51 protein-coding genes, 5 tRNA genes and 1 pseudogene (2 of these 57 only partly in view) are annotated in these 56,548 nt (G+C 71.2%); 21 read left to right on the forward strand and 36 right to left on the reverse strand.

The features are described 5' to 3' along the window. Window positions 1-462: the beginning of a signal recognition particle-docking protein FtsY gene (gene ftsY, locus ACN6LD_RS03750; protein WP_445042514.1), read on the reverse strand. It extends 753 nt beyond the left edge of the window; the window shows 462 of its 1,215 coding nt (coding positions 1-462); its start codon is at window positions 460-462; the stop codon falls past the left edge of the window. Window positions 463-668: 206 nt separating this feature from the next. Here ftsY and ACN6LD_RS03755 point away from each other — a divergent pair, with 206 nt between their 5' ends. Further along, window positions 669-1,640, forward strand: a complete 972-nt coding sequence (locus ACN6LD_RS03755; protein WP_319196938.1) for an LLM class flavin-dependent oxidoreductase — start codon at window positions 669-671, stop codon at window positions 1,638-1,640. Between the two features lie 99 nt (window positions 1,641-1,739). Here the strand turns inward: ACN6LD_RS03755 and ACN6LD_RS03760 are convergent, their stop codons facing one another. From ACN6LD_RS03760 to ACN6LD_RS03775, 4 genes are all read right to left on the reverse strand, one after another. Continuing rightward, window positions 1,740-3,158: a sugar porter family MFS transporter gene (locus tag ACN6LD_RS03760; protein ID WP_319196940.1), complete on the reverse strand. Its 1,419-nt coding sequence runs from the start codon at window positions 3,156-3,158 to the stop codon at window positions 1,740-1,742. Window positions 3,159-3,375: 217 nt separating this feature from the next. Continuing rightward, a complete protein-coding gene (locus ACN6LD_RS03765) occupies window positions 3,376-7,050 on the reverse strand; it encodes an AAA family ATPase (RefSeq protein ID WP_445042515.1) in 3,675 nt (1,224 codons plus the stop codon). Between the two features lie 277 nt (window positions 7,051-7,327). After that, on the reverse strand, window positions 7,328-7,531 hold the full coding sequence (locus ACN6LD_RS03770; RefSeq protein WP_020128723.1) for a hypothetical protein: 204 nt from the start codon (window positions 7,529-7,531) through the stop codon (window positions 7,328-7,330). A gap of 379 nt (window positions 7,532-7,910) precedes the next feature. Then, a complete protein-coding gene (locus ACN6LD_RS03775; RefSeq protein WP_319196945.1) occupies window positions 7,911-8,192 on the reverse strand; it encodes an acylphosphatase in 282 nt (93 codons plus the stop codon). Between the two features lie 197 nt (window positions 8,193-8,389). Between ACN6LD_RS03775 and ACN6LD_RS03780 the strand changes: the two genes are divergently transcribed. Next, entirely contained in the window at window positions 8,390-9,535 is a 1,146-nt protein-coding gene (locus ACN6LD_RS03780; protein ID WP_445042516.1) for a CAP domain-containing protein, read from the forward strand. Window positions 9,536-9,917: 382 nt separating this feature from the next. Here the strand turns inward: ACN6LD_RS03780 and ACN6LD_RS03785 are convergent, their stop codons facing one another. Then, window positions 9,918-10,505: a flavodoxin family protein gene (locus ACN6LD_RS03785; protein ID WP_319196251.1), complete on the reverse strand. Its 588-nt coding sequence runs from the start codon at window positions 10,503-10,505 to the stop codon at window positions 9,918-9,920. Between the two features lie 106 nt (window positions 10,506-10,611). On the opposite strand from ACN6LD_RS03785, the gene ACN6LD_RS03790 reads away from it, so the two are divergent. Further along, complete coding sequence (locus ACN6LD_RS03790; protein WP_319196253.1) at window positions 10,612-11,013, forward strand: winged helix-turn-helix transcriptional regulator; 402 nt, start codon at window positions 10,612-10,614, stop codon at window positions 11,011-11,013. Here the strand turns inward: ACN6LD_RS03790 and mutM are convergent. From mutM to ACN6LD_RS03830, 8 genes and pseudogenes are all read right to left on the reverse strand, one after another. After that, window positions 10,986-11,846, reverse strand: coding sequence for a bifunctional DNA-formamidopyrimidine glycosylase/DNA-(apurinic or apyrimidinic site) lyase (gene mutM, locus ACN6LD_RS03795; RefSeq protein ID WP_445042517.1), 861 nt, complete (start codon window positions 11,844-11,846; stop codon window positions 10,986-10,988). The two genes, ACN6LD_RS03790 and mutM, sit on opposite strands and share 28 nt — an antisense overlap. A gap of 80 nt (window positions 11,847-11,926) precedes the next feature. Continuing rightward, on the reverse strand, window positions 11,927-12,748 hold the full coding sequence (rnc, locus tag ACN6LD_RS03800; protein WP_415924990.1) for a ribonuclease III: 822 nt from the start codon (window positions 12,746-12,748) through the stop codon (window positions 11,927-11,929). 7 nt (window positions 12,749-12,755) lie between these two features. Continuing rightward, the gene (rpmF, locus tag ACN6LD_RS03805; protein ID WP_007493396.1) at window positions 12,756-12,929 is read right to left on the reverse strand and encodes a 50S ribosomal protein L32; all 174 of its coding nucleotides are present in this window, start codon (window positions 12,927-12,929) and stop codon (window positions 12,756-12,758) included. 2 nt (window positions 12,930-12,931) lie between these two features. After that, a complete protein-coding gene (locus ACN6LD_RS03810; RefSeq protein ID WP_319196257.1) occupies window positions 12,932-13,585 on the reverse strand; it encodes a YceD family protein in 654 nt (217 codons plus the stop codon). Window positions 13,586-13,768: 183 nt separating this feature from the next. Next, window positions 13,769-14,857 carry a cell division initiation protein gene (locus tag ACN6LD_RS03815; protein WP_445042518.1) on the reverse strand — a complete coding sequence of 363 codons (1,089 nt, stop codon included), beginning with the start codon at window positions 14,855-14,857 and terminating at the stop codon, window positions 13,769-13,771. 111 nt (window positions 14,858-14,968) lie between these two features. After that, window positions 14,969-15,448, reverse strand: coding sequence for a pantetheine-phosphate adenylyltransferase (gene coaD, locus ACN6LD_RS03820; protein WP_319196261.1), 480 nt, complete (start codon window positions 15,446-15,448; stop codon window positions 14,969-14,971). A 26-nt stretch (window positions 15,449-15,474) separates the two neighbouring features. Next, window positions 15,475-16,065, reverse strand: a pseudogene (gene rsmD / locus ACN6LD_RS03825) (16S rRNA (guanine(966)-N(2))-methyltransferase RsmD); the annotation flags it as partial. Window positions 16,066-16,141: 76 nt separating this feature from the next. After that, window positions 16,142-19,222 (reverse strand): helicase-related protein, encoded by a 3,081-nt coding sequence (locus tag ACN6LD_RS03830; RefSeq protein ID WP_445042519.1) that lies wholly within the window; start codon window positions 19,220-19,222, stop codon window positions 16,142-16,144. A gap of 167 nt (window positions 19,223-19,389) precedes the next feature. Here ACN6LD_RS03830 and ACN6LD_RS03835 point away from each other — a divergent pair, with 167 nt between their 5' ends. Both ACN6LD_RS03835 and ACN6LD_RS03840 read left to right on the forward strand, forming a co-directional pair. Beyond that, on the forward strand, window positions 19,390-21,252 hold the full coding sequence (locus ACN6LD_RS03835) for an HSP90 family protein (RefSeq protein ID WP_445042520.1): 1,863 nt from the start codon (window positions 19,390-19,392) through the stop codon (window positions 21,250-21,252). Continuing rightward, complete coding sequence (locus ACN6LD_RS03840) at window positions 21,245-24,235, forward strand: tetratricopeptide repeat protein (RefSeq protein WP_445042521.1); 2,991 nt, start codon at window positions 21,245-21,247, stop codon at window positions 24,233-24,235. The genes ACN6LD_RS03835 and ACN6LD_RS03840 overlap by 8 nt, the downstream gene beginning before the upstream one ends. A 195-nt stretch (window positions 24,236-24,430) precedes the next feature. On the opposite strand, the gene ACN6LD_RS03845 is transcribed toward ACN6LD_RS03840, so the two are convergent. Continuing rightward, the gene (locus tag ACN6LD_RS03845) at window positions 24,431-26,269 is read right to left on the reverse strand and encodes a DAK2 domain-containing protein (protein ID WP_445042522.1); all 1,839 of its coding nucleotides are present in this window, start codon (window positions 26,267-26,269) and stop codon (window positions 24,431-24,433) included. Window positions 26,270-26,565: 296 nt separating this feature from the next. Between ACN6LD_RS03845 and rpmB the strand changes: the two genes are divergently transcribed. Continuing rightward, window positions 26,566-26,751, forward strand: coding sequence for a 50S ribosomal protein L28 (rpmB, locus tag ACN6LD_RS03850; RefSeq protein WP_079041368.1), 186 nt, complete (start codon window positions 26,566-26,568; stop codon window positions 26,749-26,751). Between the two features lie 187 nt (window positions 26,752-26,938). On the opposite strand, the gene thiD is transcribed toward rpmB, so the two are convergent. Beyond that, the gene (thiD, locus tag ACN6LD_RS03855) at window positions 26,939-27,754 is read right to left on the reverse strand and encodes a bifunctional hydroxymethylpyrimidine kinase/phosphomethylpyrimidine kinase (RefSeq protein ID WP_319187379.1); all 816 of its coding nucleotides are present in this window, start codon (window positions 27,752-27,754) and stop codon (window positions 26,939-26,941) included. Then, window positions 27,751-28,719 carry a thiamine-phosphate kinase gene (locus ACN6LD_RS03860; protein WP_057580490.1) on the reverse strand — a complete coding sequence of 323 codons (969 nt, stop codon included), beginning with the start codon at window positions 28,717-28,719 and terminating at the stop codon, window positions 27,751-27,753. Before ACN6LD_RS03860 ends, thiD begins: the two co-directional genes overlap by 4 nt. Window positions 28,720-28,925: 206 nt before the next feature. On the opposite strand from ACN6LD_RS03860, the gene ACN6LD_RS03865 reads away from it, so the two are divergent. Continuing rightward, window positions 28,926-29,159, forward strand: a complete 234-nt coding sequence (locus ACN6LD_RS03865) for an Lrp/AsnC family transcriptional regulator (protein ID WP_020128743.1) — start codon at window positions 28,926-28,928, stop codon at window positions 29,157-29,159. Between the two features lie 20 nt (window positions 29,160-29,179). Then, window positions 29,180-29,680, forward strand: a complete 501-nt coding sequence (locus tag ACN6LD_RS03870; protein ID WP_445042523.1) for a DUF3515 domain-containing protein — start codon at window positions 29,180-29,182, stop codon at window positions 29,678-29,680. Window positions 29,681-29,745: 65 nt separating this feature from the next. Here ACN6LD_RS03870 and ACN6LD_RS03875 read toward each other — a convergent pair whose 3' ends face one another. From ACN6LD_RS03875 to ACN6LD_RS03885, 3 genes are read right to left on the reverse strand one after another with little or no spacing between them, the layout of a single operon-like run. Beyond that, the gene (locus ACN6LD_RS03875) at window positions 29,746-30,903 is read right to left on the reverse strand and encodes a D-alanine--D-alanine ligase family protein (protein WP_445042524.1); all 1,158 of its coding nucleotides are present in this window, start codon (window positions 30,901-30,903) and stop codon (window positions 29,746-29,748) included. A 59-nt stretch (window positions 30,904-30,962) separates the two neighbouring features. Further along, window positions 30,963-31,973 (reverse strand): NAD(P)H-dependent glycerol-3-phosphate dehydrogenase, encoded by a 1,011-nt coding sequence (locus ACN6LD_RS03880; protein ID WP_057580487.1) that lies wholly within the window; start codon window positions 31,971-31,973, stop codon window positions 30,963-30,965. After that, entirely contained in the window at window positions 31,970-32,836 is an 867-nt protein-coding gene (locus ACN6LD_RS03885) for a lysophospholipid acyltransferase family protein (protein WP_445042525.1), read from the reverse strand. Before ACN6LD_RS03885 ends, ACN6LD_RS03880 begins: the two co-directional genes overlap by 4 nt. A gap of 163 nt (window positions 32,837-32,999) precedes the next feature. Here ACN6LD_RS03885 and cofC point away from each other — a divergent pair, with 163 nt between their 5' ends. After that, window positions 33,000-33,638: a 2-phospho-L-lactate guanylyltransferase gene (gene cofC / locus ACN6LD_RS03890; RefSeq protein ID WP_319187371.1), complete on the forward strand. Its 639-nt coding sequence runs from the start codon at window positions 33,000-33,002 to the stop codon at window positions 33,636-33,638. A gap of 9 nt (window positions 33,639-33,647) precedes the next feature. Further along, complete coding sequence (locus ACN6LD_RS03895) at window positions 33,648-33,851, forward strand: hypothetical protein (RefSeq protein ID WP_057580484.1); 204 nt, start codon at window positions 33,648-33,650, stop codon at window positions 33,849-33,851. 91 nt (window positions 33,852-33,942) lie between these two features. On the opposite strand, the gene ACN6LD_RS03900 is transcribed toward ACN6LD_RS03895, so the two are convergent. The 4 genes from ACN6LD_RS03900 to leuC all read right to left on the reverse strand — a co-directional run bounded on the left by ACN6LD_RS03900 (window position 33,943) and on the right by leuC (window position 37,300). Further along, a complete protein-coding gene (locus ACN6LD_RS03900) occupies window positions 33,943-34,614 on the reverse strand; it encodes an HU family DNA-binding protein (protein WP_319187370.1) in 672 nt (223 codons plus the stop codon). Between the two features lie 138 nt (window positions 34,615-34,752). Continuing rightward, the gene (locus ACN6LD_RS03905) at window positions 34,753-34,983 is read right to left on the reverse strand and encodes an SCO5555 family protein (protein WP_107441749.1); all 231 of its coding nucleotides are present in this window, start codon (window positions 34,981-34,983) and stop codon (window positions 34,753-34,755) included. Between the two features lie 286 nt (window positions 34,984-35,269). Continuing rightward, window positions 35,270-35,863, reverse strand: coding sequence for a 3-isopropylmalate dehydratase small subunit (gene leuD / locus ACN6LD_RS03910; protein WP_057580481.1), 594 nt, complete (start codon window positions 35,861-35,863; stop codon window positions 35,270-35,272). Between the two features lie 6 nt (window positions 35,864-35,869). After that, window positions 35,870-37,300 (reverse strand): 3-isopropylmalate dehydratase large subunit, encoded by a 1,431-nt coding sequence (leuC, locus tag ACN6LD_RS03915; RefSeq protein ID WP_319187368.1) that lies wholly within the window; start codon window positions 37,298-37,300, stop codon window positions 35,870-35,872. 193 nt (window positions 37,301-37,493) lie between these two features. On the opposite strand from leuC, the gene ndgR reads away from it, so the two are divergent. Beyond that, the gene (gene ndgR, locus ACN6LD_RS03920; RefSeq protein WP_007384919.1) at window positions 37,494-38,210 is read left to right on the forward strand and encodes an IclR family transcriptional regulator NdgR; all 717 of its coding nucleotides are present in this window, start codon (window positions 37,494-37,496) and stop codon (window positions 38,208-38,210) included. A gap of 119 nt (window positions 38,211-38,329) precedes the next feature. Here the strand turns inward: ndgR and ACN6LD_RS03925 are convergent, their stop codons facing one another. Continuing rightward, a complete protein-coding gene (locus tag ACN6LD_RS03925; RefSeq protein ID WP_319187366.1) occupies window positions 38,330-38,821 on the reverse strand; it encodes a DUF4188 domain-containing protein in 492 nt (163 codons plus the stop codon). Window positions 38,822-38,859: 38 nt separating this feature from the next. On the opposite strand from ACN6LD_RS03925, the gene ACN6LD_RS03930 reads away from it, so the two are divergent. Next, window positions 38,860-39,504: a MerR family transcriptional regulator gene (locus tag ACN6LD_RS03930; protein ID WP_319187364.1), complete on the forward strand. Its 645-nt coding sequence runs from the start codon at window positions 38,860-38,862 to the stop codon at window positions 39,502-39,504. Between the two features lie 60 nt (window positions 39,505-39,564). Here the strand turns inward: ACN6LD_RS03930 and ACN6LD_RS03935 are convergent. From ACN6LD_RS03935 to ACN6LD_RS03960, 6 genes are all read right to left on the reverse strand, one after another. Next, a tRNA-Glu gene (locus tag ACN6LD_RS03935) sits at window positions 39,565-39,640 on the reverse strand. Window positions 39,641-39,668: 28 nt separating this feature from the next. Beyond that, window positions 39,669-39,740 (reverse strand) — tRNA-Gln (locus ACN6LD_RS03940). 20 nt (window positions 39,741-39,760) lie between these two features. Then, window positions 39,761-39,833 (reverse strand) — tRNA-Glu (locus ACN6LD_RS03945). 62 nt (window positions 39,834-39,895) lie between these two features. Further along, window positions 39,896-39,968, reverse strand: a tRNA-Glu gene (locus tag ACN6LD_RS03950). A 21-nt stretch (window positions 39,969-39,989) separates the two neighbouring features. Then, window positions 39,990-40,061, reverse strand: a tRNA-Gln gene (locus ACN6LD_RS03955). 91 nt (window positions 40,062-40,152) lie between these two features. Next, on the reverse strand, window positions 40,153-40,887 hold the full coding sequence (locus ACN6LD_RS03960; protein ID WP_319187362.1) for an HAD family hydrolase: 735 nt from the start codon (window positions 40,885-40,887) through the stop codon (window positions 40,153-40,155). 113 nt (window positions 40,888-41,000) lie between these two features. On the opposite strand from ACN6LD_RS03960, the gene ACN6LD_RS03965 reads away from it, so the two are divergent. Continuing rightward, a complete protein-coding gene (locus ACN6LD_RS03965) occupies window positions 41,001-41,216 on the forward strand; it encodes a hypothetical protein (protein ID WP_319187359.1) in 216 nt (71 codons plus the stop codon). 64 nt (window positions 41,217-41,280) lie between these two features. On the opposite strand, the gene gltX is transcribed toward ACN6LD_RS03965, so the two are convergent. From gltX to ACN6LD_RS03980, 3 genes are all read right to left on the reverse strand, one after another. Beyond that, entirely contained in the window at window positions 41,281-42,765 is a 1,485-nt protein-coding gene (gene gltX, locus ACN6LD_RS03970) for a glutamate--tRNA ligase (protein WP_319187358.1), read from the reverse strand. Then, on the reverse strand, window positions 42,758-43,543 hold the full coding sequence (locus ACN6LD_RS03975) for a fumarylacetoacetate hydrolase family protein (protein WP_319187356.1): 786 nt from the start codon (window positions 43,541-43,543) through the stop codon (window positions 42,758-42,760). The genes gltX and ACN6LD_RS03975 overlap by 8 nt, the downstream gene beginning before the upstream one ends. Before the next feature lie 175 nt (window positions 43,544-43,718). Then, on the reverse strand, window positions 43,719-43,907 hold the full coding sequence (locus tag ACN6LD_RS03980; RefSeq protein ID WP_057580474.1) for a hypothetical protein: 189 nt from the start codon (window positions 43,905-43,907) through the stop codon (window positions 43,719-43,721). Window positions 43,908-44,508: 601 nt separating this feature from the next. Here ACN6LD_RS03980 and ACN6LD_RS03985 point away from each other — a divergent pair. From ACN6LD_RS03985 to ACN6LD_RS04020, 8 genes are all read left to right on the forward strand, one after another. Then, window positions 44,509-48,231 (forward strand): nitrate- and nitrite sensing domain-containing protein, encoded by a 3,723-nt coding sequence (locus tag ACN6LD_RS03985; RefSeq protein WP_445042526.1) that lies wholly within the window; start codon window positions 44,509-44,511, stop codon window positions 48,229-48,231. Between the two features lie 9 nt (window positions 48,232-48,240). Then, complete coding sequence (locus tag ACN6LD_RS03990) at window positions 48,241-48,654, forward strand: roadblock/LC7 domain-containing protein (RefSeq protein WP_003973453.1); 414 nt, start codon at window positions 48,241-48,243, stop codon at window positions 48,652-48,654. A gap of 112 nt (window positions 48,655-48,766) precedes the next feature. Continuing rightward, window positions 48,767-49,165 (forward strand): DUF742 domain-containing protein, encoded by a 399-nt coding sequence (locus ACN6LD_RS03995; RefSeq protein ID WP_009190816.1) that lies wholly within the window; start codon window positions 48,767-48,769, stop codon window positions 49,163-49,165. After that, window positions 49,146-49,721 (forward strand): GTP-binding protein, encoded by a 576-nt coding sequence (locus tag ACN6LD_RS04000; RefSeq protein WP_030793795.1) that lies wholly within the window; start codon window positions 49,146-49,148, stop codon window positions 49,719-49,721. Before ACN6LD_RS03995 ends, ACN6LD_RS04000 begins: the two co-directional genes overlap by 20 nt. A gap of 376 nt (window positions 49,722-50,097) precedes the next feature. Continuing rightward, entirely contained in the window at window positions 50,098-53,454 is a 3,357-nt protein-coding gene (locus ACN6LD_RS04005; protein WP_445042527.1) for a nitrate- and nitrite sensing domain-containing protein, read from the forward strand. 10 nt (window positions 53,455-53,464) lie between these two features. After that, the gene (locus ACN6LD_RS04010; RefSeq protein ID WP_037781109.1) at window positions 53,465-53,878 is read left to right on the forward strand and encodes a roadblock/LC7 domain-containing protein; all 414 of its coding nucleotides are present in this window, start codon (window positions 53,465-53,467) and stop codon (window positions 53,876-53,878) included. A 96-nt stretch (window positions 53,879-53,974) separates the two neighbouring features. Beyond that, window positions 53,975-54,562, forward strand: a complete 588-nt coding sequence (locus ACN6LD_RS04015) for a DUF742 domain-containing protein (RefSeq protein WP_266725879.1) — start codon at window positions 53,975-53,977, stop codon at window positions 54,560-54,562. Next, window positions 54,543-55,124 carry a GTP-binding protein gene (locus ACN6LD_RS04020; protein ID WP_026248371.1) on the forward strand — a complete coding sequence of 194 codons (582 nt, stop codon included), beginning with the start codon at window positions 54,543-54,545 and terminating at the stop codon, window positions 55,122-55,124. Before ACN6LD_RS04015 ends, ACN6LD_RS04020 begins: the two co-directional genes overlap by 20 nt. Window positions 55,125-55,266: 142 nt before the next feature. Here the strand turns inward: ACN6LD_RS04020 and ACN6LD_RS04025 are convergent, their stop codons facing one another. Further along, window positions 55,267-55,461 (reverse strand): acyl-CoA carboxylase subunit epsilon, encoded by a 195-nt coding sequence (locus ACN6LD_RS04025; protein WP_057580470.1) that lies wholly within the window; start codon window positions 55,459-55,461, stop codon window positions 55,267-55,269. A 57-nt stretch (window positions 55,462-55,518) separates the two neighbouring features. After that, window positions 55,519-56,548 carry the 3' portion of an acyl-CoA carboxylase subunit beta gene (locus ACN6LD_RS04030; RefSeq protein WP_319187351.1) on the reverse strand. 575 nt of this gene lie beyond the right edge of the window, so the window shows 1,030 of its 1,605 coding nt (coding positions 576-1,605); its start codon lies beyond the right edge, outside the window; the stop codon is at window positions 55,519-55,521.

The raw sequence follows: 56,548 nt of genomic DNA on the forward strand, positions 1-56,548 counted from the left end.
CTGGGTGGGGGCCACGCCGACGTCGGCGGTGAGCAGCGTGTCCTCGATCTCCTCCCAGGTGTCGTCGTCGAGGTGCTCACGCGAGAGCAGCGTGAGGAGCCCCTTGCCCAGGGCGTTCTGGGAGCGGGAGAGGCGGGCGCGCAGGCGCACCAGCCGCCCCTCGGTGGGCTCCGGGACCTCGAGTTCGGGAACCTCGAGCGGGGGGAGGACGGGGGGCTCCTCGACGGCGGTGCCGGTCGAGCCGCCGTCGGGAAGATCCACCTCCTCGATCGTGCGGCGCGGTTCGTCGCGCGGCGTCTCGGCCTCGTCGCCGACGTGCGGTTCGGCCGGAGGGGCGGTGATGTCGGGCGCTGCGGGGGGCGGCGGGGGCAGCGGCTTCTTCCGCCGACTGCCGACGACCAGCCCGCCGAGCACTGCGAGCACGACCACGGCGATGACTACAGCAAGGATGACGGTTTCCATAACGGGTCCAGTATGCGTGACCCCTCCCGGCCGGGGCGGGCGGCGGCCCGGCCGCGCGTCAGGCGGCCCCCGTCCGGCCTCCCCCCGCGGCCGGGCCGGCGGGAACGGGCGGCCCCCGGCCGCCGCTCGCAGCCGGTTCGTCCCGGCCCATGGCCATCTGACACCTCGTCAGCTACGGTCCCCGCATCCGCCGAAGGGGGTTCTCCATGCCCGTCACCGTCGTCCGATTCAACCTCGTCGCACCCGGTGCGACCCCCGCCGAGCTGGGCGTCCGCTACCGGACCGCGCTGGAGATGGCCACGTACGCCGACCGGCACGGCGTGACCCTCGTACAGACCGAGGAGCATCACGGCGTCGAGAACAACTGGCTGCCGTCGCCCTTCGTCTTCGCGGGCTCTGTGCTCGGTGCGACGCGGCGGCTGGCGGTGACCGTCTCGGCCGTCATCGGACCGCTGCACGACCCGCTGCGGCTGGCCGAGGACATCGCGGTGCTGGATCTGCTGAGCGGTGGGCGGCTGGTCACGGTCGCCGGGATCGGCTACCGGCCGGAGGAGTACGCCCGCGCCGGAGTGGACTGGAAGCGGCGTGGGCGGCTCCAGGACGAGCTGCTGGAGACCGTGCTGAAGGCCTGGACCGGCGAGGAGTTCACCTACCGGGGGCGCACGGTACGCGTCACCCCCCGCCCGGCGACCGATCCGCACCCCCTGCTGCTGGTGGGCGGATCCTCGAAGGCCGCCGCCCGCCGGGCCGCCCGTCTCGGGCTGCCGTTCTTCCCCAGCGCCCATCTGCCGGAGCTGGAGGCCTACTACAAGGAGCGGCTGGCGGAGTACGGGACGGAGGGCTGGACGATGATGCCGGGCGCCGAGACGCCCCTGCTCCATGTCGCCGAGGACCCGGACCGGGCGTGGGCCGAGCACGGCGAGCGCTTCCTGCACGAGGCGCGGACCTACGCCTCCTGGCAGTCGGGCGAGATCCGCTCGGCGGTGAAGTCGGGGGCGACGACGGTGGCGGAGCTGCGGGAGGAGGGCGTGTACCGGATCCTCACGCCGGACGCATGCGTGGCGCAGGGGCTCGACAACCTCGTCCTGCATCCGCTGGCGGGCGGGATGCCGGTGGAGGAGGGGTGGCGCAGCCTGCGGCTGTTCTGCGAAGACGTGCTGCCCCGGCTCGGCGGGTGAGCCGGGGCGGCACGTCCTCCAGGGGTCGAGGAGCGGGCAGCGGGGGCGGGCCCGGCTCCTCGAGATCGGGGGCCTTGGCGGCAGAGGCCTTCGGAGGCCTCAGCCCATCTCCTCCAGCGCCTTGCCCTTCGTCTCCTTGACGTACTTCAGGACGAACGGGATGGAGAGCGCGGCGAAGACCGTGTAGATCATGTAGGTCGCGGAGAGGTTCCAGTCGGCCAGCGACGGGAAGCTCGCGGTGATGGCCCAGTTGGCGATCCACTGCGCGGAGGCGGCCACGCCGAGGGCCGCGGCACGAAGGCGGTTGGGGAACATCTCGCCGAGGAAGACCCAGACGACGACGCCCCAGGACAGGGCGAAGAAGAGGACGAACACGTGGGCGGCGATCAGGGCGATCCAGCCCTGGGTGGCGGGCAGCTTGCCGTCGACGAGGTCGAAGGAGAACGCCCAGGCCTCGAACGCGAGGCCGACGACCATGCCGGCGGAGCCGATCAGTGCCAGCGGCCTGCGGCCGACGCGGTCCACGAAGATCATCGCGATGACCGTGCCGACGATGTTGATGATCGACGTCGTGAACGAGTAGAAGAAGGAGTCGGTCGGGTCGACGCCGACCGACTGCCACAGCGTGGAGGAGTAGTAGAACGCGACGTTGATGCCGACGAACTGCTGGAAGACCGACAGGCCGATGCCGATCCAGACGATCGGCTTGAAGAAGAAGGAACCGCCGAGCAGGTCCTTGAACGTCGACTTGTGCTCGCTCTTCATCGCGTGCTCGATCTCGGTGACGCGGGCGTCCAGGTCGACGCTCCCGCCTTCGACCTCCTCGAGGATCTCGCGGGCCCGCTCTCGCTTGCCCACGGAGATCAGGAAGCGGGGGGACTCGGGGATGGCGAAGGAGAGCAGGCCGTACAGGACGGCCGGGACCACCATGACGCCGAGCATGACCTGCCAGGCCTCCAGGCCCATGAGCTTGCCGCGCTGGTCGCCGCCCGCGGAGTTGAGCAGTCCCCAGTTGACCAGCTGCGAGATCGCGATGCCGATGACGATCGCGGCCTGCTGGAAGGAGCCGAGCCGTCCGCGGTAGGCGGGCGGGGCGACCTCCGCGATGTAGGCGGGGCCGATGACGGAGGCCATGCCGATGGCGAAGCCGCCGACGACCCGCCAGAAGGCGAAGTCCCACAGGGAGAAGGGCAGCGCCGAGCCGACGGCGCTGACCGTGAACAGCACGGCGGCGATCTGCATGACCCGGATACGGCCGATGCGGTCGGCGATGCGGCCGGCGGTCGCGGCGCCGACGGCGCAGCCGATCAGGGCGATCGCGATGACCTGGGCGAGGGCCGCGGAGCCGATGTCGTAGCGGTCCCTGATGGCCTCCACGGCGCCGTTGATCACGGAGCTGTCGTAGCCGAAGAGGAATCCGCCCATCGCGGCCGCCGCCGCGATGAAGACGACGTGCCCGAGATGATCGGGATGAGCCCTGCCGGCTCCTGACTTCTGTGCCTGCGTCGTGCTGGTCACGTTCAACTCCTCGAGCCGTCGGCAGCGCTGCCGACGGGATCAGCACCTCCAGATACGTGGCACCTGAAGGTAAAAGCAACGGTGCCGAGACTATGCCTTCAAGTTTCGAAGTCAAGAGAGCCCGGCTGTGACTTTTCAGCGCCCACGTGCAGGATTTGTGTTCAATTCTTGAAGCAGAAGCGGTGGGAGCTGGATCACGGGTACCCGCTCCGGCCGGTCAACGCAGGCGCTGGCTGATGACCTTCGACACACCATCGCCCTGCATGGACACGCCGTACAGCGCGTCGGCGACCTCCATCGTGCGCTTCTGGTGCGTGATCACGATCAGCTGCGAGGACTCCTGCAGCTCCTGCATGATCCGGATGAGCCGCTGCAGGTTGGTGTCGTCGAGGGCGGCCTCGACCTCGTCCATGACGTAGAAGGGGCTGGGCCGCGCCTTGAAGATCGACACCAGCATGGCCACCGCGGTCAGCGACCGCTCGCCGCCGGAGAGCAGACTGAGCCGCTTGACCTTCTTGCCCGGGGGCCGGGCCTCCACGTCCACGCCCGTGGTGAGCATGTTGTCGGGGTCGGTCAGGATCAGCCGCCCCTCCCCGCCCGGGAACAGCCGGCTGAACACGCCCTCGAACTGCCGTGCGGTGTCCCGGAACGCCTCGGTGAAGACCTGCTCGACGCGCTCGTCGACCTCCTTCACCACTTGAAGCAGGTCGGTGCGGGTCTTCTTGAGGTCCTCCAGCTGCTCGCTCAGGAACTTGTGCCGCTCCTCCAGCGCGGAGAACTCCTCCAGCGCCAGCGGGTTCACCTTGCCGAGCTGCTGGTAGGCGCGCTCGGCGGACTTCAGCCGCTTCTCCTGCTCGGCGCGCAGGAACGGCCTCGGCCGGTTGCGCGGGTCCTCCGGGTCCTCCGGCAGCACCTCGCCCTCGGCGGGCGGCGAGGGCGGCACGAGCTGATGCGGCCCGTACTCGGAGACGAGCCCCGCGGGCTCCACGCCCAGCTCCTCCAGCGCCCGCGTCTCCAGCTGCTCGATGCGCATCCGCTTCTCGGCGCCGAGGACCTCGCCGCGGTGCACCGAGTCCGTCAGCTTGTCCAGCTCGCCCTTCAGATCGCGCCCCGCGGCGCGGGCGGCGGCCAGCTCCTGCTCCCGCCGCGCCTTGGCCGCGTCGGCGGCGACCCGCTCCGCCTCGGCCCGGCCCACGGAGACCTCCACGTGGGCGAGCAGCTGCCGCGCGCCCGAGGCCACGGCGTCCGCGACGGCCGCCTCGTGCCGCAGCCGCGCCCGCCGCTGCTCGGCACGCGCACGTGCCTCGCGTTCCGCCCGCGCGGCCCGGTCCAGCGAATCGGCCCGCCCGGCCAGCCCCTTGACCCGCTCCTCGTGGGTACGGACCTGAAGCCTGGCCTCCATCTCGGTCTGCCGCGCGTTGGCCCCGTCGGCGGCGAGCCGGTCCCGCACGGCGGAGTCGGGCTCCTCCTCGGCCGGCGTCTCCTCGGCGACGGCCAGCCGTTCCGCCAGTTCCGCGGCCTCTTCCAGGGCCCGGTCGAGCGCCTCCTGCGCCCGCGCCGCGGCAGCCGCGGACCGCTCGGCCTCACCGGCCGCGCCCCGGGCCTGTCCCGCAAGCCGCCCGAGCTGCTGCGCCACGGCCGACTTCTCCCGGTCGGCGGCCCGCCGCCGCTCGCCCACCTCCTCGAGGAACGCGGCACACTCCTGGCGACGCCCGCCCGCCGTGCGCTGCGCGTCCGTCAGCTCCGCGCCCCCCACGGCCAGCTCGTCGAGCTCGGCGGAGGCCTCGTCGACGGACGCCTGCACCTCCAGCAGGCTGGGCGCCCCGGCGGACCCGCCGTGCGCGAAGTGCGCGCCCAGCAGATCGCCCTCGGCGGTCACCGCGGTGAGGTCCGGGCGGGCGTAGACCAGCGCCTCGGCGTCCTCCAGCGTGCCCACGACCACGATCCCCCGCAGGAGCCTGCGCACGGCGGGCATGAGCTCGGCAGGCCCCCGCACCAGATCGGCGGCGTACGGCGGCCCGTCGGCGCGTTGCCCCTCGGGGCGCGGAACGTCGGCGCGTTGGCTGTCGACGGGGCGGCCGTCGACGGGACGGCTGTCGATGAGCCGGCCGTCGATGAGCCGGCCGTCGGTGCGTGCGTCGGGCACGTCGCCCACGTCGCCCACGTCACCCACGTCACCGCCGAGCAGCAGCGCTGCGCGCCCCGCGTCCTGCTTGCGCAGCAGCCGGATGGCCTCGGCAGCCGCGGCGGGCGTCGTCACCGCGATCGCGTCCGCGGCGGCGCCGAAGGCCGCAGCGACCGCGACCTCGTGGCCCGGCGTCACCGTCAGCAGTCCGGCAGCCGGGCCCAGCAGGCCGTTCAGGCGGTCGCGCGCGGCGAGCAGGGCGCCCGTGCCGTCCTTGCGCCGCAGTCCCAGAGCCAGGGCGTCCCGACGGGCCAGGGTCGCGGCGCGGCTGCGCTCGGCGGCCGTCGCCGCCTCGCGGGCGTCGGCGAGGGCGGCCTCCGCCTCGGCGAGCCGCCGCTTGGCGCTCTCGTGCCGTTCGGCGAGCTCGTGGTCGTCCGCGTCGAGTCCGTCGACCTCCGCCTTGAGCGCCTCGTACTCCTCCTGTGCGGCGACGGCCCGCTCCTGGGCCTCGTCGCGGGCGGCGGCGAGGCGGTCGATCTCGGCCTGTGCGGAGGCGGCGCGCGAGCGGGCGGCGTTGACCTGGCCGTTCAACCGGGCCAGGCCCTCGCGGCGGTCGGCGATGGCCCTGGCGACGTCCTTCAGCCGCCGTTCTTCGACGGCCAGTTCCCGTTCCAGGTCCGCGCGGTGGGCGACGGTGTCGTCGAGGGCGTGCTGGGCCGCCTCGAGGGCGGCCTCCAGTTCGGCCTCCTGCTCGCGGATCCGGGCCGCCTCCCGTTCCATGTCCTCGGGGTCGCGGCCGCGCCGCTCCTCGGGGGGCGCGGAGGTGGCGCTCTTCACCCGGGCGTCGGCGAGCGAGACGGTGCCCCGGACGCGTTCGGCGAGCTGGGACAGCTCGTACCAGGTCTGCTGAGCCCGCTGGAGACGCGGCGTGAGCTGCCGGACCTCGTCCTCCAGGAGAGCCTCGCGCTGGAGGGCCTTCCGCAGATCCTGCTCGGCCGCCTCCTTGCGTTCCTTGAGGGCGGCCTCGTCGGCGACCTCCGTCTGCAGGGCCTCCCGCAGCCGTACCAGGTCGTCGGCGAGCAGGCGCAGCCTGGCATCGCGCAGATCGGCCTGGATGACGGCGGCGCGGCGGGCCACGGCGGCCTGCCGGCCGAGGGGTTTGAGCTGACGCCGGAGTTCGTCGGTGAGGTCCTGCACGCGCGCGAGGTTGGCCTGCATCGCGTCCAGCTTGCGGAGCGCCTTCTCCTTGCGCTTGCGGTGCTTGAGGACGCCCGCGGCCTCCTCGATGAAGGCGCGGCGGCCCATGGGGTCGGCGTGCAGGACGGAGTCGAGCTGGCCCTGGCCGACGATGACGTGCATCTCGCGCCCGATGCCGGAGTCGGAGAGCAGGTCCTGGATGTCGAGCAGCCGGCAGGTGTCGCCGTTGATCTGGTACTCGCTGCCGCCGTTGCGGAACATGATCCGCGTGATGGTGACCTCGGCGTACTCGATGGGGAGCGCGCCGTCGGAGTTGTCGATGGTCAGGGACACCTCGGCGCGGCCCAGCGGGGGGCGGCCGGTGGTGCCGGCGAAGATGACGTCCTCCATCTTGCCGCCGCGCAGCGACTTTGCGCCCTGCTCGCCCATGACCCAGCTGAGGGCGTCGACGACGTTGGACTTGCCCGAGCCGTTCGGACCGACGACGCATGTGATCCCCGGTTCGAACCGGAGCGTGGTCGCGGAAGCGAACGACTTGAACCCCCGGAGGGTCAGGGCCTTGAGGTGCACGGCGCTGGACTCTACCTGCCGGGGGTGTCTCACTCCATGAACCCGCGGTTTCACCCATGAACGCGCAGGGCACACCAAACGTTAAGAGACTGAAAGGGTGCGCGCGGGAACCAACGGCGGGGGCGCGGTCAGCGGGGCGGAAGCGGGGGCGCGGAATCATGCGGGACAAGAAAGAAGGGACGCCGAAGCGTCCCTTGCAAACTCTGACAACCTAGCGGTCCGACGCGGTAGGAATGAGCCGCCCGACCCCTGCGTGCCGTTGTGCAGCGTGCAGCGATCAGGTGAGCGCAGGCTCCGCCTGGCGTGCGTCGATGCTCTCCAGAAGCGATTCGTGAGAAGCGGCAGCCGTCAGCGCGTCGTTCTCGGCCTGGATCCGTCCGAGCTCGGATTCCAGGTCTTGTACACGCTGCTGGAGCCGTCGCATCTCGGCGAGGAGTCGCGGGTCGGAGCCGCCGACGTAACCGAGAAGCGCCTTTGCCATGATGGATGGTCCTCCACAATGAGTGACCGACCGAAGCGGTGTGGGTCGTGAGGGATTCGCACCCGCGGTGCTCGGCAGGATCTTGTTGGTGCTGCCGTTCATCCACGCCGAACAGCTGGGGTGCGCGGGGTGCTTTCAGCGTCTCACCAAAAAGTTTGACGGTCAACACGATCACGCCCCGTATTGGCGGGCGGCCCGGTGGCGCGCGGCCGGAACGGCGGCGCTGCGACTCCTGCGGGGCCCTCAGGGCGTGGCGATCATCCTTAAGTGCGGAGCCTCCCACGACAAGCGATTCTTGGCAATCACCTGCCCCTTTCTGCTGGGGGCACGTGCCCGTGGCATTCCCCTCCGCTTTCACGGGGGCGCCCGGAGAAAGCTCTCAGCGGATCGCGAAGCCGTCGTAACCTCCGCGCGGTGTGTCCCATATCTCGGTGACTCCGTCTACGCGTCCGGGCGTGTCGTCACCCAGAAGCCAGCCGAGCAGTTCCTCACACGCCTCTTTGGCCCCTTCGGCGACCACCTGGACCCGGCCGTCGGCCAAATTGAGAGCAAAACCACTCAGGCCGCCGATCTCCAGCGCCTTGGCCCGGGTGAACCAGCGGAATCCCACGCCCTGGACGTGTCCGCGCACCCAGGCGACCAGCCGTACATCCTCGCTCATGGATGCAACCTAACCGCGCGATGTCTCTCGGGACACTTCCTCCCCGAGCGCCATGCGGTACCGTCCCCACCCAATGATTCTCATATGAAACTCACTCGATCGGGTGAGTCAGGTCGACCAGAGGGAGCAGGAGGCGCGCGTCGCCCCAGGGCTCCGGCCGACCGTTGAGAACACGCTCGGACGAGGAAGGCAAGGACATGGGACGCCACCGACGCTCCGCCGCCGGCAGCGCCGCCACGAGCCGCGCCACGGGGGTCACACAGACGCACGGCTCGCATGCGGACAGCCACAGGGCACAGGACGCGCACACCGAAACCCTCCCCACGATCGGCATCGCGCCGTATCTGAACCCGGAGGCGTACGCGGACTCCGTCGCGAGAAGCCAGGAGTACCTGTACGCGGAGGGCGGCTACGCCCACGGCGACACCGCGGTGTTCGCCGCCGACGGGTTCACCCCCGACGGCGGCTCCCACCGGCCGGGGGCGAATCGGACGGGTGCGGGCCGCCGCCGTAAGCGCAGGGTCGCCACGCCGGTGAAGTCCGGCCTGCTCGGCGTCTCCGCGGCGGTGGCGATCGGCACGGTCGCCGTGGCCACGGGCGTGGTGCCCGGTATCGACGGCTACCGTCTCGGGGGCGGCAGCGGCGGCTCCGGCGACAAGGTCCAGGCCGCCGCGGGCTCTCCGACGAACTCGGCCTCCGAGCAGGGCGGCACGTCCGGCTCCGCCGACGACGACCGCGACTCCGCCCCGACCAGCCGTGACGCCGGCCGGCCGGCTTCGCCCTCCACCCCGGCCACCCCCGCCACGCCCTCCCCCTCCGTCTCCGCCTCCTCGGCCGCGCCGACGAAGACGGCTCCGCAGAAGCCCGAGTCCACGCCTTCCAAGACGCCGAAGACCACGCCGTCCAAGTCGCGGGCCGCCACCAAGGCGCCGGCGAAGTCCGAGGCCCCCGTGACGGTGTCGGCCGAGACGCAGGCCGCGGCCGAGGTGCTGAAGCTGGTGAACGAGGAGCGGGCCAAGGTCGGCTGCAGTGCCGTCTCCGCGAACAGCGCCCTGTCGGACCTCGCCGAGAAGTTCAGCGCCGACATGGCCGCCCGCGGGTTCTTCGACCACACCGACCCCGACGGGGCGACCCCGTGGGACCGGGCGGCCAAGGCCGGCATATCGGGGCTCGGCGGCGAGAACATAGCCCGCGGCCAGGCCGACGCGGCTGCCGTCATGGAGGCCTGGATGAACAGCCCCGGCCACAAGGCGAACATCCTGAACTGCGACTTCAAGACACTGGGCGTCGGCGTCCACTTCGGCTCCGGCGGCCCTTGGTGGACGCAGGACTTCGGCTACTGAGAAAGCCGCAGGTCGGAGAGCGGCGACAAACTGCACACGCTGCAGTGGGTCGCCGGCGACGCCGCTGACGGGGAGCGCCCGCCGCGGGTCGCCGGCCGGAGCCCGTCCCATGCGGGCGAGGATCTCTGCCTTCTTGGCCGCGAACCCCTCCTCGGAGAGGATGCCCGCGTCTCTCAGGCCCGCCGGCTGCCGCAACTGCTCGACGGGCGAGTCCGCCTGGGGCGCGGGGGCCTCGGCACGGGCAGGGGCAGCGAAAGCGGAGCGGCCGACCGCGGGCGGGGACCACCCGTCGGCAGGCGAAGCTCGTACCGGGTAGGCGGCCGACGCCGTGACCCGCGACGACTGCTTCGCAGGTCACGGCATGGATCAAGGCGGCCGTGGGTCAGGCTGCCTGGGCGCGGCCGGCCAGGAAGACCCGTGCGGTCTCGGCCACCCTGCGGCCCAGGTGTTCGGCCGTCGCCACGTCCGCCTTGTGGACCGCGTCCGGCCCCTCGTCGACGTTGGTCTGTGCGGCGGCGCCCAGGAACACGCCCAGCCGGTTGAGGTCGTGCTCGGAGCCGGCCGAGTTGTTCCAGCCGGGCAGCAGGCCCAGGTTGACCCAGTGCATGCCGAGCTGCGCGGCCAGGATCTGGAAGAACTGCAGCGTGTGCAGCTTGTCGCCGCTCTTGGAACCCGAGTTGGTGAATCCGGCGGCCAGCTTGTCCTTCCACACCTGGTCGGGCCAGCGCGCGGAGGTCGCCTCGGCGAAGGCGTGGAATGCGGCGGACGCGGTCCCCATGTAGGTGGGCGATCCGAACACGACGGCGTCCGAGCGGTCGAGCAGCGTCCACTGCTCCTCGGTGATCTCGTCGACCTTGATCAGGTGCACTTCCGCGCCGGCGTCGACGGCACCGGCGCGGACGGCTTCGGCGAGGACGGCGGTGTGGCCGTAGCCGGAGTGGTAGGCGACAGAGACGACAGGGGTGGACATGCGTACTCCTGGAAATGGGCAGCTCAAGAACAGTGACCAAAGGAAAGCACTAACTTGCAGTTAGTGCAACCTACCGGTTAGCGCTACCTTCGAGTAGGCTTGCACTATGGACATCACCCGGGAGAGAGCGGAGGACCAGGACCTTCCGTTCGACGTGTTCGCCAAGGCCTGTCCCTCGCGCGGCACACTGGAGCACATCACCGGCCGCTGGGGCGGACTGACTCTCGGGGCGCTGTACGAGGGCTCGTTGCGCTTCAACGAACTGCGCCGCCGGGTCGACGGCGTGAGCGAGAAGATGCTCTCCCAGACGCTGCACGCGCTGGAGCGCGACGGGCTGGTGCACCGCGAGGCGCAGCCCACCAACCCGCCCCGCGTGGACTACGAGCTGACCCCGCTCGGGCGGGAGGTGGCCGAGCGCCTGCTGGGCCTCATCCACCTCGTCGAAGGGCGGATGACCGACGTCCTGGCCGCGCGCGAGCACTACGACGCGACGCGCGGCGCCCTCTGACACTTCGGGCAGAAGTAGCTGGACCGGTTCATCCAGGGGCGCCGGCGCATCGGCGTGGCGCACCGCCTGCAGGGCAGTCCCTCACGCCCGTAGGCGTCCAGGGACCGGTCGAAGTAGCCCGACTCCCCGTTGACGTTGACGTACAGGCTGTCGAAGCTGGTGCCGCCGACGGCGAGGGCCGCGTTCATCACGTCCCGGACATGGCCGAGCAGTTCGAACGTGCGGGGCCTGGTGAAGGCGGCCGTCGGACGTTCGTAGTGCAGACGGGAGCGCCAGAGCGCCTCGTCCGCGTAGATGTTTCCGACGCCGCTGATCAGCGACTGGTCGAGCAGCGCCCGCTTGACGGTGGTGCGCCGCCTGCGCAGCGCCTGATGGAACCCCTCGTCGTCGAACAGCGGGTCGAGGGGGTCACGGGCGATGTGCGCGATGACGTCCGGGAGCCCGTCCGGGCCGGTCGGATGAAGCGACAGACCGCCGAAGGTGCGCTGGTCGACGAAGCGGAGCTCGGTGTCCGTGTCGTCCGCGAAGCGCACCCGGATGCGCAGATGCTTCTCGTCGGGCGCCCGGAGCGGCTGGACCAGGAGCTGGCCGCTCATGCCGAGATGAGCCAGAACCGCCTGGTCGGTGTCCTCCAGCGGCAGCCATAGGTACTTGCCGCGCCGGCTCGGGGCGCCGATGCGGTGGCCTTCGAGGCGGTGCGCGAAGTCGTCGGCGCCTGCCAGGTGACGGCGCACTGCGCGAGGGTGCAGCACCTCGGCGCCGGCGACCGTGCGATGGGCGACCCACCGCTCCAGACCACGCCGGACTACCTCGACCTCGGGCAACTCGGGCATGGGATCCCCCGTGACGTCGGTTCCTGCACGGACCGAGCGCCCGTCCCGGACAGGGGCGGGCGCTCGTCGCGTGGTGCTGCTCAGGCGGAGGCGGACTCCTGGTCCACGCTGCCGTCGGCCGCGACGGCCGTTTCGGCCGCCGCCTCGCCGGCGCGCTCGTCCGCCGCGGCCCGGATGGACCGCCACGCGGACTCGGCGGCCTGCTGCTCCGCCTCCTTCTTGCTGCGGCCGGTGCCGGTGCCGTACGAGACGCCTCCGACGCGGGCGGCAGCAGTGAAGGTCTTCTCGTGGTCGGGGCCGGTCTCCGTGACCAGGTACTCGGGGACGCCGAGGCCTTCGGTCGCGGTGAGCTCCTGGAGACTGGTCTTCCAGTCCAGGCCGGCACCGAGGTTCGAGGACTTCTCGATCAGCGGGTCGAACAGGCGGTGCACCAGTTCGGAGGCCGCGTCGAGGCCCTGATCGAGATAGACCGCGCCGATCACCGCTTCGAGGGTGTCGGCGAGGATGGACGCCTTGTCCCGGCCGCCCGTGCCCTCTTCACCCCGGCCGAGCCGGATGAAGGAGCCCAGGTCGAGGCCACGACCGACCTCCGCCAGCGCACGAGAGTTGACCACCGCGGCCCGCAACTTGGCCAGTTGGCCTTCGGGCAGGTCGGGGTGGGTGCGGTACAGCGTGTCCGTGACGACCAGGCCGAGCACGGAGTCCCCGAGGAACTCCAGCCGCTCGTTCGTCGGCAGACCGCCGTTCTCGTACGCGTAGGAACGGTGCGTCAGCGCACGCACCAGAAGGGCGGACTCGAGCCGATAGCCGAGCCGCCCTTCCAGAAGCGTGTGGGACGAGGCCGTGTCCGCCTTGTTCTTGGCGGTCGTGTCCGCCTTGGCGTCAGACATGAAGCCTCTCACCAGCCGCTCAGACCTCGAGGACCTGGCGCTTGTTGTAGGTGCCACAAGACGGGCACGCGATGTGCTGCAGCTTGGGCTCGTGGCAGCGCTCGCACGCAACCAGGGTGGGGACCGCAGCCTTCCACTGCGACCGGCGGTGGCGCGTGTTGCTGCGCGACATCTTCCGCTTCGGAACAGCCACGGCTACTTCTCCTGCTTCTCGTCGGCGTGCGCTGATGGAAGCGCGCCGCCGCTCATCTCGTCCTTCTCGCCGTCTTCAGGTGAACCGGCGAGTCCCTGCAGTGCCGCCCAACGGATGTCGACGGCGTCGTGGTGGTGGTCCGGGTCGTCCGCCAGCCGGGCTCCGCACTCGGAGCACAGGCCGGGGCAGTCGTCCTGGCACACCGGCTGCATCGGCAGTGCGAGCACCACCGCATCGCGCAGCACGGGTTCGAGGTCGAACAGTCCGTCCTCGAGGAAGAGCCTGTCCTCGTCTTCCTCGGCGTCGTCGGCCGGATCCGCTTTCACACGGCCCCGGTCGTCGGCGTCAGGGTACGAGAACATCTCCTGGAAGTCCGCTGCGAGATCGAACTCGAGCGGCTCCAGACACCTTACGCACTCCCCCTCGGCCCGTGCACGGGCGGTGCCTGTGACGAGCACACCTTCCATGACCGACTCGAGACGGAGTTCGAGCTCCACCGGAGCGCCTTCCGGCACTCCGACGACTCCCTGGATCCCGAGATCCTGGGGAGCGTCGATCTCGCGGTTCAGGCGCTGTTGCGCACCGGGCCGCCGCCCCAGCTCGTGCGTATCGAACACGAGAGGCTTGCGGTGGTCGAGGCGGGCGTTCAGAGCCATTCCTGCTTTCGATCTTCTGAGCTCGGGGGACGCTGCCCCTCGGTGTCGCGGGCAGCGGTGATCGCGGGCGCATACGACATCAGCGAAGCGCACACGCGACCGATGAGCCAGGATACTGGAGCATTCGCCCACAGCCCAATCCGGCCCCCGTCCGCCCGGCCTCGCAGCCCGCGTCCGAGCTGCCTACAGCCCGCGTCCCTGCTCGTAGGCGCGCAACTGCTCGGCGCTGATCATGCCGGTGTCGAAGAGGCTGGTCTCGTCGAGGGCGTACCCCTGCTGCGCCTGCTGGTGCTGCTGGGCCTGCTGGTGCTGCTGGGACGGGTCCTGCTGCACGGCCTGGTTCGGGTCGTAGGGGGCCTGCTGGGCGTCGTAGCCCCCCTGATAGGCGTAGGGGTCGGCCTGCTGCTGATAGCCGTACGCGTCCTGCCGGCCGTAACCCTGCTGCTGTTGCTGCGGATAGCCGCCGTAGGGGTCCGGCTGCTGCTGGTAGCCGTACGCCGGCTGCGGCTGGTCGTACGTCTGCGGGGCGGGCTGCGCGGGCGCCGCGTCCTGCTCCGCGAGAGCGGCCAGGTCGGCGAGGTAGTCGGCGTCCGAGGAGTGCTGGAACGTGGTGGTGTCGGCGGCGAGGGCGCCGAGGTCGTCCGTGGCGATGCGGCCGTGCAGCTTCTGGCGGCCCCGGCCGACCGCCTCCAGCGTCTTGGCGAGGACCGCCTCGAAGGCGCCCAGCTTGGTGTCGACGTACGCGTCGGCGTCGCGGCGCAGGGTCTCGGGGTCGTGGCTGCGCTCGGGGGCGTCCTCGTCCTCGTACCCGTTCTCGTCGGTGCCCGGTCCGGTGCCGAGGAGCTTCTCGCGGCCGCGGCCCACGGAGCCGAGGGTCTTGGTGAGGACGACCTCGAAGTTGGCGAGTTTGGAGTCGACGTAGTCGTCGGCGTCCGCGCGGACCTCCTCGGCCTCCTTGCGGGCCTCGGCGAGGATGCGGTCGGCCTCGGCCTGGGAGCGGCGGGCGATCTCGGTGCCGGAGACCAGCGAGCCGCGTTCGGCGTGAGCGGTCTCGATGATCCGCTCCGCCTCCTGGCGTGCCTGCTCGACGACCTGCTCGCGGCCTCCGATGAGTTCCTCGGCCTGGGCCAGGGAGTCGGGCAGGGCCGCGCGTACCTCTTCCAGCAGGGCGAGCAGATCCGCGCGGTTGACCACGCACGAGGCCGACATCGGCATCGACCGGGCACTGGAGACCGCCGTGACGATCTCGTCGAGCTTCTTCTGCACGTCCACCGGTTGCTCGCCACTCTCTACAGCTGTGTTGGAGACGGACGGGACGACTGTACGGCCACGGGGTGTCCGCCGGACACCGGATGACGGCACGTCAGGACGGCCGTCGGGCGGTCAGCCCCGCCCGAGGCGCTCGGTCAGCGCTTCGAGAACCCTGGGCGGCACCAGGTGGGAGACGTCGCCGCCCCACGTGGCGACCTCCTTGACCAGGGACGAGGAGAGGAAACTGTAGGTGGGGTTGGTGGGCACGAACAGTGTCTCGACGCCGGAGAGACCGTTGTTCATCTGCGCCATCTGCAGTTCGTAGTCGAAGTCGCTGACGGCGCGCAGGCCCTTGACGATGGCCGGGATCCCGCGCTCCTTGCAGAAGTCGACGAGGAGGCCGTGGAACGCCTCGACCCTGACGTTGCCGTACTCGGCGGTGACCTCGCGGATCAGGTCGATCCGCTCGTCGATCTCGAACAGGCCCTTCTTGGACTTGTTGATCATCACCGCGACATAGACCTCGTCGTACAGACGGGAGGCGCGGGAGATGATGTCGAGGTGTCCGTTGGTGATCGGGTCGAACGACCCGGGACAGACGGCACGGCGCACTTGTGTTCCCTCGCTCTCCGGTCCGGTCATCGTGCGTCTTCGCACGTAGAGGCGGCGCGACCGTACCAAAACGTTCCCTCGCCGTAACGACGGGCCCGGAGCGCTTCGAAACCGTCCGGCCAGCCGAACTCACCGCCTCTGGTGCTGCGCTCCACGGTGACGAGGGCTTCGGCCGCGAGCCAGCCCCTCGAGCGGAGTGTGAGCAGGATCTCCCGAAGATCGTCGTCCGGGACGGCGTACGGGGGGTCGAGGAAGACGAGGTCGTACGGTGCGGCCGGCTCCGCCTCGATGACCTGTCGGGCCTTCCCCGCACGGACCTCGGCGCCGGGGAGGGCGAGGTTTCTCACGTTCTCCCGGATGACGCGGGCCGCTCGCGCGTCGGCCTCGACGAGGAGGGTGTGGCCGGCGCCGCGGGACAGGGCTTCCAGACCGACGGCCCCTGATCCGGCGTACAGGTCGAGGACCCGTTCGCCGTCGAGGGGGCGGCCGCCGAGGAGGGACTGCCAGGTGGAGAAGAGGCCTTCGCGTGCGCGGTCGGAGGTGGGACGGGTTCCGGTGCCTGGCGGGACCGCCAGGCGACGTCCGCCGGCTGCTCCGGCGATCACGCGGGTCATCTCTGGTCCTTGGTGGTGGGCGGCTTTGGGTTCAGTGTGGCGGGTCGCGCCGTGCGCCGCGCCCCCGGGTGGGTCCTCCTCACCCCTTGTCCAGGTACTGCTCCCTCTCCTCGTCCAGCAGGGCGTCCAGTGCCGTGCGCAGGCCCGGGTAGGCGGTCAGCCCCGGGTCCGCCTCGACGACGGCCACCGCTTCCTGCCGCGCCTCGGCGATGACCTCCTCGTCCTCGATGACCGCGAGGACGCGCAGGCTGGAGCGGACGCCCGACTGGGCCTGGCCGAGGACGTCCCCCTCGCGGCGCTGCTCGAGGTCGATGCGGGAGAGCTCGAAGCCGTCGAGGGTGGCGGCGACGGCGTTCAGCCGCTGCCGGGCCGCGGCGGCCTCCGGCATCTCGCTGACCAGGAGGCACAGGCCCGGCGCCGAGCCACGGCCTACGCGGCCGCGCAGCTGGTGGAGCTGGGAGACGCCGAACCGGTCGGCGTCCATGATCACCATCACGGTGGCGTTCGGGACGTTGACGCCGACCTCGATGACGGTCGTGGCGACCAGGACGTCGATGTCACCCGCGGCGAAGCGGCGCATGACGGCGTCCTTGTCGTCGGGGGGCATCCGGCCGTACAGCACCTCGATGCGCAGTCCTTGGAGGGGGCCTCGCGTGAGCTGTTCGGCGACGTCGAGGACGGCGAGCGGGGGCCGCTTCTCGGCCTCGTCCCCGGCGGACTTCTTCTTGGCCTTGCCCGCCTTCTCCGGGTCGTCCTCGTCGTCGCCGATGCGGGGGCAGACGACGTACGCCTGGTGCCCGCCGGCCACCTCCTCGCGCACGCGCTCCCACGCGCGCGCCAGGAAGTGGGGTTTGTCCGCGGCGGGGACGACATGGCTGGCGATGGGCGAGCGGCCGGCCGGAAGCTGGTCGAGGACGGAGGTCTCCAGGTCGCCGAAGACGGTCATGGCGACGGTACGGGGGATGGGCGTGGCCGTCATGACGAGCAGGTGCGGGGGCTGCTTGCCCTTGCCGCGCAGAGCGTCCCGCTGTTCGACGCCGAAGCGGTGCTGTTCGTCGACCACGACCAGGCCGAGGTCGTGGAACTGGACCTTGTCCTCGATCAACGCGTGCGTGCCGATCACGATGCCGGCCTCACCGGTGACGAGGTCCAGCAGCGCCCGGCGGCGGGCCGCCGCGCCCATGGACCCGGTCAGCAGGACGACCTTGGTGGCCTGTTCGGATCCGCCGAGCATGCCGCCCTCGGCCAGATCGCCCATCATCTCGACGACGGAACGGTGGTGCTGCTGGGCGAGGACCTCGGTGGGGGCGAGCATCGCGGCCTGTCCGCCGGCGTCGACGACGGCCAGCATGGCGCGCAGGGCGACCATGGTGTTGTGGGTGACCGTGAAGTGGTCGGTCACGTAGGCGTGGCTCGGATGGGCGACGCTGATGCACTGGACGGGCTTGCGGCCCACGTACTCGACGGCCTGGATGCCGCGGCGGAACGCTTCGCCGTCGTCGTCCGGGCGGGGCCGGAGGCGGGCGGCCTTGCGGGGCAGCCGGAACGGCGGGTGCGCGTCGGGCAGGGCGAGGCAGACCTCGACGCCCTGCGCCGACGTGGAGAGCCGCGCCCGGCCTCCCAGCGAGCGCACGATCCAGGCGACGTCGTCGGCGAGCCGGCCCGAGCCGGTGCGGAACATGACGCTCAGGCCGTCCGCGCCGACCGTGCCGTCCGCGTCCAGAAGGCCCTGAAGGACGGCGAGGCGGTTCTTGACCGAGGTGTTCTTGAAGGCGTCGGGGATGCCCGCGGCGGGCGAGGACGAGCCTTGCGCGGCCGGGTCGCGGAGGCCTTCGTCCTCGGCCGGGCGGGCGCCGCGCAGACAGGGGTCCAGCGGGAGCGCCGCGTCGCCTCCGAGGTCGACCGGGGTCGCGGTCGGGAGGTACCACTTCGGGGTTCCGTCCGCCGCGAGCACGTCCTGCCGGATCTGGCGTGTGGTCATGACCCCGGGAGCCCGGCCGCTGCGCCATGCGGAGGCGGTGCCGACGATCCACAGATGCTCGTCGTCGCACTCCACGGAGGCGCCGTCGGACAGGACCAGGCGCCACACCTCGCGCTCGCCCTGCGGGAACACGCCGTCGACCGGCGCGATCTCCCCGTCGGGGACGACGACTTCGTCGCCCACGGCCATGTCCCCCATCCGCCGGAAACCGGCGGGCGTGAGCACCAGGGAGTCGAGGGGCTGGGCCTTGCCCGAGCCCACCTCCCCCTGCAGCAGCCGGTGCATCGGGTGCTCCGTCGCCAGGTCGTCGAAGATCTCCTTGGAGACCTTCCGCTGCCCCTCGGTGAGGGTGAAGGGGAGCCGGGCGTCGAAGGCGGTGAGCAGGCCGTCGGGCGCGGGCCTGCGGGCCACCGCCGGGAGTTGGGCGTCGGCGTGCCGGCGACGGGCCAGGGCGACCTGGAGGACGAACGCCTCGTCCCACTTCAGGCGGGCGCGGGCGTCGGCGACGTCGGCCTTGGTGTGCGGGCGATGGATCTTCAGGAGGGCCTCGGGCAGGGACAGCAGCCCGCGGCCTTCGCGCAGCGACTCCGGGAGCGGATCGACCGCCTCCTGGGCGCTGGGCAGGACGGTCTGGACCGCTTTGCCGATCTTCCAGGACTCCAGTTTGGCGGTGGCCGGGTAGAGCGGGATGAGGGCGCCCGCCCAGGTCTCGACCGATTCCTCGGTGTCGGCGCGCAGCAGCTCGTAGGCCGGGTGCGCCAGTTGGAGGCGGCGGTTGAAGACCGAGGCCTTGCCCGCGAACATGGCGCGTGTGCCCGGCAGCAGCTCCTTGTGCGGCTTGTGGACGCCGCTGCCGAAGAAGACCAGCTGGATCCGGCCGCTGCCGTCGGTGATGGTCACCTCCAGGCGCTGGCCCTTGCCGCGGGGCGCCTTCGCGGAGGCGAAGCTGTGCAGGCGGGCGTCGGCGACCTGGGCGACCACTGTGACGTGCTCGTCCATCGGGAGGTCGGCGAGGTGGGTGAGCTGGCCGCGCTCCTCGTATCTGCGGGGGTAGTGGTGCAGGAGGTCGCCGACCGTGTGCAGGCCGAGGTGCTCGGCCATCACCTTCGCGGTGGCGGGGCCGAGCACTGACGTGAGCGGTTGTTCCAGTGGTTCCTTCAGTGCGGGCACGAGATCCATTGCACACCACGTCACTGACATTGCCGCATAGGTGTCCTGAAACCCCTGGTCAGACGGCTCGTTCGGGCTCTAGGATGACGCGCTCCGGCCATCATCCGCGGTCACCGCCCCACCGGGACCGCCCGACCCCGCGCCGTGCTCCTCCCCCAGCCCGCGGCGCTGCAGCGATGGACTCCCAGACCTCACAGTCATCCCAGGCATCCCCGTCACCCCACTCGTTCCAGGTCGACCTGCGTGGTCTGGTGGACCTGCTGTCCCATCACCTCTACTCCAGCCCCAAGGTCTATCTGCGCGAGCTCCTGCAGAACGCCGTGGACGCCGTCACCGCCCGGCGGGCCGAGGAACCCGACGCCCCGGCGCGGGTGCGGCTGTTCGCGGGGGACGGCCGGCTGCGGGTCGAGGACTCCGGCGTCGGGCTCACCGAGGCCGACGTGCACGACCTGCTGGCGACGATCGGACGCAGTTCCAAGCGCGCCGAGGGGCTGCAGGACGTCCGGTCGGACTTCCTCGGCCAGTTCGGCATCGGCCTGCTGGCCTGCTTCGTGGTCGCCGAGCGGATCCGGGTGGTCAGCCGCAGCGCCCGCACGCCGGACGCGCCGCCGGTGGAGTGGACGGCTCGCGACGACGGCTCGTACACCGTGCGGACCCTGCCCCACGAGGAGCGTCCCGAGCCGGGCACCACCGTGCATCTGGTGGCGCGGGCAGGCGCCGGCGAGTGGCTCGCCGAGCCGCGCGTGCTGGCACTGGCCCGGGACTTCGGGTCGCTGCTGCCCTACGACGTCCGGGTCGGCGACCAGGCGGTCACCGATCTGCCCGCCCCCTGGGACCGGGCGTACCCCTCCCCCGCCGACCGGCGGGTCGCCCTGGCCCGGCACTGCCACGACCTGTTCGGTTTCACGCCGTTGGACGCGATCGGCCTGGACGTGCCGCTGGCGGGCATCCGCGGGGTGGCGTACGTGCTGCCGTCGGCGGTGAGCCCCGTGCAACGCGCCGGTCACCGGGTGCACCTCAAGGGCATGCTGCTGACCGAGCGGGGCGAACAGCTGCTGCCCGACTGGGCGTTCTTCGTGCGCTGCGTCCTGGACACCGACAGTCTGCGGCCCACCGCCTCACGGGAGTCGCTGTACGAGGACGAGACGCTGGCCGCGGTGCGGGAGGCGCTGGGCGAGCGGATCCGGTCGTGGCTGACAGGACTGGCGGCCGGAGACCCGGAGCGGCTCGCGGCCTTTCTGGACGTGCACCATCTGGGCGTGAAGTCCCTGGCGCGGCACGACACGGACATGCTGCGCACGATGCTGCCGTGGCTGCCCTTCGAGACGACCGACGGCCGGCTGTCGCTGGAGGAGTTCGCCCAGCGGCACCCGGTGGTGCACTTCACGCGGACCGTGGAGGAGTACCGGCAGGTCGCGCCGATCGCCTCCGCGCAGGGCGTCGGGGTGATCAACGGCGGTTACACGTACGACAGCGAGCTGGTGGAGGCGCTGCCCTCGGTTCGGCCGGGGACGGTGGTCGCCGAGCTGGACGCCGACACCGTGACCGCGCACCTGGACACCGTCGCCCCCGCCGACGAGCCGGCGCTGTCCGGCTTCCTGGCGGCCGCGCGGGCGAAGCTCGATCCGCTGGGCTGCGACGTCGTCCTGCGGTCCTTCCATCCGCTGTCGGTGCCCGCGCTGCACCTCGACGACCGCGCGGCCCGGCACGAGCAGGCCCGCGCGGACGCCGAGGAGCAGGCCGACGACCTCTGGGCGGGCATCCTGGGTTCGCTGCGCGGGAGCGCCCCGCGCGCGCGTCTGGTGCTCAACCATCTCAACCCGCTGATCCGGCGCATCGGTTCGCTGCGCGATCCGGAGCTGATCGGGACCGCGACGGAGTCCCTGTACGGGCAGGCGCTGCTGATGGCGCAGCGTCCGCTGCGGCCGGCCGACTCGGCGCTGCTGAACCGGTCGTTCATCGGCCTCCTCGAGTGGGCCACCCACCGGGACGCGGCACACGGGCAGTCGTCGGACCGACAGGGGGCCACGGATGAGTGAGATCACGGACTTCGACTCCCTCCGCCGGGCGATGGCGGAGAACGGCGAGCAGCCGGAGGGGCCGGCCCGCAACGCGCGCGCGGAGCAGCTGCTCCTGGAGGCGGAGAAGCTGAAGATCCCGCTCGCCGTGATCGAGGCGCTCGGGCACCAGCTGAAGGTCTACAACTACAGCTCCGAGAAGGCGAAGATGTTCGTCCCGTTCGCGCGACTGCTGCGCATGTGGGACGAGCGGCCCGAGGACTTCGACGCGTACGAGACGCATGCGCTGCACTGGGTCTTCAAGTGGATGTCGGCCGGCATGCTCGACCAGCCGCACGTGCCGCTTGCCGCGGTGGAGAAGTGGCTGGGCGAGATGGAGCACCGCTATCGGCTCGCCGGTCACTCCGAACGGGCGGTGCGCAGCGCCGAGTTCAGCGTCGCCGCGCACGTGGGCGACGTGGCGCGGGCCGAGCGGGCGTTCGCCGCCTGGCTGGCCGCGGACCGGGACACGATGGCCGACTGCCACGCGTGCGAGCTGCACGGGCAGGGCTGGTGGCAGGCGGAGCGCGGGCGGGACACGGAGGCGCTGGAGCTGTGGGTGCCGGTCCTGGAGGGCGAGTACACGTGCGCGCATGAGCCGCACAGTGTGCTGGCGTCGTCGCTGCTGCCGCTGCTGCGGCTGGGCCGCCCGGACGAGGCCCGCGCCCACCATCTGCGCGGGTTGCGGCTGGTGCGGTCCATGGAGAGCATGCGGAGCGCGTACGCCGACCACGTCGAGTTCTGCGCGCTGACCGGCAACGAGGCGCGAGGCCTGGAGCTGCTCGCGGAGCGGCCCGCGTACTTCACGGACGGGGGCCAGCCGCGCAGCAAGCTGGACTTCCTGAGTGTCGTGGCGCTGCTGATGGGGCGCTTGGGCGAGCTCGGGCTCGGCGGTGAGAGGGTGCCCGGGGCGGCCGGGCGGGAGTGGACGGCCGACGAGCTGGCGGGGCACGCGCGCGCGGAGGCGCTGGCGCTGGCCGCGCGTTTCGACGAGCGGAACGGCACCGGGTACGTCAGCGAGCGGGCACGCGCGCGTATGGCGCAGCGGCCCTTGGTGGAGCGGCTGCCCCTGGGTGTGCGGGCGTCCCGTCCGACGTCCGCCGCGCCGGCGCCCACGCTCGCCGCTGCGGCCCCGGCCGAGACGGCCGGTGAGGCCGCGCAAACGGACCTGCCGGCTCTGCTCGCGGAGGCCCGGCGGCTGTCGGACAGCCTCCGGCCGCACGCCGTCGAGGCGTGGGCGCGGGTGGCCGCCGCGGCCGCGGCGAACAAGGACGTGGAGTTGGCGGCGCGGGACCTCGCGGAGATCGCCGACCACGAGGCGATCGGTCTCGGCTCGCGGGGCGCCGACGCGTTCGAGCGCGCCGCCGGGCTGTACGAGGAGGCGGGCGACCCGGGGGAGGCTCTGGCGGCACGCGCGCGTGCCGCCTACGTCCGTGCGCTCGACGGCGAGGTGGACGAGGCGCTCGCGGCGGTCGCCGAGCCGTACGACCGGGTCCTCGCGCTGTACGCGGAGGGCGGCACCGAGGTGCCGCAGGCGGCGGGCGTTCTGATGGCGCGGGCGCGGATACTGATGCGCCGGGTCCACGAGGCCGAGGGGCTGGTGCCGGCGTCGGTCGGGGCTCCGGCGGAGTCGGCCGTCCGGGAGCTCCTGGCGCTCGTGGACGGGCGGGCCGGTGCCGATGTCCGGCTCGCCGCCCGGGTGGCCGAGGGCCACGCGATGCTGGCCGAACTCGCGACGCGCTCCGGCGAGGCGGAGACCGGCGCGCAGCTGTTCGCGCGGGCGGCCGCGGAGTTCGCCGAGGCGGGTGTGCCGTGGTTCGCCGTGGAGTACGAGGCCCGGCTGGCCGCTCTCGCCCACGAGCTGGGCGACATGGCGGAGGCGGAGCGGGCGCTTCGGGCGGCCCTGGAGCACGGCGGGCCGTTCCTGGAGGCGATCGGGCGCGCCCAGCTGCACCTCCAGCTGGCCGAGGTGGTCGGCGGCCGGGGTGAGGTCGAAGAGGCCGCGGAGCAGGCCCTGGAGTCGGCGCACTGGGCCGACGAGGCGGGCGCGGGCCCGACGTACGGCGCATGGGCACGGCACCAGCTCGGCGGGTACCTGGTGCGACTGGGCCGCTGGGCCGAGGCCGCGGAGGTGCTGGAGTCCGCGCTGACGGACCTGAGCGCCGAGACCCACGGGGACGGGGCGGTCGTCCAGACGCAGTGGTGGCTCGGCGACTGTCTGAGCGAGCTCGGCGAGCACCGGGATGCCGCCGAACGCCGGCTGCAGGCCGCCGAGATCGCCCGGCAGTGGCCCGAGCAGCACGACCATGCCACCCTCGCCCACCTGGCCGCCGAGTCGCTCGGCCACGCCGGACTCCACGCCGAGGCCGACCGGGCGTACGCGCGCGCGGGTGAGCTGTGGCGGGACCTCGGCAACGTGCGCGGGCTGATCCGCTCCCTGCGCGCCCGCGCCTGGCTGGCGTTGCGCACCGAGCAGGACCCGGACGTGGCGCGCGCCCTGATGACGAGCGCCGTGGAGGAATGCGCGGACGCGTTCGACGCCGCGGGCGACGACGAGGAGGCGCGACACCGGCTCATCGCCGAACTCGGCGACACCCACCGCCAGTTCGGGGACCTGCTCGCTCGATCCGCCGCCGAGGACGCGGACGACGAAGCGATCCGGACCACCCTGGACGAGGCGCTCTCCCAGATGTCCGAGGCGGTCGCGGTGTTCGTCACTCTGGGCGAGAGCGCCCTGATCGCCCGGACCGGCGCCGAGCTGGCCGCGGGCTGGCTGGAGTGCGATCTGGGACGCCCCGCGCAGGCGGCGGCCCGCGCGCGTGCGGTGCTGCGGTCCTGCGCGGACGCCGCCGAGGGCTTCGAGGACTTCGAGGGCGACGGTCAGGCGGACGGCGGGACGTTGAGGGCGCGGCGGGCCGAGGCGGAGCAGTTGCTGCAGGCGGCTGAGGAACCGAGGGATCGTTGAACGATTCCCCGGAGGGGGAGGGGATCGTTCAACGAGGACAGGAGAGTTCAGGGGATCACAGGGGATCGTTCAACGAGGACACGCGGGTTCAGCGGATCGTTGAACGAGGACAAGGGGTTCAGCGGATCGTTGAACGATCCCCTCGCTGCAATCCCCTCGCCCCCTCAAATCCCCCCACCCCTCCACCCCCGTCGCCTACTCCACCCCGATCAACAACAACGCCCCCTGCCGCCCGCCCCGGTACACGACCGTGTCCACGGCGAGATACGCCTCCCGCACCCGCGACTCCAGGCGCTCCGCGACGCCTTCGGGAGCCTCGTCGCCGAGCACCAGGGTGACCAGCTCGCCGCCCGCCGACAGCATGCGGTCGAGGACGCCCTCCGCGGTGGCGGCGACATCGGAGCCGATGACGGCCACATCGCCGTCGACGAGGCCGAGGACGTCGCCGGCCTGGCAGATGCCCGCCATGGTCCATGACTCGCGCACGGCCACGACGACCTCGGCGTAGCGGGTGGCGCCGGCGGCCGAGGTCATCGAGACGACGTCCTCGTCGAAGCGGCGGTCCGGCTCGTGGACGGCGAGCGCGGCGATCCCCTGGACCGCGGAACGGGTCGGGATCAGGGCCACCCGGATGCCCTCCGAGCGGGCCTGTTCGGCCGCGGCGGCCGCGGTGTGCCGCAGGTCGGCGTCGTTGGGCAACAGCACCACCTCGCGCGCGTGGGCGCGTCGCACCGCCTCCACGAGCTCCCCGCTCGCGGGCGGCTCCCCCGGGCGGGCGAGCACGGTGGTCGCGCCGGCCTCGGCGTACAGCCCGACCAGCCCCTCGCCGGGCACGACGGCGACGACCGCACGCTGCACGCGCTCGCGCGGCGGACGCCGGCCTCCGCGCGTGTGTGCGTCGTCGGCGCCGAAGTGGGTGATGCGGATCCGGTACGGCCGGCCCGCCTCGACGCCCGCCTCCACGGCCGCGCCGGCGTCGTCCACGTGCACATGGACGTTCCACAGGCCGTCCCCGCCGACCACGACGAGCGAGTCGCCGAGACCGTCCAGCCGCTGCCGCAGCCGCCCCACGGCCGCGTCCTCGGCCTCCAGGAGGTAGATCACCTCGAAAGCCGGGCCGCTCCCTTCCCCGTCCGGACCGCGCTCGTCCGCCGCACGGGCTTCGCCACCCCCTGCGGCGTCCCGCGCGGTCCCGCCCTCCTCGCCGGGCGCGCGCCCGCAGCCGTCCGCACCGTCGGCGCCGTCCGTGCTGTCGGCGCCGTCCGCGCCGTCCGCGCCTCCCGGGCGCTGCGCGCTCTCCGCCCCGACAGGCCCCACGCGCGCAGGCGGGCCCGAGAGGCCGAGGGGCCCCGACGGGCCTTGGATGCCCGGCGACTCTCCTGTGAACGTCTCCACCAGGGCCGCGAGGACCGCGACCAGCCCCCGGCCGCCCGCGTCGACCACTCCCGCCCGCCCCAGCACCGCGAGCTGCGCCGGAGTGGCGGCGAGCGCCGCACACGCACCCCGGTGGGCGGCGCGGGCGATCGTGCCGCAGTCGCCCTCCGCGCCCCCCGCCGCGTCCGCGGCGGCGGCGGCGACCGTCAGGACGGTGCCCTCGACGGGGTGGGCCACGGCCTGCCGGGCCGCGTCGGCCGCCTGCCGCAGCGCCAGGCTCAGCCCGGCTCCGTCGGTGTGAGTCGCCTCACGCTCGGCGGCGAGCACCTGGGCCATGCCGCGCAGCAACTGCGCGAGGATCGTGCCCGAGTTGCCGCGCGCGCCTATGAGCGCGCCGTGGGCCATCGCGTGCGCGGCGTCGGCGAGGGAGGGGGGCCGTACAGGCGCGGAACCGGCCTCGTGCCCGGCGAAGACCGCCTCGACGGCGGTCGCCGCGGACTCGACGGTGAGGTACAGGTTGGTGCCGGTGTCCCCGTCCGCGACCGGGTAGACGTTGATCGCGTCGATCTCCTCGCGTGCGCGGCCCAGAGCGGACAGCGCCAAGCCGCACCAGGTGCGCACCGCGAGAGCATCGAAGAACGTCTGCGGCACCTGCGCCACCTGCGCCTCCCTGAAATCCTGGACTGGACGCAGCGTAGCCCGAGGCCCCGGATCCGCCGGAAAGCGGCCCGGGCGGGGTGAAGGCCGGGCCGGCCGGGAGCGACGACGCCGGGGCCGGGGCCCTGAGCAGCCATGGTAGTTTCGTTCTGCTGGCGCAGCCGTTGTATGCTGCTCCGGTTGCCCGATACACATCGGGCCATCCCCCTGGCACCGCCACTCAGATCTCTGATCCTGCGATCTCGATCCCGGCATGCCGGGATCCACCGTAAGTGCATCTGAAGTCTTTGGAGTGACCCGTGGCTGCCAACTGCGACGTCTGTGGCAAGGGGCCGAGCTTCGGCAACAACATCTCGTTTTCGCACCGCCGTACGTCCCGTCGCTGGAACCCGAACATCCAGCGCGTCCGTACCGTGGTCGGCGGGACGCCGAAGCGCGTGAACGCTTGCACCTCGTGCATCAAGGCCGGCAAGGTCTCGCGCTGACGCACGTCCCCCTGCCCTCGACTCCATTCGAGCTGGGGGGAACCCCATCGCGCGCGGCCACTGCTGGTTCGCTGCATCGAGCCGGTCCACCTCGAGTGGACCGGCTTTTTGCTGCCCTCACCACCACGCTCTTCGCCGCCCTCACCAGCACTCTTCGCCGCCCTCACCACGATGCTCTTCGCGGCCCTCAGGCTGTGTGCCCGCCCGGGCCGAGGTCCCAGCCGTGGTCCACGGGGCCGATCCCCGCGCCGAGCGCGAACCCCGCGGCGATCGCCCCCGTGACATACCGCTTGGCGGCCGCGACCGCCTCCGGCACGGAGTGCCCCTTCGCCAGCTGCGCCGCGATCGCGGAGGCGAGCGTGCAGCCCGTGCCGTGCGTGTGCCGGTTGTCGTACCTCGGCGCGCGCAGCCAGTGCTCCTCGTCGCCGTCCGTCAGCAGGTCCACGGCGTCGCCGGGCAGATGACCGCCCTTGATGAGCACCCACCGCGGCCCGTGGGCCAGTACGGCGATGGCCGCCTCCCGCAGCTGCTCCTCCGACTCGACCCGCACGCCGGTGAGTTGGGCCGTCTCGTCGAGGTTCGGGGTGGCGACGGTGGCGACCGGCAGCAGCTTCGTGCGGACGGAGTCCAGCGCCGAGGCGGCCAGCAGCGGATCGCCGTGCTTGGAGACGCCGACCGGGTCGACGACGACGGGGACGCCGGTCCCGGCGAGCAACCCGGCCACCGCCTCGACGAGTTCGGCGGAGACGAGCATGCCCGTCTTGACCGCCTGGACGCCGATGTCGTCGACGACGCTGCGGTACTGGGCCCGGACCGCCTCCACCGGCAGCTCCCAAGCGCCCTGCACGCCGAGGGAGTTCTGCGCGGTGACCGCGGTGATCACGCTCATGCCGTGCACGCCGAGCGCGAGCATCGTCTTCAGGTCGGCCTGGATGCCGGCCCCGCCGCCCGAATCGGAGCCGGCGACGGTCAGCACCCGGGGCGGCGCCGCGGGAGCGCTCACGACTCCTCCAGGTCCCCGAAGTGGTCCCAGCCGCCCTTGCTGGTCCAGGGCGCCCCGTCGACGGTCACCTGGGGCAGGGCGGAGGGGTTGAGGACCTCGCCGATCACCTTCCAGCGGGCGGGAAGTTTCACGTCCGGCGGGAAGGTCGCCACGATCGCGTGGTCCTCTCCGCCGGCCAGCACCCACTGCATCGGGTCGACCCCGACGGCCTGCCCGATGTCGTTCATCTGGGTCGGGATGTCGATCGCGCCCGATCGCACGTCGATCCGGACCTTGCTCGCCTCCGCGATGTGCCCGAGGTCGGCGATCAGCCCATCGCTGACGTCGCACATCGCCGTGGCGCCGAGCCCGGCGGCCGCCGGGCCCGCGTGGTAAGGCGGCTCGGGGCGACGGTGGGCCTCCACGAAGGCGCGGGGCGAGCGGAAGCCGCGGGACAGCACCGCGTACCCGGCGGCGGACCAGCCCAGCCAGCCGGTCACCGCGACGAGGTCGCCGGGCTGGGCGCCGCCCCGGGTGACCGGCTCCTGGTTGCGCAGATCGCCGAGCGCGGTGATCGACACCATGATCGTGTCACCGCGTACGACATCGCCGCCGACCACGGACGCGCCGGCGACCTGGCACTCGTCGCGCAGGCCGTCCATCAGCTCGCTCGCCCAGGTGACCGGCAGCTCGGCCGGCACGACGAGGCCGAGCAGCAGCGCCGTCGGCACCGCGCCCATGGCGGCGATGTCGGCGAGGTTCTGCGCGGCGGCCTTGCGGCCGACGTCGTACGCCGTGGACCAGTCGCGGCGGAAGTGCCGGCCCTCCAGCAGGATGTCGGTGCTGGCCACGACCCGGCGGTCGGGTGCGGCGACCACCGCGGCGTCGTCGCCCGGGCCGACCCGGACCGCGGGGGTGGTGGTGAGACGGGAGGTGAGCTCCCTGATGAGCCCGAACTCGCCGAGTTCACCAACAGTGCCCTTCATTGCCCTTTCGCCCCTTCTATACCTGTCTGTGCCCGGTCGCGCGTAACCAGTGTCCTCGATACGGTCGAGTCAGCCGTCAACTTCTGTCGGGCCCGTACCCCGGCGCGCGGGCCGTGGTTCCCGCAGGTCTCCCCGCGGCGAGCGGCGACGCGATACCGTGGCGTTCCTTTTCCCCACATGATCCTCGTGGCCGCTCTGGAGGTTCCGTGGTACAGGCGTACATCCTGATCCAGACGGAGGTCGGCAAAGCGTCGACCGTCGCCGAAGAGATCGGCAAAATCCCTGGCGTCGTCCAGGCCGAGGACGTGACGGGACCTTATGACGTGATCGTGCGGGCCCAGGCCGACACGGTGGACGACCTCGGCCGCATGGTGGTCGCCAAGGTCCAGCAGGTGGACGGGATCACCCGAACCCTGACCTGCCCGGTCGTGCATCTGTAGCCCCCGTCTAACCTTGGCCGGTGAACCTTTTCCGTCACCGGCCCATCGGCCTGCCCGCGCTCGCACTGATGCTGCTTGCGGTGGGCTGCTCCTCAGCAGACGGTGACACCTCGACGGCGGTTCCCAGTCCCGACGCGAAAACCACGACGCTGTGCCGGAACCTGGACCAGGTACTGCCGTCGAAGGTGGACGGTGAGAGCCGCCACGATCCCGAGCCCGCCTCCGCGCTGACCGCGGGCTGGGGAGGTCCGGCGATCATACTGCGCTGCGGTGTCGCCCAGCCGCCGAAGATGATCGACCCGAAGGTCGCGCAGGGGGCCGACGCGGACGCGGTGGCCGGCGGGGTGAACGGCGTCGACTGGCTGATGGAGAAGCGGGACGGCGGGGGCTATCGCTTCACCACGGCCCGTAGGAGCGTCTACGTCGAGGTGACGGTGCCGGCGGGCGCCGACAACTCCGGCGCGTTGATCGATCTGGCCCCGGCCATCAAGAAGGCGATCCCCGAGGGGATCGCCGACTAGGTCGTCCGACGGGACCGGCCGGCCCGGCGGTGCCGGCGGTGCCGGTCCGGTCGGTCAGCCCCGGATCAACGCAGGCCCGTGGACCTGCGCAGGGCGGCCTGCACCAGGCGGTCCACCAGCTCGGGATAGCCGATCCCGGTCTCCTCCCACATCTTGGGGTACATCGAGATCGGCGTGAAGCCGGGCATCGTGTTGATCTCGTTGATGACGAACTCGCCCTCGTCCGTGAGGAAGAAGTCCGCGCGGACCAGGCCCTCGCAGGACGCCGCCTCGAACGCGTCCACCGCGAGGCGCCGCACCTCGGCCGTCTCCTCGGGCGTCAGCGGCGCCGGGACGATGCCGGGGGTCGAGTCGATGTACTTGGCGTCGAAGTCGTAGTACGCGTGGGCGTCCGGCGGCGGGATCTCGGCCGGGACGGAGGCGCGCGGGCCGTCCTCGAACTCCAGGACGCCGCACTCGATCTCGCGGCCCCGCAGCGCCGCCTCGACCAGGATCTTCGGGTCGTGGCGCTGAGCCTCCGCGATGGCCTCGTCGAGGCCCGACAGGTCGTCGACCTTGGTGATGCCGATGGACGAACCCGCGCGCGCGGGCTTCACGAAAAGCGGCCAGCCGTGCTCGCCGGCGAAGTCGACGATCTTCTTGCGGGCGGCCGACTCGTCCTGGGCCCACTCGCGCGGCCGGATCACCACGTACGGGCCGACCTTGAGCCCGAAGGAGGTGAACACCCGCTTCATGTACTCCTTGTCCTGGCCGACGGCCGAGGCGAGCACCCCCGACCCCACGTACGGGACGCCGGAGAGCTCCAGCATGCCCTGCAGCGTGCCGTCCTCCCCGTAGGGGCCGTGCAGCACCGGGAAGACGACGTCGACCTCGCCGAGCGCCTTGGGCACCGATCCGGCCTCGTAGTACACGACTTCGCGGTTGGCGGGGTCGACGGGGAGCACCACGCCGCCGTCCCGCGACTCGGCGAGTTCGTCGACGTCGGGCGTGCGGCGGTCCGTGATCGCCATGCGCTCGGGCTCGTCGGCGGTGAGGAACCAGCCGCCCTCGCGCGTGATGCCGATCGGCAGCACCTCGTACCGCGTCCGGTCGATGGCCCGCAGGACCGCACCGGCGGTGACCACGGAGATCCCGTGCTCGGAGCTGCGACCGCCGAAGACGACGGCGACCCGCGGCTTGCGAGGGGGCTGCTGAGGGCTCTGGGGGAGGTTCTCGGTGCTCATATCGGCTTGAGGGTACCCGGTGGTAGTGCCGGGAGTCAGCGTCCGCCCGCCGGGTTCGCTCAGCGTCGTTCCGGCTTCGCGCTGCGCGACATCAGCTCCTTGACGGCGACCACCGGAGGCTTGCCCTCGTGCACGATGGCGACGACCGTCTCGGTGATCGGCATGTCGACGCCGTGCCGCCGGGCCAGATCCAGCACCGACTCACAGGACTTGACGCCCTCGGCGGTCTGCCGGGTGACCGCGATGGTCTCCTGCAGGGTCATGCCCTTGCCGAGGTTGGTGCCGAAGGTGTGGTTGCGGGACAGCGGCGAGGAGCAGGTGGCCACCAGGTCGCCGAGCCCGGCGAGTCCGGCGAAGGTGAGCGGGTCCGCGCCCATGGCCAGGCCCAGCCGGGTGGTCTCGGCGAGCCCGCGCGTGATCAGCGAGCCCTTGGCGTTGTCGCCGAGTCCCATGCCGTCCGCGATGCCGACCGCGAGACCGATGACGTTCTTGACCGCGCCGCCCAGTTCGCAGCCCACCACGTCGGTGTTGGTGTACGGGCGGAAGTAGGGGGTGTGGCAGGCGGCCTGCAAGCGCTGGGCGACGCCCTCGTCGGTGCAGGCGACGACGGCCGCGGCCGGCCTGCGGGAGGCGATCTCCTTGGCGAGGTTGGGCCCGGTGACGACGGCGATCCGGTCCCGGCCCACCTTGGCGACGTCCTCGACGACCTCGCTCATCCGCATGGTCGTACCGAGCTCGACGCCCTTCATCAGCGACACCAGCACGGTGTCCGGGGCGAGCAGCGCGGTCCAGTCGGCGAGGTTGGCGCGCAGCGTCTGCGAGGGGATGGCGAGGACGGTGAAGTCGGCGTCCCGGGCCGCCTCGGCCGGGTCGGCGGTGGCGCGCAGATTGCGCGGGAGTTCGACGCCGGGAAGGTAGTCGGGGTTGACGTGGGTGGAGTTGACCGCGTCGGCGAGCTCGGCGCGGCGCGCCCACAGCGTCACCTCGCAGCCCGCGTCGGCGAGGACCGCACCGAAGGCGGTCCCCCATGATCCGGTGCCGAAGACGGCCGCCTTCACGGAGTTGCTCACTTGCTGTTCTCCCCCTCGTGACGGGCCTGCGCGTGCCCGGTCTCCGCGTGGTCGGTGCGGTCGGTGTGCGGGCCGCCGACCCCCACGCCGTTGTCCGCGGCGGCCTCCGCGCCGTTCTCCGCGGCGGTCTCCGCCTGGGTGCGGCGGCGCTGTTCGATGCGCTCCCGGCGCGGGTCGTAGGGCGTCTCGGGCGCCTTCTCCCCGCGGATCTCCTCCAGCAGGCCGGTGACGGCGGCCATGATGACCTCCGTGGCCTCCTTCAGCAGCTCGGGGGTGGTCTCCCTGCCGTAGAACCGTGAGAGGTCCACGGGCGGGCCCGCGAGCACGTGATGGGTCTTGCGCGGGAACAGGTCGGGCTTCTTGGCGTACGGAGCCAGCAGCTCGTTGGCGCCCCACTGGGCGACGGGGATCACCGGGCACCTGGTCTGCAGGGCCACGCGCGCGGCGCCGGTCTTGGCGGTCATCGGCCAGCCGTCGGGGTCGCGGGTGAGGGTGCCCTCGGGGTAGAACGCGACGCACTCGCCGCGCTCCACCGCGTCGATGGCGGCCCGGAAGGCGCTCAGCGCGTCCGTGCTCTCGCGGTAGACGGGGATCTGTCCGGTGCCGCGCATCGCGGCTCCGACGAATCCCTCCCGGAAAAGCCCGCTCTTCGCCAGGAATCGCGGCACTCGTCCGGTGTTGTACTGGAAGTGCGCGTATGCGAAGGGGTCTACATGGGAATTGTGGTTCACCGCGGTGATAAATCCACCCTCGGCCGGAATGTGCTCCATTCCGCGCCAGTCCCGCTTGATCAGAACCACCAGCCAGGGTTTGCACAGCACCGCGGCGAAGCGGTACCAGAAGCCGATTCTGCGGCGGGGCACGCGGACACCTTCCTCTAGGACTTCCCTGGGCCTGCACCGGAGCCCGGGGCCGCACAAGTGTCGCCCCGGACCGCGGGTCTGTCGAGAACACCGTACGCCCGCGCGTCCTGCGCACGGACGGGCCGGGTGACAATGACCGCGACAAGAGAGGGGAGTCACGCCGGTGCGGTGGACCTTGGTCATACCCCTGAAGCCCTTGGCCCTGGCCAAGAGCAGGCTCGCGGACACGGCCGCCGACAGCCTGCGCCCGGGCGTCGCCCTGGCCTTCGCAGAGGACACCGTGGCGGCCGCGCTGGCCTCGTCCGCGGTGCGGGATGTGGCCGTGGTCACGGACGACGCCGTGGCCGGGCGCACGCTGGGGGCCCTGGGCGCCCGGATCGTCCCGGACGAGCCGCGGGCCGGCCTGAACGCCGCGCTGGCCCACGGAGCGGCCGCCGTACGCGCCTCTCGTCCCGACGCGCCCCTCGCGGCCCTCAACGCCGACCTGCCGTCGCTGCGTGCGCCGGAATTGGCCCGGGTGCTGGACGCGGCCGCGGAATTCCCCCGCGCATTCCTTGCCGACGCCGCCGCAATCGGCACCACACTTCTCGCCGTCGCCCCGGGCCGTGCGTTGCGGCCCGCATTCGGCCCGGATTCCCGGGCCCGCCATCGCGCCTCCGGAGCCGTGGAACTCCGTCTCGACGCGGTCGATTCGGTACGCCAGGACGTGGACACCGGCGAGGACCTGCGCGCCGCGCTGGCGCTGGGCGTGGGGCCCCGGACGGCCGCGGCGACCGCGCGCCTGCTGATCCCCGGGCAGTAGGCTGCCGCCATGCATGCGACCGCATACACGTACGACCCCGACACCCGCAGCGGACAGGTGCTGCTCGACGACGGCACGCCGGTGCCCTTCGACGCGCCGGCCTTCGACGCGGGCGGGCTGCGGCTGCTGCGACCCGGGCAACGGGTGCGGATCGAGACGGACGGGCCGAAGGAGCGCCCCAGGATCACCCTGGTGACGCTTCAGACGTTCTGAGGGAGTCGTCGCCGCGGGAGCGGCCGCCGGACACGCCGCGGGCCGGGCTCCGAGAGGGAGTCCGGCCCGGCGCGTGAGTGCCCAAGGTGCCCTATGCCTTGCGGGCGGTGGCCTTCTTCGCGGTGGTCTTGCGGGCGGTGGACTTCCTGGCCGGGGCCTTCTTGGCCGTCGCCTTCTTCGCCGGGGCCTTCTGGGCCGTCGTCTTCTTCGCGGCGGCCGACTTCGCGGTGGTGGTCTTCTTGGCGGCCGCCGTCGTGCTCTTGGCGGCGGTCTTCTTCGCGGTGGTCTTCTTGGCGGTGGCCGTGGTCTTCTTCGCGGCGGCCGTCGTCTTCTTGGCGGCGGCCGTGGTCTTCTTCGCGGCGGCCGACGCCCTCTTCGCGGGGGCGGCCTTCTTCGCGGCGGCCTTCTTGACCGTCGCGGACGCGCCGCCGGTCAGGCTTCCCTTGGGGGCCTTCTTGACGGCGACCTCGCCGCCGCGCGGGAGCTTCTTCGAGCCGCTGACCAGGTCCTTGAAGCCCTGGCCTGCACGGAAGCGCGGGACAGACGTCTTCTTGACCCGAACCCGCTCGCCCGTCTGAGGGTTGCGGGCGTAGCGGGCCGGCCGGTCGACCTTCTCGAACGAACCGAAGCCGGTGACCGAGACCCGGTCGCCGGCGACCGTCGCGCGGACGATGGCGTCCAGGACCGCGTCGACCGCCTCGGCGGCCTGCTGGCGACCGCCCAGCTTGTCGGCAATCGCTTCTACGAGCTGCGCCTTGTTCACGTCTTCCCCTTCGGAGACATTCGCCAGAACGAAAGTGTTCAAGCTTTTTCGCACGTTAGGCAGATATATACCGCAAATCAAACACGAAACGGGCTAATCACCCTTGTGCCGCAACGAAATCGGCTGCTCCGGAAGCGATCAGCGCCCCTCTTCGGGCGTTCGCCCCTCGTCGAGGTCCGCCATGAACCGCTCCAGTCGCCTTGTCGCATCGGCGAGATCGTGCTTGGCCGCGGCCGTGATGACCAGCAGCTTCCGGGTCAGCGCCATCCGTACGCCCTCCGGGACTTGCAGTGCGCGCACTCTTGTGTGCGCTTCCTTGAGCTGGTTCGCGACCGCCGTATAGAGCTCGAGTTGGCCGTCGTGTTCCATGCACAGATTGTGCCATCTGGGGCGAGTTGTCGCCCGCTCAGGGGGTAACTGCCGCCCCGAACGGCCGTCCGCGCCCTTCCGGCGGTCGCGTCCACACAGCACGCGTACCCCGGCAACAACCGCTCTAACGTGGGAAGTTGGCAGGAACGGCGAAGGCGTCCGGGGCCGAACGGGTCCGGACACAGCCGTACCCCCGATCGGACCGATCGGGGGTACGGAGAGGGTGTCGCGGTGGCCGAAACTCGACCCGGCCTGGGTCCCCTCGGGGGGCCCGGAGGCCTCGGGGTCAGACCTCGAGCGTCCTCGGCTTGTACGAGGGGCGCTTGGCCTCGTAGGCGGCGATGTCACCCTCGTTCTGGAGGGTGATGGAGATGTCGTCCAGCCCGTTCAGCAGGCGCCAACGGGCGTTCTCGTCGAGCTCGAAGGCCGCGGTGATGCCCTCGGCGCGCACCTCGCGGGCCTCGAGGTCGACGGTGATCTCGGCCTGCGGGTCCTTCTCCGTGAGCTCCCACAGCGCGTCGACGATCTTCTGCTCGATCACCACCGTGAGCAGGCCGTTCTTCAGCGAGTTGCCACGGAAGATGTCGGCGAAGCGGGACGAGATCACGGTCTTGAAGCCGTAGTTCTGCAGTGCCCAGACGGCGTGCTCACGGGAGGAGCCGGTGCCGAAGTCGGGGCCGGCGACCAGCACGCTGGCGCCCTGCCGCTCGGGCCGGTTGAGGATGAACTCCGGGTCCTTGCGCCAGGCCTCGAACAGCCCGTCCTCGAACCCGTCCCTGGTGACCTTCTTGAGCCAGTGAGCAGGGATGATCTGGTCGGTGTCGACGTTGGAGCGGCGCAGCGGGACGGCCCGGCCGGTGTGCGAGACGAATGCTTCCATGACTGATCAGACTCCAGCGGGCGTACGGGTCTCGGCGTCGGACAGATCGGCCGGGGAGGCCAGGTGGCCCAGGACGGCCGTGGCGGCCGCGACCTGCGGCGACACCAGGTGCGTCCGGCCCCCCTTGCCCTGCCGGCCCTCGAAGTTGCGGTTGGAGGTGGACGCCGAGCGCTCCCCCGGGGCCAGCTGGTCGGGGTTCATGCCGAGGCACATCGAGCAGCCCGCGTGCCGCCATTCGGCGCCGGCCTCCTTGAAGACCAGGTCCAGGCCCTCGGAGACGGCCTGCAGACCGACGCGCGCGGAGCCGGGGACGACCAGCATGCGTACGCCGTCGGCGACTTTGCGGCCCTCGACGATCGACGCGGCCGCGCGCAGGTCCTCGATGCGGCCGTTGGTGCAGGAACCTACGAAGACGGTGTCCACCTTGATGGAGCGCAGCGGCTGTCCTGCCTCCAACCCCATGTATTCCAGGGCCTTTTCGGCGGCGTGCCGCTCCGAAGCGTCTTCGTACGAAGCAGGGTCGGGGACGTCGGCCGAAAGCGGCGCGCCCTGGCCGGGGTTGGTGCCCCAGGTGACGAACGGCGACAGCGCGGTGGCGTCGATGACCACCTCGGCGTCGAACTCGGCGTCGTCGTCCGTCCTCAGCGTCTTCCAGTACGCGACCGCCGCGTCCCAGTCCTCGCCCTTGGGGGCGTGCGGGCGGCCCTCGAGGTAGTCGAAGGTGGTCCGGTCGGGCGCGATCATGCCCGCGCGGGCGCCGGCCTCGATCGACATGTTGCAGATGGTCATGCGGGCTTCCATCGAGAGCTTCTCGATGGCGGAGCCGCGGTACTCCAGGACATAGCCCTGACCGCCGCCGGTGCCGATGCGGGCGATGATCGCCAGGATCAGGTCCTTGGCGGTGACGCCGTCGGGCAGCTCGCCGTCGACGGTGATCGCCATGGTCTTCGGGCGGGCCATCGGCAGTGTCTGGGTGGCCAGCACGTGCTCCACCTGCGAGGTGCCGATGCCGAACGCCAGGCCGCCGAAGGCGCCGTGCGTGGAGGTGTGGGAGTCGCCGCAGACGACCGTCATGCCGGGCTGGGTCAGACCCAGCTGCGGGCCGACGACGTGCACGACGCCCTGCTCGACGTCGCCCAGCGGGTGCAGCCGGACGCCGAAGTCGGCGCAGTTCTTGCGCAGCGTCTCCAGCTGGGCCCGGGAGACCGGGTCCGCGATCGGCTTGTCGATGTCGAGGGTCGGGGTGTTGTGGTCCTCGGTCGCGATGGTGAGGTCGAGGCGGCGCACCGGGCGGCCGTTCTGCCGCAGTCCGTCGAAGGCCTGCGGGCTGGTCACCTCGTGCAGGAGGTGCAGATCGATGAAGAGGAGGTCGGGCTCGCCCTCGGCGCGCCGGACGACGTGGTCGTCCCAGACCTTCTCCGCGAGTGTCCTACCCATCGCTTTCCCTCCGGCCGGCAATGACGCACCGGCCCAACTAGAGATCTTGTGGAGGCGACGCCCACCGGCCCCTGTTTTCCCCGGGCACCCGCCGCCTGGCCCGTTGGTCCGCGGGCCGCCATGCGTCCAAGGGTTGCGCGTCTCACGGAAAAATGAACTTGCGTTTCACAGAGTGAGACGGGAGTATCGTTTCATGGACAACAGTAGCGGCGTCGGCGTCCTGGACAAGGCAGCCCTTGTCCTGAGCGCCCTGGAGTCCGGTCCGGCCACCCTCGCAGGCTTGGTCGCTGCCACCGGACTCGCACGACCCACGGCCCACCGGCTGGCCGTGGCTTTGGAACACCACCGTATGGTCGCGCGCGACATGCAGGGCCGTTTCATTCTCGGCCCCCGACTCGCCGAGCTGGCCGCGGCCGCCGGCGAGGACCGCCTGCTGGCCACCGCCGGCCCCGTGCTCACGCACCTGCGGGACATCACGGGCGAGAGCGCGCAGCTCTACCGCCGCCAGGGCGACATGCGCATCTGCGTGGCCGCGGCGGAACGCCTGTCCGGCCTTCGGGACACGGTGCCGGTCGGTTCCACGCTCACGATGAAGGCGGGCTCCTCGGCCCAGATCCTGATGGCCTGGGAGGAGCCGGAGCGCCTGCACCGCGGTCTCCAGGGCGCCCGTTTCACGGCGACGGCCCTGTCGGGCGTGCGGCGCCGCGGCTGGGCCCAGTCCATCGGCGAGCGCGAGCCGGGCGTCGCGTCCGTCTCCGCGCCGGTCCGCGGCCCCTCCAACCGCGTGGTGGCCGCCGTGTCCGTCTCGGGCCCCATCGAGCGCCTGACGCGCCACCCGGGCCGTATGCACGCCCAGGCGGTCATCGACGCGGCGGCCCGCCTGTCGGAGGCCCTGCGCCGCACCGGCTGACACCGTGCGGAAAAGGGCGGCCTCAACGCCGCGGCAGCCCTTTCCCGTACGGCAAGGCCGTCACCGCGCGGGCGCGACAACCGTGTGGACGCCTGCGGCTCCACCGCACGGCCGCTCCCCTATGACGCGGACCGGTACGAGAAACGGTCCTTCGCATACCGTCCCCGCCGCTCGAGCGGAATCTGCCCGTGCGCGGCCGCCAGGCCGAAAGCCGGCATGTCGCCGTAGACCGCCTCGTACGACCCCTCCGGCACGACGTACGCCTCGTGCCAGATCCCCACGTGCCCGCGCGCCTTCCCCTCCCGTTCCATGCGGTTGAGCCTGGCCCACACCCGGTGGTGGAACGCGTCGGGCGCGCTCGCGTAGGCGTAGAGCTTCTCCTTGGACTCCCAGTACTGGACGACGTAGTACGTCCGCGGCGAGGCCGTCAGCAGGACCCGGGAGAGGAGCCCCCGGCCCGGGTCCTTCTTCAGCTCGGCGAGCATCCTGAACATCGCCAGCATCACCGGCACCCACTGGTGCACGGCCCAGAACCGGTTGACACGCATCCCGATGAGCAGAACGACGACGTCGCCTCGGGCGTCGGCGGTGGTACGGGTGGCTTCGGACATGCTTGGATAGTGACGCTGTCCAAGGAGGTGCGCAAGGGATGCGACTGGCCGAGTTGAGCGAGCGCAGCGGAGTCGCGACGGCGACGATCAAGTACTACCTGCGCGAGGGCCTGTTGCCGCCCGGCCGCCGGCGCAACGCGACGACCGCGGAGTACGACGAGGAGCACCTGCGCCGTCTGCGGCTGGTGCGCGCCATGATCCAGGTGGGCCGACTGCCGGTGGCCACGGTCCGCGAGGTGCTCGGGCATGTGGACGACGACTCCCTGGGTCGCACGATCCGCCTCGGCGCCGCCCTGTGGGCACTGCCCCAGGTCCCCGAGCCGGACACCGAGGACGATTACGTCCGCGCCGCCCACCAGGAGGCGGACGACCTTCTGCGCACGCTGGGCTGGGCCAACGCCCGCCTGTTGACGACGATCTCCCCCGCGTACCGGTCACTGGTGGTCTCGGTGGCCGCGCTGCGTCGCCTCGGTTACGACTGGGACCCCGAACTGCTCGTCTCCTACGCCGGGTTGATGCATGAGGCCGCGGTCCTGGACCTGGACTTCGTGGAGACACGGGAGTCGGAGGCGGAGCGGATCGAGACGGCGGTGCTGGGGGCGATCCTCGTCGAGCCGATGCTGCAGGCGCTGCACCGGCTGGCGCAGGAGGAGGAGTCGGCGCGGCGGTACGGCTTCGAGTGAACGACGCTCTCGCGGCGGACATACGCACAAGGCCCCCCGCCGAAGCGAAGGGCCTTTGTGTGGTACCCCCGACCGGATTCGAACCGGCGCTACCGCCTTGAGAGGGCGGCGTGCTAGGCCGCTACACAACGGGGGCCTAGATCTTGCGTTTCCGCAGATCAGAGCTGGTCTACCAGGACTCGAACCTAGAATGACGGTACCAGAAACCGTAGTGTTGCCAATTACACCATAGACCAAGGTGATTCGATGTGAATCGTACCCCCGACCGGATTCGAACCGGCGCTACCGCCTTGAGAGGGCGGCGTGCTAGGCCGCTACACAACGGGGGCCCTAGCGATCCTGCATGAGAGACAGCGGGTGCGACCCGGACTGCCTTCCTGGGAAGGATCTGTACCCCCGACCGGATTCGAACCGGCGCTACTGCCTTGAGAGGGCAGCGTGCTAGGCCGCTACACAACGGGGGCTTTGCAGATGAGCTCTGCGAGCTGGCCTACCAGGACTCGAACCTAGACTAACTGAACCAGAATCAGTCGTGCTGCCAATTACACCATAGGCCACTGGAACGCAAGCCCCTGTGGGGATCTTGTTCTAGCTTGCGCCTTCGGTGCCCGGCCTTTCAGCCCGCTCACCGGCGGCGCAGGAAGAACATTACCCGAAGGTGGACTGCGCTCCAAAACGGGTATCCGCGCCGAGGATCGCGGGGAGTTCGGCGAGGGAGGCGATCCGGTGCCGGCCGGCGGGGAGCTCGAGGGTCGCCGTGCCGCCGTGACGGTCGATCCACACCGAGAGCAGTCCGGCGTCGGCGGCGCCCCGTCCGTCGATCTCGGGGTGGTCCCCGACGTAGGCCACCTGGTGCGGGGGCAGCGACAGGGCCTCGCAGGCCGCGAGGAAGGCTCCGGCCTCGGGCTTGGAGACGCCCAGCTCCGCGGCGCACAGGACGACCTCGAAGCGGTCGTGCACGCCGAGGGCGCGCAGCTTGTGGTCCTGGACGTGGATGCTCGAGTTGGACAGCACCGCGTGACGGTGGCTGGCGGCGAGCGCGTCGAGCACGGGCAGGACGTCCGGGAAGAGGGACCAGGCGGCCTCGTAGTGCGTGATGTACCGGCGGAACCAGGCGTCCGTCTCCGCGTCGGTCAGCTCGGGCCGCTCCAGGAACGCCCGTACCCGGTCCCGGCGCTGGTCCTCGAAGGTGATGCCGCCCGCGGAGAACCGCGCCCACTGCTGGTCGGTCACCTCCCGCCAGCGCGCGAGGGCCACCTCCGCCGTGCCGAACCGGTCGAGCAGCCGCTCGGTGGTGAGATACGCCCGCATCCCCTCGCGGTCGGCGGTCGTGTAGTCGAAGAGAGTGTCGTCAACGTCCCAGACCACGGCGCGAATACTCATGGCCCCGACGGTATCGCGGGCTGGCACACTGAGGACATGAGCGAGTACCGGGTCCAGTTCACCTCGAGGCCCAGGCGGCCTACGACGGCCTGACCGGCGAGCGTCGCGACCAGTTGGACAAGGCCGTGCGGATACTGGCCCGAGACCCCTGCCGGAAGACCGCGACCGCGCAGCTCGGCCCCGACGAGCACCTGCGCAAGGCCTATGTGGCCCCGGGTGTGATGCTGGAGTACGTGGTCGCGGGGGCCGTCATGGTCGTCGTCGTGCTGGAGATCTTCGACGAGTTCGCCTACCTCGTCGACGAGAGCGACGAGAGCGACGCCGTCTGAGGAGTGAACGCCCGAGGGGCGGCACCCGGATCGCCGGGTGCCGCCCCTCACGCGCGCCCGGGGGTCACCCCGCGAGCTTCGCCAGGGCCGCGTCGATGCGGGCCAGTGCCTTCTCCTTGCCGAGGACTTCCAGCGACTCGAAGAGGGGCAGGCCGACGGTGCGGCCGGTGACGGCGACGCGGACGGGCGCCTGGGCCTTGCCGAGCTTGAGGCCGTGGGCCTCACCGGCGGCCAGGACGGCCTCCTTCAGGGACTCGGCGGAGGTCCAGTCGGCCGACTCCAGCTTCTCGCGGGCCGTCGTGAGCAGCGCGTCGCTGCCCTCCTTCATCGCCTTCGCCCAGGACGCCTCGTCGGAGACCGGCTCGGGCAGGAAGAGGAAGTCGACGTTCTCGGTGATCTCCGAGAGGACCTTGAGCCGGGTCTGCGCGTGCGGGGCGATCGCCTGCCACTTCGCCTCGTCGAAGTCCTCCGGCGCCCAGGGGGCGACCGGGGCCTTCAGCCAGGGGGCGCAGCGCTCGGTGAAGTCCTTCACGTCGAGCAGACGGATGTGGTCGGCGTTGATCGCCTCGCACTTCTTGAGGTCGAAGCGCGCCGGGTTGGGGTTGACGTCCGTGACGTCGAAGGCGGCGACCATCTCGTCCATCGTGAAGATGTCCTGGTCGGCCGAGAGCGACCAGCCCAGCAGCGAGAGGTAGTTGAGCAGACCCTCGGGAAGGAAGCCCCGCTCGCGGTAGAGGTTGAGGGACGACTCGGGGTCGCGCTTGGAGAGCTTCTTGTTGCCCTCGCCCATCACGTACGGCAGGTGACCGAAGGCGGGCACCGACTTCGCGATGCCCAGCCCGGTCAGCGCCTTGTAGAGGGCGACCTGGCGGGGCGTGGAGGAGAGCAGGTCCTCGCCGCGCAGGACGTGGGTGATCTCCATCAGGGCGTCGTCGACCGGGTTGACCAGCGTGTACAGCGGGGCGCCGTTGGCGCGGACGATGCCGTAGTCGGGCACGTTCTCCGGGGTGAACGTCAGCTCGCCGCGGACCAGGTCCGTGAAGGTGATCGTCTCGTCGGGCATGCGGAAGCGGACGATCGGCGCACGGCCCTGGGCGCGGTACTCCTCGACCTGCGTCTCGGTGAGGTCGCGGCAGTGGCCGTCGTAGCCGGACGGACGGCCGGCGGCGCGGGCGGCGTCGCGGCGGGTGTCCAGCTCCTCCTGGGAGCAGTAGCAGTGGTACGCGTGACCGGCGTCCAGGAGCTTCTGCGCGACGTCCTTGTACAGGTCCATGCGCTGGGACTGGCGGTACGGCGCGTGCGGGCCGCCGACCTCGGGGCCCTCGTCCCACTCGAAGCCGAGCCAGCGCATCGAGTCCAGGAGCTGGTCGTACGAGTCCTCGGAGTCGCGGGCCGCGTCGGTGTCCTCGATGCGGAAGACCAGGGTGCCCTGGTGGTGCTTGGCGAAGGCCCAGTTGAACAGGGCGGTGCGGACCAGGCCCACGTGCGGGTTACCGGTGGGCGAGGGACAGAAACGGACGCGTACGGGAGTGCCGGGTGCGCTAGCCACGCTTGACAACCTTGTTGGTGAGAGTGCCGATGCCTTCGATGGTGACGGCGACCTCGTCGCCGACGGTCAGGGGGCCTACCCCCGCCGGGGTGCCCGTGAGGATCACGTCGCCGGGGAGCAGCGTCATGGCCTCGGTGATGTTGACGATCAGATCCGCGATGGAGTGGATCATCTCGCTGGTGCGGCCGAGCTGGCGCTGCCCGCCGTCCACCGTGAGCTGGATGGTGAGGTCGGACGCGGTCGCCAGGTCCAGGCCGGTCTCCACCCACGGGCCGAGCGGGCAGGAGGTGTCGAAGCCCTTGGCCCGCGCCCACTGCTTCTCGCGCCGCTGGACGTCCCGTGCGGTGACGTCGTTGGCGCAGGTGTAGCCGAAGATCACGTCCGCCACGCGCTCGCGCGGGACCTCGCGGCACATCCGGCCGATGACGACGGCCAGTTCGGCCTCGTGGTGCAGTTCCTCGGAGAACGACGGGTACTGGATGTCGTCGCCGTGGCCGATCACCGAGGTGGACGGCTTGAAGAAGGCGAACGGGGCGTCGGGGACCTCGTTGCCCAGTTCGCGCGCGTGCTCGGCGTAGTTGCGGCCGAACGCGACGATCTTGTTGGGCAGCACGGGCGGCAGGAGCCGGACCTTGCTCAGCGGCACCTTGGTGCCGGAGAGCTCGAAGTCCGCGAACGGGATGCCCTTGATGATGTCGAGGACGAGCTCGTCCGGCTCGGCCCCCTCGACCGCGCCGAAGGCGACGTTGCCGTCGATGGAGAACCTGGCGATGCGCACGGGTTGGTTGGCCCCTTGACTGAGCTGGCTGGAGTGTGACGCTCCAGGCTAACGCGGAAGGGCGTCCCCGGCCGGGGACGCCCTTGGCATCCGTGGGCGGCCGGCTTGAGCATTCGGCGGCCGGCGCCCGTATGTGATCGCGGAGATCGGGGACGATCTCCTGGATCCCCTGGATCTACTCCGCGACGGAGGCGGCGAGCGGCGCCTCCATGAGGACGGTGCGCTTGGGGTTGGCGGTCTGGGCAGGGAGATCGACGGAGTGCTCCTGCTGCTCCGGGAGCTGCAGTTCGTCGGCGTCCTTGAGGTGCGCCAGCGTCGTGCGCCTCGGATTGGCGATCTTGTGGAACATCGTCGTCGTCTTCACTGTTGTACGTGACCCTGTCGTCTCAGGGCGCCGGAGAGGCCGTCAGAGGCCCCCGCGCGGGCGCGGTTTTCGGAAGTGCCATCCCTGTAAAGCGTCAGGCTAAACACGCGCTTCCCGCCGAACGCGTGAAGGTCGCATGATTAGCGTGTGAGTTTGCTCACGAGTTCAGTGGTATTTCGGTCATTCCGGACCCTTGCTTGACTACTACGAAACGGACATAAGACACCTGAAGCACTCATTCCGCTCCTGATCATGGCGACTGGGACACCCCTGCCACCCTTGGGGTTCGCACCCTTATGTCCGCCTTAGGGATGAACACCTTCTACATCCCGTAACTTCACCCTCACGTCGTGTCACGGATGTCACAGCCTGGCCAACGGGCCTTGTTGGAGATCCTGCACTGTGCTGGAATTCCTCGGACCGCCGCGGGATCGAGCCGGCGCACAGGGGGCGCAGAACGCGCCCGGTGGCGGCAAGACAGGGGGAGCCAGCGCCGGTACTCACGACCATCAGGGTGGCGTAATTCAGGACGCCCCCCGACACGCCGACACCGTCTCTCCGTTCACGCGGGGAGGCGCCTGGTCCAGAGGTTGCGACGCTAGTGCAGGGACGTTTCAAGAGGGATGGCAGTGCTTCGGCGGAGCCGGAGCCGCACGGCGGGACTGGCCCCAATGCCGGCAGTTCCTCGCCCCAGCACGCCCAGAACCCGGGCCCGTCCGGCGACGGCGGTGAGCGCTCCGGGCGCCCCGGCTCGTCCGCGTCGCCGAGTTCCTTCACCCCGACTCCGACGGCCAAGCCGCCGGCCGGTTCTCCCGGTCCCGGCGCGCGGGTGGCGCTGCGCAACTGGCGCATCTCCACGCGTCTGGTGGCGCTGCTGACCCTGCCGGTGGTCGCCGCGACCACGCTGGGCGCGCTGCGCATCGACCAGTCGATGGACGACATCAAGCAGCTCGACAACATGAAGCTGCTGACGGACATGACCAAGCAGGCCACCGAGCTGGCCGTCCAGCTGCAGAACGAGCGCGACCGCTCCGCCGGTCCGCTGTCGCACGGCAGCAAGGCGAGCGACTTCGGCGTCAAGGGCTACCGGGACAAGACCGACAAGGCGGTGACCGCCTTCCAGGACGCCTCGGAGGAGATCGACGCCGCCAGCACCGACGGCAACCTGCAGGGTGTCCGCGACAGCCTCGTGGGTCTCCTCAGCGACCTCGGCAACCTGGCCAAGATCAGGTCGACCGCCTACTCGGAGCCCAAGAACTCCACCCAGACGGTCGAGGCCTACCACCGCCTGATCACCAGCCTGCTGGACCTGTCGCAGGACATGGCGCAGGCCACCAGCAACCCGGAGATGATCCAGCGCACCCGCGCGCTGTCCGCCTTCTCCGCCGCCAAGGAGTACGCCTCCGTCCAGCGCGCCGTGCTCGCGTCGGCGCTGCCGGTGAGCAACACCGTCTACGGCGACCTCTCCGAGAACGACCGGCAGTACGCCGAGGCCGCCCTCGAGAACCAGGACTCCGAACTCGCGAGCTTCCGCAGCATCTACGGCGACGACGGCGCCGAGGAGCTGCTGCAGCCCATCGAGCGGGGCAACCCGGTCATCGAGGAAGCCGACACCTACGCCACCCGGGCGCTGAGCTCCACCACCGGTCTGCAGTCGCAGGACAAGCGGTCGTACCAGGACTGGATCGACGACAGCTCGACCAAGATCGCGCAGATGGCCAACATCGAGCACACGCTGCTCGAGGACATGGAGCAGAAGGCGCGTGAGCTGCGCGCCGAGTCCGAGCGCGAGGCGATCATCTCCGGTGCGCTCATCCTGCTCGTGCTCGGCGTCTCGCTGGTCGGCGCGTTCGTCGTCGCCCGGTCCATGATCCGCTCGCTGCGCCGCCTGCAGGAGACCGCCACCAAGGTCGCCCAGGACCGGCTGCCCGAACTGGTCAAGCAGCTGTCCGAGTCCGACCCGCAGGACGTCGACACGTCCGTGGAGTCGGTCGGTGTGCACTCCCGGGACGAGATCGGCCAGGTGGCCGCGGCCTTCGACGACGTGCACCGCGAGGCCGTCCGCCTCGCCGCCGAGCAGGCCCTGCTGCGGGGCAACGTCAACGCGATGTTCACCAACCTCTCGCGCCGCTCCCAGGGCCTCATCCAGCGTCAGCTGTCGCTCATCTCCGAACTGGAGTCCCGCGAGGCCGACCCGGACCAGCTGTCCTCGCTCTTCAAGCTCGACCACCTCGCGACCCGCATGCGCCGTAACGGTGAGAACCTTCTCGTCCTCGCGGGTGAGGAGCCCGGCCGCCGCTGGACCCGTCCGGTCCCGCTGGTCGACGTGCTGCGCGCCGCCGCCTCCGAGGTGGAGCAGTACGAGCGCATCGAACTGTCCTCGGTGCCGACCACCGAAGTGGCCGGCCGGGTCGTCAACGACCTCGTGCACCTGCTCGCCGAGCTGCTCGAGAACGCCACCTCGTTCTCGTCTCCGCAGACCAAGGTCAAGGTCACCGGTCACGCGCTGCCCGACGGCCGCGTGCTGATCGAGATCCACGACACGGGCATCGGCCTCTCGCCCGAGGACCTCGCCGCGATCAACGAGCGGCTCGCCTCGCCGCCCACCGTGGACGTGTCGGTCTCCCGCCGCATGGGTCTGTTCGTGGTCGGTCGTCTGTCGCAGCGGCACGGCATCCGCATCCAGCTGCGCCCCTCCGACTCCGGCGGCACGACCGCGCTGGTCATGCTGCCCGTGGACGTCGCCCAGGGCGGCAAGAAGCCCCAGCCCAAGCCCGGTCAGGGCAGCGTCGCGGGCGGTCCCGCCGCCGCGCAGGCCGCGGCCGGCGTCGCCGCCGCCCGTCGCCAGAACGGCTCGCAGGGCGGCGCCCTCGGCTCCGGTCCCGGCGCGGGCGGCCGTCTCGCCGGCGGTCAGGGCCCCCGGGCCGCGCTGCCCGGCCGGGACGGCGGCGGGCGCCCCGGCGGCCAGCCGCCGCGCAGTCCCCAGCAGCCGCCGGCCGCACCGCCGCAGGGCCGTCCGGCTCCGGCCGGCGCCGGCTTCGGCGGCCAGGCGCCGGGCGCGCCGCAGGGCCTGCAGGCGGCCAACGGCAGCACGCAGGGCCCGGACATGTTCGGCGGACGCCCGCCGCAGCAGCGCGCCAACAACGCCGAGCAGGGCGGTCGCGGCCGTCAGCCGCAACTGCCGCCGCGCGGGGGTCCGCGCGCCGAGCTGCCGGGTGGCAACCCGCAGCCGCGCATGCCCAGCTGGGGCGACGAGAACGCCCAGCCGCCGGTGCCGCGCACCCCGCTGGACGCCCCGCGCGGCCACGAGGAGCCGGACGTCGCGCAGACCTCGCGGATGCCGCGCACAGACGACCGGCAGGGTCTCGGCGCCACCGCCGAGATACCCGCGGTGCCGCGGATCGACGAGCGTCAGGGCCAGGCCGGCGGTCCCGCCGACTTCAGCCGTCCTGCCGACTTCGGCCGACCCGCCGACTTCGGCCGCACCGCGGCCAACGGTCAGCAGAACACGGGTCAGTTCCCGGCCGTCAGCAACCCGCAGGACACCGGTCAGTTCCAGCGTCCGGGCACGAGCGGCCGTCCGAGCGACAACGGCTACACCCGCTCCGACGTCTTCGGCGCCCCCGGCGGTCAGAACGCTCCGGCGAACCCGGACCGCTTCGCCCCGCAGGGCTACGACAACGGCTCCACGGGCCGGTTCGCCTCCCCCGGCTACGAGGGCTCCGCCACCGGGCAGCACTCGCTGCCCGGCAGCCAGAACCCCTCGTCCACCGGCCAGTTCCCCGTCGCACAGCCGAACGGCTACGGAACCGCGCAGCAGCCGGTACCGCAGCGTCCGGCCGGGCGTCCCGAGCCGGAGGCCCTGCCGCCGGCCTCGGGTCCCGGCGACGGCCGCACCCCGCTGTACGACACGCTGGAGACCAACTGGTTCCACGGTCAGCAGGCGGGGGGTGCGGAGCCGTCCCCGGCTCCGCAGGCGGAACAGCAGCCGCAGTCCCCGGCCGCTCCGCAGCGTGCGGCCACCGCTCCCGCCTCCTGGCGGACCTCGCCCAACGACGAACTCGTCCGCCAGGCCGAGCGCGTCAGGCAGCCTGCCGCGGGCGGCGTCACCACCTCCGGTCTGCCGCGCCGGGTGCCCCGGGCGAACCTCGTCCCGGGCACGGCTCAGCAGCAACAGCACCAGACCGGTCCGCAGGTCTCGCGTTCGCCTGACGACGTACGCGGCCGGCTGACCAATCTCCGTCGGGGCATCGCGCAGGGTCGTCAGGCCGGCAACGGCTCGACCGGCAGTTTCCCGAGCCCCACTCACCAGCAGGAGCGTTAGTTGAGCCAGATGAGCCAGGCAGCACAGAACCTGAACTGGTTGATCACCAACTTCGTGGACAACACCCCTGGGGTGTCCCACACCGTCGTGGTGTCCGCCGACGGGCTCCTGCTGGCCATGTCCGAGGGCTTCCCCCGTGACCGCGCCGACCAGCTGGCAGCCGTCGCCTCAGGTCTGACGTCCCTGACGGCAGGCGCTTCCCGGATCTTCGAGGGCGGCAACGTGGCGCAGACGGTCGTCGAGATGGAGCGAGGCTTCCTCTTCCTCATGTCCGTCTCGGACGGCTCGTCCCTCGCCGTGCTCGCGCACCCCGAGTGCGACATCGGCCTCGTCGGCTACGAGATGGCACTGCTCGTCGACCGAGCGGGCGCGGTCCTCACGCCCGACCTTCGCGCCGAGCTCCAGGGCAGTCTGCTCCACTGACCCGCCCGAGTACCACCCGCCTCACGAAATCACCGTCCGGCCGACACACTCCCCCCACCGGCCTCGACGGACGGCACGACAAACCAAAAATGCTGTCCCGCCCGGAGGATCCATGACCCCGCCCACCGCCCATCATGATCCGTACGCGGAGCCGTACGGCGATGAGGGCGACCAGCCGCTGGTGCGTCCGTACGCGATGACCGGTGGCCGGACCCGGCCGCGCTATCAGCTCGCCATCGAGGCGCTGATCAGCACCACGGCCGACCCGGCAGCGCTCATGGGGCTGCTCCCGGAGCACCAGCGCATCTGTCACCTGTGCCGCGAGGTGAAGTCGGTCGCCGAGGTCTCGGCGCTGCTGGCGATGCCGCTGGGTGTGGCGCGGATCCTCGTCGCGGACCTCGCCGAGGCCGGACTGGTGGCCATCCACCAGCCGGGCGGCGACGAGAACAACGGTGGCGCTCCGGACGTGACGCTGCTCGAAAGGGTGCTCAGTGGACTTCGCAAGCTCTGACGGAGGCCGGGCCACCACCTCCGCGAAGATCGTGGTGGCGGGTGGCTTCGGCGTGGGCAAGACCACGTTCGTGGGCGCCGTCTCCGAGATCAATCCGCTGCGCACGGAGGCCGTGATGACGTCCGCGTCTGCGGGCATCGACGACCTCACCCACACCGGGGACAAGACGACCACCACGGTCGCCATGGACTTCGGCCGCATCACGCTCGACCAGGACCTGATCCTCTACCTGTTCGGCACGCCGGGCCAGGACCGCTTCTGGTTCATGTGGGACGACCTGGTGCGCGGCGCCATCGGCGCGGTGGTGCTGGTGGACACGCGGCGGTTGGCCGACTGCTTCCCCGCGGTCGACTACTTCGAGAACAGCGGTCTGCCGTTCGTGGTCGCGCTCAACGGCTTCGACGGGCAGCAGCCCTACCAGCCCGAAGAGGTGCGTGAGGCGCTGCAGATCGGCCCGGACACCCCGATCATCACGACGGACGCCCGGCACCGCTCGGACGCCAAGAGCGCGCTGATCACGCTGGTCGAGCATGCGCTGATGGCGCGACTGCGGTAACTTTCAAGCACCTGGTGACGTACAGCAGTTGCCGTAGGCGCCATGGAGCCGGCTGTGGGCTTTGACACGGTCGGCTCCGGTGTTCATAACGTTTCGGCAGAGGAATCGACGAGTCCCGCCACGCGTCGCGGTCACTCCGTCTCACTGTGCGCACGAAGGCCCCGCCTTTTGGCGGGGCTCGTTCTTTTTGACCGATTTATCTGGGGTTTACATCACGTCGAACCAACTCTTTCCCATGTTTGGAAGAGGGCTGGTCGTCATGCTGGAATGCCTGAACTGCCCAATAGTCAATGACGTACTCATGGTCGATGGCTGACCGGGCTCTGAGACACAGCGGCACGACGAAGGTGCCGACCGCCGAGAGGTTGTTGGTCGAGTGAGGCGAAGCAAGAAAAGTCCCGAGCCTGCGGCCCGGGGCAACTTCACGCCGCCGCCGCGCGGAGCGGCGCCCGCCCATGTGCCCGGCTCGGAGCCGACGGCCCCGCCCGCCAAGAGCGGCGGCCGTCTCTCCCCGCGCAACTGGCGGGTGCCGACCCGGCTGAACGCGATTCTGCTCATACCCGTGGTGGTCGGCCTGGTCATGGGCGGCTTCCAGGTGAAGAGCTCGATCGACACCTGGCAGGAGGCCCGCGACGCCGAGAAGGTCGCCAAGATCGTGGCCGCCGCCGGCCAGTACGCCGAGGCCCTCCTCAACGAGCGGGACGTCAGCGCACAGCCGCTGCTCCAGAACAAGAGGACCGACCCGGTCGTCAAGCAGGCCCGGACCACCACCGACGCGGCGGCCAAGGCCTTCCACGACGAGGTCGTCGATATGCCGGACAAGGCGGGCCTGAAGCGCCGCCTGAAGCTGGTGGAGGAGGCCGAGCCCTCCCTGCAGAAGATCCGGGAGGTCGCGTTCACCAAGGCGCTGGACCCGGTGAAGTCCGAAGAGGGCTACGTCCAGGTCGAGCACCTGCTGGTCGAGTTCTCCAACGAGCTCGGCCTCGGCACCGGCAACATCACGGCCTACGGCCGCACCGTCTACGCGATCGCTCTGGGCAAGGGCGCCGAATCCCTGCAGCGCGCGATCGGCATGCACCTGCTGGTCCGGCCCAGCCCCGACAAGACGATCTACCGGCAGCAGGTCACCGCCTTCACCTCGTACGCCTATCTCGAGGGCATCGCCCAGCAGGAGTACGTCTCCGGCGGCACCGTGCAGGACGCCGCTCGGCTCGTCGAGGTCATGAAGCAGAAGGCCGAGGAGGGCCAGAAACAGGTCGCCGACGCCAAGGCCAAGGCCGAGGCCGCCGACCAGGACTTCACCGCTCCGCCCACGATGGACAAGATGATCCAGGCGATCGGCAGCGGGCAGTTCACGCCCTCGCAGCTCGCCGAGCAGGGCATCACCGCCGACGCGTGGATGGCTGCCTCGACGCTGAAGTTCCAGGGCTACAGCCAGATCGAGAGCGAGATGATCGACCGCGCGGTCACCGAGGCCGGCCAGATCGCCTCGGACGCGCAGCGGGACGCCATCATCAACGGCGCCATCGTCATCATCGCCCTGCTCGCGGCGTTCATCGTCGCGAGCCTCATGGCCCGCCAGATGAGCCAGGCCATGCGCCAGCTGCGCAACGCCGCGTTCGGCATCGCCGAACAACGCCTGCCGATGCTCGTCGACCAGCTCTCCCGCACCGACCCCGGCCGGGTCGACACCCGGGTCGCCCCGATCCCGATCACCACCACGGACGAGATCGGCGAGGTCGCCCGCGCCTTCGACCAGGTCCACCGCGAGGCCGTCCGGCTCGCCGCCGAGCAGGCCCTGCTGCGGGGCAACATCAACGCGATCTTCACCAACCTGTCGCGCCGCAACCAGTCCCTGATCGAGGGCCAGCTGACCCTGATCACCGACCTGGAGAACAACGAGGCCGACCCGGACCAGCTGGAGAACCTCTTCCGCCTGGACCACCTCGCGACCCGTATGCGCCGCAACGGCGAGAACCTCCTGGTCCTCGCCGGCGAGGAGCCCGGCCGCCGTTGGGACCAGCCGGTCCCGCTGGTGGACGTGCTGCGCGCCGCCTCCTCCGAGGTGGAGCAGTACGAGCGCATCGAGCTGTCGGGCGTCCCGGAGGCCGAGATCCACGGCCGCGCCGTGACCGACCTCGTGCACCTGCTCGCCGAGCTGCTGGAGAACGCCACCACGTTCTCCTCCCCGCAGACCAAGGTCCGCGTCACCGCCACCCGTCTTCCCGACGGCCGCGTGATGATCGAGATCCACGACAAGGGCATCGGCCTGACCGCCGAGGACTTCGCGGACATCAACCACAAGCTGGCCAACCCGCCGACCGTGGACGCCGCGATCTCGCAGCGCATGGGCCTGTTCGTGGTCGGCCGGCTGTCCGACCGGCACGGCATCCGCGTCCAGCTGCGGCCCTCGGGCGAGCAGGCCGGCACCACCTCGCTGGTCATGCTGCCCGACGCGATCACCCACGGCGGTGGCGGCGAACAGCAGCACCAGCCGGACCGCGACGAGTTCACGGTCTCGCAGATCATCCCGGAGCAGCACTACGGCTCCGGCGAGGACTTCAGCAACGGTCTGCCGATGCGCACCGCCGCCGAACTCGGCTTCGACGACAGCCGCTACGAGGTCCCCGACGACATCCGCGACCTTGACCCGGTGGGCCGGTCCCTGATGCGCGAGGAGCGCCGCGCGGCCCTGGAGTCCCAGACGGGCCAGCCGGACCAGCAGTCCCCGCAGCCGCACCGGTCCGCGGAGGCCGCCGCCTACGGCGAGAACTACGACACCGGCCATCCGCAGCAGGCCTACGACGCCGGACAGAACGGCTACGACCCCGCCGGGAACGGCGCCCAGGGCCACTACGACAACGGTGCGACCGGCTACGCCGAGCAGCCCGCCTCGTTCGACCAGCAGACGGCGTACCAGGAGCAGCAGCGCCCGGCGTACGACGACCGGTACTTCCCGCCGAACGGCGGTGTGCCGCAGGGCGAGTCCTTCACCTCGCAGAACGGCGTGCCGCAGGGCGACGGCTTCTCGTCGAACGGCGGTTACCCGGACCCCGCGTATGCGGAGCCCGTCCAGGAGGAGCGGCCGGCGGCCGTGCCGGCCCCGTCCGAGGGCTTCCAGCCGTACGAGGAGCAGCAGTCCTACCAGGACGACTGGCCCCAGGAGAACGGTCAGGGCAACGGTTACCGGAACGGCTACCCGGACCAGTACGCTCCGGAAGCGGAATCCACGCAGGTCGCTGACGCGGGTGAGCAGAACCGCGTAGGCTTCGATCGTCCGGGGTCGAGCCCCTCCGCCTCCCACGCGCTGACCGAAGCCGGTCTGCCCCGCCGCGGATCCACCGCAAGCGGCGCGAACGGCGCACGGCCCGCCACGAAGCAGGAAGCGCCGGCCTCCTCTCCGGAGAGCAACGGCGGCGGCGACATCTGGCGGTCGGCGAACGACGAGCGCTGGCATCAGGCCTCCGCTCTGAAGAAGCCCAAGGCGGGCGGGGTCACCTCCTCCGGTCTGCCGCGGCGGGTGCCCAAGGCCAACCTCATCGAAGGCGCCGCCGAGAGCACCCCCCAGGGGGGCCCACAGGTCTCCCGCGCCCCGGAGGACGTCCGAGGCAGGTTGAGCAACCTGCGTCGTGGCGTCCAGCGCGGACGCAGCGCAGGAAGCAGTGAAACGAACGGCCAGGCCACTGGGAACCATCACAGTGGGCCTGACAGCACCTACAACCAGGAGCGTTAGTGTGAGCCCGATGAGCCAGGCGGCACAGAACCTGAACTGGTTGATCACCAACTTCGTGGACAACACCCCGGGGGTGTCCCACACGGTGGTGGTCTCCGCCGACGGACTCCTTCTGGCGATGTCCGAAGGCTTCCCCCGCGACCGTGCCGACCAGCTCGCGGCCGTCGCCTCAGGTCTGACGTCCCTGACGGCAGGCGCTTCCCGGATCTTCGAGGGAGGCAGCGTGAACCAGACGGTTGTGGAGATGGAGCGGGGATTCCTGTTCATCATGTCCGTGTCCGACGGCTCCTCGCTCGCCGTGCTCGCACACCCGGAGGCGGACATCGGTCTCATTGGGTACGAGATGGCCCTCCTGGTGGACCGAGCGGGTTCGGTCCTGACGCCCGACCTTCGAGCAGAGCTCCAAGGGAGCCTTCTCAACTAACAAACGGACGGTGCGTTTTGGCGTCCCGAGGCCGTAGTGTTTCGGGACGCGGCTCCACGTGATGGGTGCCAGGGCACAGTCGGAGGAGGAGAGAGAGTGGCAACACCCCCAGGCGGTTCGCATTCGGGCAACTGGTCGTACGGTCCTGCCCAGGGCCAGAACGACGGTACCCAGAACCCGAACCGTTACAACTTCCCCTCCGCGCCCAGCCAGCAGCGGCCGTACACGCCTCAGGGGCCGCAGGGCCCGGGGCCGTCCCCGTACGACCAGCCGCACGCCCCGCGCATCCAGCCGGTGCAGCCGCATCGCCGCTCCCCGGAGCCGGCGCCCGCCGGCTCGTCGAACAACCCGCTGGTGCGTCCGTACGCCATGACCGGTGGCCGGACCCGCCCGCGGTACCAGCTCGCCATCGAGGCGCTGGTGCACACCACCGCGCAGCCGCATCAGATGCAGGGCCAGCTGCCCGAGCATCAGCGGATCTGCAACCTCTGCCGAGAGATCAAGTCGGTCGCCGAGATCTCGGCGCTGCTGACCATCCCCCTCGGTGTGGCCAGGATCCTCGTCGCCGACCTGGCGGAAGCGGGACTGGTCGCCATCCATCAGCCCGGCGGCGACGAGAGCGCCGGCGGCCAGCCAGACGTGACACTGCTCGAAAGGGTGCTCAGTGGACTTCGCAAGCTCTAGCGGGGGTCCCTCCCGCTCCACCACTTCCGCGAAGATCGTGGTGGCGGGCGGCTTCGGCGTGGGCAAGACCACGTTCGTCGGGGCTGTTTCGGAGATCAATCCGCTGCGCACCGAGGCCGTGATGACGTCCGCGTCGGCGGGCATCGACGACCTCACCCACACCGGGGACAAGACGACCACCACGGTCGCCATGGACTTCGGCCGCATCACCCTGGACCAGGACCTGATCCTGTACCTGTTCGGCACGCCGGGCCAGGACCGCTTCTGGTTCATGTGGGACGACCTGGTGCGCGGCGCCATCGGCGCGATCGTCCTCGTCGACACCCGCCGTCTCGCCGACTGCTTCCCCGCGGTCGACTACTTCGAGAACTCGGGTCTCCCCTTCGTGATCGCCCTCAACGGCTTCGACGGCAACCAGCCGTACAACCCGGACGAGGTGCGCGAGGCGCTGCAGATCGGCCCCGACACCCCCATCATCACGACGGACGCCCGTCATCGCGCTGACGCGAAGTCCGCGCTCATCACGCTCGTCGAGCACGCGTTGATGGCGCGGTTGCGTTAGGCGTTCGTGCGGCCGCTGGGCCGCCCCCGACGACGGTGAGCCGTCTGCGGGGCGGTCGGCGGCCGGTCGGCGCGGTCCTCGCGCCCCCGGGCATGCAGAAGGGCCCCTCTCGTGGAGAGGGGCCCTTCTTCGTCCCAGGAGGTCAGTGCCAGCTGTGCGGGGCGCGGAAGCCGCCCTCGCGCTCCAGGCGGCGCCAGCCCGCCTTGTGGCGGCCACGGCGGTCCGGAGCGGGCTCGGAGGTGCGGGCTGCGGCGCGGGCCAGGAGGATCGCCGTGATGGCGGCGACTTCCTCGGGCTCGGCGTGGCCCTTCTCGACGCGGATGTCGGGAGTGTTCATGGGTCTCAGTCTCCGTGGATGAGGTTTCCGCAGGGGTACCGCGAGAGGTCCGCCGGGTTACTGCGGAGGGTTGCCGTGCTTGCGGGAAGGCAGGTCGGCGTGTTTCGACTGGAGCATCGCCAGCGAGCGGATCAGGATCTCGCGGGTCTCCGCCGGGTCGATCACGTCGTCGACGAGGCCGCGCTCGGCCGCGTAGTACGGGTGCATCAGCTCGGACTTGTACTCCTTGACCATGCGGGCCCGCATGGCGTCGGGGTCCTCCGCGCCGGCGATCTGCCGCCGGAAGATGACGTTGGCCGCGCCTTCGGCGCCCATGACGGCGATCTCGTTGGTCGGCCACGCGTAGGTGAGGTCCGCGCCGATGGACTGGCTGTCCATGACGATGTAGGCGCCGCCGTAGGCCTTGCGCAGGATGAGCGAGATACGCGGGACGGTCGCGTTGCAGTAGGCGTACAGCAGCTTCGCGCCGTGCCGGATGATGCCGCCGTGCTCCTGGTCGACGCCCGGCAGGAAGCCGGGGACGTCCAGCAGGGTGACGATCGGGATGTTGAAGGCGTCGCACATCTGCACGAACCGCGCGGCCTTCTCGGAGGCCTCGATGTCCAGCACCCCGGCCAGGGACTGGGGCTGGTTGGCGACGATGCCGACGACCTGGCCGTCCAGGCGGGCCAGCGCGCAGATGATGTTGCGCGCCCAGCGCTCGTGGACCTCGAGGTAGTCGCCGTCGTCGACGATCTCCTCGATGACCTTGGTCATGTCGTACGGGCGGTTGCCGTCGGCCGGGACCAGGTCGAGCAGGACGTCGCCGCGGCGGTCGGCGGGGTCGCCGGACTCGGCGCGCGGGGGGTTCTCTCGGTTGTTCTGCGGCAGCATCGACAGGAGGTAGCGCACCTCGGCGATGCACGTCTCCTCGTCGTCGTAGGCGAAGTGACAGACGCCCGAGGTCTCGGCGTGCACGTCGGCGCCGCCGAGGCCGTTCTGCGTGATCTCCTCGCCGGTGACCGCCTTGACGACGTCCGGGCCGGTGATGAACATCTGCGAGGTCTCGCGGACCATGAACACGAAGTCGGTCAGGGCGGGGCTGTAG

The sequence above is a fragment of the Streptomyces sp. SAS_272 genome, from assembly GCF_052543235.1.

Excerpts from the sequence above, each read along its gene's own strand:
- ACN6LD_RS03755 (WP_319196938.1), top strand. The coding sequence starts at position 669 with ATGCCCGTCACCGTCGTCCGATTCAACCTCGTCGCACCCGGTGCGACC.
- ACN6LD_RS03770 (WP_020128723.1), bottom strand. The coding sequence starts at position 7,531 with ATGGCAAAGGCGCTTCTCGGTTACGTCGGCGGCTCCGACCCGCGACTC.
- ACN6LD_RS03775 (WP_319196945.1), bottom strand. The coding sequence starts at position 8,192 with ATGAGCGAGGATGTACGGCTGGTCGCCTGGGTGCGCGGACACGTCCAG.
- ACN6LD_RS03780 (WP_445042516.1), top strand. The coding sequence starts at position 8,390 with ATGGGACGCCACCGACGCTCCGCCGCCGGCAGCGCCGCCACGAGCCGC.
- ACN6LD_RS03785 (WP_319196251.1), bottom strand. The coding sequence starts at position 10,505 with ATGTCCACCCCTGTCGTCTCTGTCGCCTACCACTCCGGCTACGGCCAC.
- ACN6LD_RS03790 (WP_319196253.1), top strand. The coding sequence starts at position 10,612 with ATGGACATCACCCGGGAGAGAGCGGAGGACCAGGACCTTCCGTTCGAC.
- mutM (WP_445042517.1), bottom strand. The coding sequence starts at position 11,846 with ATGCCCGAGTTGCCCGAGGTCGAGGTAGTCCGGCGTGGTCTGGAGCGG.
- ACN6LD_RS03810 (WP_319196257.1), bottom strand. The coding sequence starts at position 13,585 with ATGGCTCTGAACGCCCGCCTCGACCACCGCAAGCCTCTCGTGTTCGAT.
- ACN6LD_RS03830 (WP_445042519.1), bottom strand. The coding sequence starts at position 19,222 with ATGGATCTCGTGCCCGCACTGAAGGAACCACTGGAACAACCGCTCACG.
- ACN6LD_RS03835 (WP_445042520.1), top strand. The coding sequence starts at position 19,390 with ATGGACTCCCAGACCTCACAGTCATCCCAGGCATCCCCGTCACCCCAC.
- ACN6LD_RS03840 (WP_445042521.1), top strand. The coding sequence starts at position 21,245 with ATGAGTGAGATCACGGACTTCGACTCCCTCCGCCGGGCGATGGCGGAG.
- ACN6LD_RS03860 (WP_057580490.1), bottom strand. The coding sequence starts at position 28,719 with ATGAAGGGCACTGTTGGTGAACTCGGCGAGTTCGGGCTCATCAGGGAG.
- ACN6LD_RS03875 (WP_445042524.1), bottom strand. The coding sequence starts at position 30,903 with ATGAGCACCGAGAACCTCCCCCAGAGCCCTCAGCAGCCCCCTCGCAAG.
- ACN6LD_RS03895 (WP_057580484.1), top strand. The coding sequence starts at position 33,648 with ATGCATGCGACCGCATACACGTACGACCCCGACACCCGCAGCGGACAG.
- ACN6LD_RS03905 (WP_107441749.1), bottom strand. The coding sequence starts at position 34,983 with ATGGAACACGACGGCCAACTCGAGCTCTATACGGCGGTCGCGAACCAG.
- leuD (WP_057580481.1), bottom strand. The coding sequence starts at position 35,863 with ATGGAAGCATTCGTCTCGCACACCGGCCGGGCCGTCCCGCTGCGCCGC.
- leuC (WP_319187368.1), bottom strand. The coding sequence starts at position 37,300 with ATGGGTAGGACACTCGCGGAGAAGGTCTGGGACGACCACGTCGTCCGG.
- ndgR (WP_007384919.1), top strand. The coding sequence starts at position 37,494 with ATGGACAACAGTAGCGGCGTCGGCGTCCTGGACAAGGCAGCCCTTGTC.
- ACN6LD_RS03925 (WP_319187366.1), bottom strand. The coding sequence starts at position 38,821 with ATGTCCGAAGCCACCCGTACCACCGCCGACGCCCGAGGCGACGTCGTC.
- ACN6LD_RS03930 (WP_319187364.1), top strand. The coding sequence starts at position 38,860 with ATGCGACTGGCCGAGTTGAGCGAGCGCAGCGGAGTCGCGACGGCGACG.
- ACN6LD_RS03960 (WP_319187362.1), bottom strand. The coding sequence starts at position 40,887 with ATGAGTATTCGCGCCGTGGTCTGGGACGTTGACGACACTCTCTTCGAC.
- ACN6LD_RS03990 (WP_003973453.1), top strand. The coding sequence starts at position 48,241 with ATGAGCCAGGCAGCACAGAACCTGAACTGGTTGATCACCAACTTCGTG.
- ACN6LD_RS03995 (WP_009190816.1), top strand. The coding sequence starts at position 48,767 with ATGACCCCGCCCACCGCCCATCATGATCCGTACGCGGAGCCGTACGGC.
- ACN6LD_RS04010 (WP_037781109.1), top strand. The coding sequence starts at position 53,465 with ATGAGCCAGGCGGCACAGAACCTGAACTGGTTGATCACCAACTTCGTG.
- ACN6LD_RS04025 (WP_057580470.1), bottom strand. The coding sequence starts at position 55,461 with ATGAACACTCCCGACATCCGCGTCGAGAAGGGCCACGCCGAGCCCGAG.